Origin of the sequence: Oceanobacillus locisalsi (assembly GCF_042675985.1) — a bacterium.
Classification (GTDB): Bacteria; Bacillota; Bacilli; order Bacillales; family Amphibacillaceae; genus Oceanobacillus; species Oceanobacillus locisalsi.
Genome location: NZ_JBHTKK010000006.1, coordinates 115,344 through 160,964, shown reverse-complemented (window position 1 = coordinate 160,964; position 45,621 = coordinate 115,344). Strand labels below are relative to the sequence as shown.

The window sequence follows — 45,621 nt, the reverse complement described above, 5'->3', positions numbered from 1 at the left end:
GGCGCTATGCACAATCACCAATTCCAAAATGGCCGGATATTTAACTAAAAGCAAGCATGACAATGGAGATCATGTTCATCCTGAGATAGCAAGATATATATGCTTATTCTTAGGTGCGAAAGTTGAGTTGGTAACAAACTTATGTGAACATATTGGATAACGAAAAACTAAAGAAGATACCTGCACCGAGGAGTTTTAGTCTTCGATGATTCAGGTATCTTAAGAATAGGGCTTAACTATTTGCGATTACGGTTATTGCGTCGTTCGTTGTTACGTTTATTATTTTCCTCGAAAGTATTTTCGTCCATAAACTCATTCTCATTTGCAAATTCCACGTTACTGATTTCTTGGTTTTGGCGATCCTCATTATTGCGATTTTTTCGTTCATTGCGGTCAAAATGACGTTTGTTGGTATCCATTGAAAACCCTCCCAGTATTCATTATGAGAATAACATTTATTCCTGGAGCTTTGTCTTAAACGAAAGCATCCAGTACAAATATTGCCCTCGAATTATATTTTATCCCGTTTTTCAAAAATCACTCGTTATTTTGAGAAGCCATATTTTGTTATTTGAAAAAGTGCCGACTCAGGCTCTAATATTGGGAGGATTCAAGGCAGTCCTGCAATTTGGCATATTGGCTGCGTTGGACAATTTAATTTTGATTATGTTCTGCTTCCTCTGAACATGTAAAACAATACAGGTTCCCTTGATCGTGTACACCATCTAAGAAACCCTCTTTACAATAAATCATCTTACCGCATTTTACACATGTCCCTATATATTCTTTCATCCGGATTCCTCATTTCTTGCTCCAAATTGATTATTGATTTTCAAACATGAAATCCACTACTTTGTTTACGTGGATGTCCATTGTATCTAAAAGTGGAATGTCAAAATCTTCTTCAGAAAAAATCATTGGCAGTTCTGTACAACCGAGGATCAGGCTGTCAATCTGCTTCTGTTCAATCATTTCATCGACAATTTGTTTAAAATCTTTTTTTGTTTCGGGTTTTACAATTCCATTTTCTAATTCATTTACAATTTTTTCGTGCAGGTATTGCTGTGTATCCTCTTCTGGAACAGAAATGTGTTTTCTGCTTTCTTCAAAGGGTGTTTTGAAAAAATCTTGTTCCATCGTAAACTTTGTGCCGAGGAGGCCAATATGCTGTACACCTTGTTTTTCAGCCTCTTCCACTGTTGCGTCGACTATACTTATCATCGGAACGGAAACTTGTTTTTGTACTTCATCAAAAACAAGGTGCGGCGTGTTCGCTGCAATAATGATACCGTCTACTTCCAGTTGTTCCAGTTTGCGTGCAGCATTTCCGACATACATAATCAAATCATCTAACCGCCATTCACTAATGTACCTGAAAATATTGTACATATTAATACTGTTAATAAACAATTCGGGCAGTACCTTAAGTGATCCTTTCTTTTCTTGAAACCGTCTAATAATGGACTGATAATATTCGACCGTTGACTCTGGACCTAAACCTCCAATAATGCCAATTTGTTTCATTTTATTCCTCCTTCCATAAAATTTTAAGCTGTTTCTTTTGGCAAGAATATAACAAAGTGTAAATGATGTATCTATTTTTAAATATTATAATTCCTATTTACATTATAAGAATTGATTGCCGGATTTACAAGTTAAAATAAAGGGTAGAAATGAATACGTTTAATCAATATAGGGATTTTTACAAATTGAAACTTTTATCAAAACTATTTTCAAATTGTGAAAATGGCCTTACAAGAGCAGATTGATACCTTTATTATTGCTCAAAATAAAAAGTGAAAATAACACGCCAAGATGAAAAAGGATTAAACCATTTTTTATCACTCTTTTGCACAGTCCACTCGCATAATTAGCTCATTCAAATGGTCTTGCAATTTAGAATAGTTTTACTCACAAATTGTTTCTGAAAAATGTATTGACAATATAATAGTCTAAATGTATTGTATATATTAGATTAAAAAACATTCGACGAATTTTGATAAAAAATAACAAAATTCGATTGAAAACAGTATAGTAAAAACTGTTCATATTAAATATTCTTATCCAGAGAGATGGAGGGGACTGGCCCAATGATATCTCGGCAGCGGTCAAAAGAACTGTGCTAATTCCAGCAGGCTTAATAAGCTTGGAAGATAAGAAGTGATTAGTACATATATGTTTTATTGATACGATCCTTCTTTTTCCATAAAGAAGGATTTTTTAATATCAATTTATACCTCTATTGTATAAATTTGTTTTAGCAAAGTGCCAAGAACGAAAGGGGACAAAAAGCACCATGATTGAGTTTCAGAATTTAGAAAAAGTATTTAATAGTGGAGGTAAGCAGATTCATGCGTTGAATGATATTAATCTGAAAGTTGGCAAAGGTGAAATATATGGTGTGGTTGGATTCAGCGGTGCTGGTAAAAGTACACTCATCCGTTGTGTCAATTATCTAGAACGTCCAACTTCAGGTAAGGTTGTCGTGGACAATCATGATTTAACGGTATTATCTGAAAAAGAAATCCGAAAAGTAAAGAAAAATATTGGAATGGTTTTTCAGCATTTCAATCTATTAAATTCAAAAACGGTATATACAAATGTAGCCATGCCGCTCATTCTTGAGAAAATACCAAAAGAACAGATTAAAAAAAGAGTGCATGAATTACTTGAATTTGTTGGGTTAGAAGATAAAGCAGAAGTATACCCAGATCAATTGTCTGGCGGACAGAAGCAACGGATAGGTATTGCGAGAGCTTTGGCTATGAATCCATCCATTTTACTTTGTGATGAGGCAACATCTGCGCTTGATCCACAAACAACTAGTTCCATTTTACAACTCTTGAAAAAAATAAACGTAGAATACGATATTACAATTTTAATGATCACACATGAAATGTCAGTGATTCGTGAAATTTGCGATAAAGTTGCTGTTATGGAAAATGGTCAAGTTATTGAAGAAAATACTGTATTTAACCTTTTTTCTGCGCCCAAAACAAAGACTGCACAGAATTTTGTCAGCTCCGTTATGCATGATCAAATCCCTTCTTCTATTCTAGAGATGATTGAAAATAGTGATGGTTCAAATAATGTGTTTCGGATCAATTTCCTGGGTGAAGCAACAGGAGAGCCGCTTTTATCACATATTGCTAAAAAATTTGATATTAACGTTAACATGTTATTTGGTAATATTACGGAACTTCAAGGAACGCCTTTTGGAAACCTGATTGTTGAATTCCAAGGACTTGATTCAGAGGTAAAACGAGCCTTAGATTATATGAAATCGAAACAAATTAGTTTTAAGGAAGTGAAATCACATGCTAGTTAATTCGGATCAAATTATTGAAGCCTTAATTGAAACAATTCAAATGGTTGGAATATCATTTATTTTTTCCATCATTCTTGGTTTGCCGTTAGGTATTTTGCTTTTTGCCACCCGTAAAGGGCAAATACTTGAAAATACAGCTATTTTTACAATAACGAATGCGGTTATCAATATTTTCCGTTCCATCCCATTCATTATTCTGCTAGTGGCAATTATTCCACTGACTCGATTGATTGTTGGAACATCCATCGGTACCGCAGCAGCTATTGTTCCATTGGTTTTCTATGCAGGACCATATATTGCCAGGCTCGTAGAAAGTTCTTTGCTGGAAATTGATGAGGGCGTATTTGAAGCTGCAAACGCGATGGGTGCTACACCCTTTCAAATTATTTTTCGTTTCTTGCTTCCAGAAGCACTTGGTTCCTTAGTTGTTAATTTTACAATTGCAACGATTGGACTGATTGGGGCATCCGCAATGGCCGGAACAGTCGGCGGCGGAGGAGTTGGTGATTTGGCTATTACATATGGGTACCAACGGTTTGATACCGTAACAATGACTATTACGGTTGTTATCCTGATTGTGATGGTTCAGGGATTACAATCACTTGGTAATACACTATCTAAAAAAATTAGAAGAAGATGACAATATAGGAGGAAAAACATAATGAAGAAATCAGTACTATCTATTCTTTTTTTAGCATTAATTATTTTTACTACAGCATGCTCTAGTGATGCTGAGGAGGAAACAGTTAAACTTGGTATCAGCGGTACAGATAGTCGTCAGTGGGACTATGTTTCAGAAAAAGCAGCAGAGGAAGGAATTGATGTAGAAATTATTTCTTTTAACGATTACGTTCAACCGAATACTGCTCTAGCTGATGGGGAATTAGATGCCAATGCATTCCAGACGGTTGCCTACTTTGACGAGTTTATTGAAGAACATGATTTAGACTTAGTACCGATTGCAACAACAGTACTTGCGCCAATGGCTCTTTACTCGGACGAATATACAGATTTACAAGATGTTCCAGACGGTGCTGAAATTGCGATTCCAAATGATGTATCGAACCAGGGAAGAGCGCTTATGTTACTTCAGGATGCCGGATTTATCGAATTAGTAGATGATTATGACGGACTTGGAGGGATAGAAGAAAGCGTTGTTGAAAATACGAAAAATATTGAATTTGTTGAAACAGCTCCTGCTCAGATACCAAGAGCATTAGGTGATGTAGATGCAGGGATTATTAATAACGGATTTGCAAGAGATTCGGGTCTTAACCCAATCAATGACTCCATTTTTCATGAAGATGAAACAGCTTATGATTATCTGAACATCATCGCAGTGAATGAAGAAGATCAAGATAATGAAACATTGAACAGATTAGCCGAACTTTTCCAAGAAGAAGATACGGCTGAATTTATTGAAGAAGAATATGATGGAACGCTTATTCCAACTTTTGCTCCATTAGAAGAAATAGGATGGTAATAAACTTTACAACAAAAGAGGAGAACATGATGTTTTCCTCTTTTAGATAAATAAAAGGGAGGAATTGTAATGACAAGTTTAACAACAAACGCAAAAAGTATCATTTCAGAAAATATAGAAAGAAATAAGGACCGGTATATTCAGACAAGTCATGATATTCATAACAATCCTGAAATCGGGAATGAGGAATTTTACGCGTCTGGTTTATTAACAAAAGTTCTTGAAGAGGAAGGCTTTACTGTAGAGAAAGCGGTAGCCGGTCATGAAACGAGTTTTGTTGCGCGATATAAATCAGATAAAGCAGGCCCTTCCATTGTCTTTTTAGCAGAATATGATGCTTTGCCAGGGCTTGGACATGGCTGTGGTCATAATATTATTGGAACAATGAGTGTTGCTGCGGCAGTTGCTTTAAGTAAAGTAATTGACGAAACTGGGGGTGAAGCAGTTGTTTTTGGAACCCCTGCGGAAGAAGGCGGACCAAACGGCAGTGCAAAAGGCAGCTTCGTGAAACATGGATTAGTAGAAGGAATGGACGCGGCCATGATGATTCATCCAATGGGAAAAACTGGTCTAACCAGTCCTTCTTTAGCTGTTGATCCGCTTGATTTTGAATACATTGGGAAATCTGCGCACGCCGCTGCTACACCTCATGAAGGGATTAATGCCCTGGACGCTATTATCCAATTATTTAATGGAATTAATGCATTAAGACAGCATGTAACTGATGACGTGCGCATTCACGGAATTATTACGGATGGTGGTGACGCAGCGAATATCGTTCCTGATTATGCCAAGGCAAGGTTCTATATCCGTGCAGCAACCAGAACTCGTTTAAATGAGGTAACGAAACGTGTTAAAGCCATTGCTGAAGGGGCTGCATTAACAACAGGTGCTAAATTAAATGTTATTGCTTTTCAAAATGAAGTAGATAACCTCTTATTAAATGATCCATTTAATGAGGTATTTAGAGAAACGATTGAAGAGCTGGGGGAAACGGTAAGTGCCAGAGATGGAATGGGCTCAACGGACGCAGGAAATATTAGTCAAGTAGTCCCAACAATCCACCCTTATATTAAAATTGGTGCAGACGACATTGTGCCTCATACAATACCATTTAGAGAGTCGGCTGCTTCTGAAAAAGGGGATGAAGCTCTTATTAAAGGAGCAAAAGCACTAAGTTTAACAGCTTTGCGACTGATAACAGAACCGGAGACATTATCAGCAATCAAAGAAGAATTTAAACAGAGAAAAGAAATAGAAGAAAATATTTAATAAGAAGGGCAGTTTCCATTTTAGTGGAAGACTGCCCTTTGTCTTGCTAAATTTTTGCTCATAAACATTCGTTTCTAGAGCATTTCCTTTAATGAATATGCGGATAAAAAGGTTCATATACAGGGTCGGTATAATATGGCGGCCTGATTTTAATCGACGGTGTACTCCAGCTGTAGTTCAAATAATGCATTTCCAGTTCTTCTACTTTATTTTCTAATAAACGTTTGACCTCAGGGTAAAATTCAAATGCCAATTTACTGCCTCCTTTTGAAAATCTTTATGTTATTTCCGGGCGTATTTTACACATGCATGTGAAACGAAGGTGGTCTATACAATGCTATATTGCTTCACATATGCATTCGCCTAATCATAGCCTATGAAAAGAAAGGGGAGATCGTTATGACAAATCAAAATAATGACCGGAATCTATCCTTATCAGAAGAAGCACTGAAACAAATCCGGGCATACCAGCAATGGTTTGAAGAAAATAAAATAGAAGATCCATATCCGTATTACCCGATATACGGTAAAATTACCCAGTATGAAGAGGTGCCTCTTACTCAGCCGGAACAACGGCAGTTGATTCAGCCGGGTGTTGAAAAATTAATGGTGCCTAAACCGATTATTGAGAATCCAAACTATAAAGGAAGCGGAAAATTAGAGGGCAAGGTTGCACTGATAACGGGCGGGGACAGCGGAATGGGAGCTGCGGCGGCAATTGCTTTTGCGAAAGAAGGTGCTGACGTTGCGATTGCTTATTTAAATGAGCATGAAGATGCCGATCGGACAAAAAGAAGGATAGAGGAACTTGGGCAGGAATGCTTATTATTGCCAGGAGATCTTCGTGAAAAACGACAGTGTGAACATATTGTTAGAGAAACAATCTCTCACTTTCATACATTGGATGTTCTATGTAATCATGTCGGGATTCAATTTCAGCAAAATGACGTGACTGACATTACGGATGAACAATTTGATCAGACCTTCAAATTGAATATTTATTCGCATTTTTACACGACGAGAACAGCACTGCCTTATTTAAAAGCGGGAAGCTCCATTATTGGAACGTCGTCTGTGGTTACTTATGCGGGAGAGCCTTTATTAATGGATTATGCAGCTACCAAAGGAGCCGTCGTCGGATGGACACGTTCTTTGGCGAAAAATATTGCTAAACGGCAAATTCGGGTGAATGCGATTGCTCCCGGGCGAATTTGGACACCGCTTATTCCAGCCAGTTTTTCTGCAGATGAAAATGCTCTGACTGGAGGGAATTTATTTGACCGCATGGCTCAACCTTTTGAGGTAGCGCCGACTTTTGTTTATCTGGCATCGGATGATTCCAGACATGTTACTGGTCAAGTACTCCATGTAGATGGGGGAGAATCAACCAATTCTTAACATCTTTTTAAATAAAAAGCTCATAAATGGGGTGATTTATTGATTCATGAAGCCGCCATATCTGAAATGAGGCTTCATGAATATCTATTATTGGTTCCCTTTTCCGCCCCAATCGTCTCGTTGAGGATTTTCAAATGGTTTGTCCTGATCCTGTTCATCTTGTGTAGCACTGCATCCAAATAACATTCCTGCAGAAATGATAAAAGCAATCATACATAACGTTAGCTTTTTGACTTTCATTGCTGTCACCTCGTTTCAGTAATCGATATCCCACCTTAATATTTTCCTTGTTCACAAATCTTATGCTTAGCAAAATACTTATTAAAAAATCATGAAAAATAGTGGCTATCTGCTAAAAATATGCGAAGTCACTATTTTTTATTATTTTATGGTTTTCGTCCAGCCCTTTGTATGCAGAAAATGCGATTTTAATGAATGTGTACAATCTACATAATTAAAAAAAGCATAAATTACTTTATATCTACAGGAAAGGAGTGTTAGGTATAACAGGAAATAGACGCTATTCTGATATAGTCTTTTTTTCTAAGAAGAAGGGACTGTAAGGGTTTTGCCCTAAAGTAGAGCAATGGTGATTCTAAAACTAGGACAAACACGATGGTATAACTGCCGTACAAGAGGAAGTAAAATCTGCCAAGCAAAGTACGCATCAGGAGAAAAGGGCGTCAATAAATCCTCGGAATACGTCGAACTTTCGTGCGCAGGCACGTAAATAGCAGATTCCTTGCAAAGCAGTACCCTGATGGTGATGCCATCCAGGGGAACGAACTTTAATAGGAATCAATGACAAGGAATATTAGCTGTCAGCAACAGGCAGGTGATTTCTCTTTTGAGGGGTTTTATAAATAAAAAGAAAATCCCAAAACACGATGGAAAGGAATGAATAAGGTTGGCTAATTTAACAGATCGTCAAAGAAGATTATTAAGTTTGTTAAACCAGCTATCACAAAATGTAGTTACTACTAATAGCGCCAATGATACCAATAATGACAGTACACTAAGTAATAATTTTTCTCTAAATCTACCCGGATTTAGTCTAGATGCGGACCACAATTTAAATTTAGGTTTTGGTAATTGGGGAGGAAGAAAACCGAGTCCGCCTAGCACTCCAACAAATATCAGAGAAGTCTTACTGAGTTTAGTAAACGAACAAGTGCAGGTCACGACTCCTTTTGACACAATATCCGGAACACTAATTGCCGTCCAGGATGACTATGTTGTGATTATTGAAGCTTCTGGTGCACAAGCATTGGTTCGAATTGAAAAAATTGAATTTGTCAGTAATTCGTAAAGGAGGCGTTTACATGTTTGAAGCAACGTTTGCTGCTGAATTAGGTAATCGAATTGGAACAAGAGTTGAAGTAGCTACGGATAATAATTTAATCGAAGGTATTCTTTCAACCGTTACCGATGAATTAGCTTTAGTTATTGATGTTACAAGCGGTTATGGAGATAATGTCAAAATATATATTTCAGTAGATGCGATCAACTTTGCCCGTTTCCCTGTAGCGGCGTAGAAAGGATTATTTCACTATAAACTGAACTGTTGAAGAAAGTTTCGTTGATAGGCTCCCCATTTGGGGAGAATAGAGGGATTAAAAAGATACCCTGGCGTAATAGCCGGGGTATTCTATTCCTCATCCTTATTTCATGATAGCTGTGAAATATATTTCCACACTATTTGCGACATGGAATGAAGTTATATGCTGTTCCATTTTGAACTGCTGTTCAATATATTACTTTCATACAATTGGAATTCGGAGGTGATTTTTATGGTTAATCAAGCCCATGGCGGGAGTTTAATTTGTCGTGAATTAAAAGAGACGGAAAAAGAGGAAGCGGTCAGGAATGCTGAAAAGCTATCCGCATTAATGGTGAATTCCTGGGTGCTTTCTGATATGGAATTGATTGGAACAGGGGGATTCAGTCCGCTGACAGGATTTATGGGGCAGGCTGATTATGAAAATGTTGTTGAACATACACGTCTTGCAAATGACACCATCTGGAGTATTCCCATTACATTACCAGTTACAGAAGAGCAGGCGCAAGACTTTCATATCGGTGAACAAATTGCCCTTAAAGGAAAAGATGGCATCCTCTATGGGACAATCACCCTGGAGGAAAAATACACTTACGATAAAAAGAAAGAAGCCTTCCATATTTATGGAACAACTGACGCGGCGCATCCAGGGGTAAAGAAAGTGTATGAGCAGGGAAATATTTATCTTGGCGGGCCAATTACACTATTTCAACGTCCGAACCACAGTCCGTTTACAGCATATTATATGGATCCGGCAGAAACGCGGCAAATGTTTGCGGACTTAGGCTGGCAAACCATCGTCGGTTTTCAGACACGAAATCCCGTTCACCGTGCGCATGAATATATTCAAAAAACGGCTCTTGAGACGGTGGATGGGCTGCTGTTGAACCCGCTTGTCGGCGACACTAAGTCAGATGATATCCCGCCTGATGTCCGGATGGAAAGCTATGAAGTGATTTTGAAAAACTACTATGTAGAAGATCGGGTACGTCTTGTCATTTATCCGGCGGCCATGCGTTATGCAGGACCGAGAGAAGCTATTCTGCATGCCATTGTACGCAAAAATTATGGCTGTACGCACTTCATCGTCGGGCGGGATCATGCTGGTGTCGGAGATTATTATGGCACATATGATGCCCAAGTGTTGATTGGTCAATATGGAGAAGAATTAGGTATACAGATTCTTAAGTTTGAACATGCGTTTTACTGTGAAATTTGTGAAAATATGGCAACCGGAAAAACATGTCCCCATGGCAAAGAAAATCATGTGCATTTAAGCGGTACAAAAGTGCGTGAAATGCTGCGTAATGGTAAGCGACCGCCAAAAGAATTCTCACGCCCGGAAGTTGCTGATGTCCTAATCAAAGGAATGCAGGATAAAGAATAAAGTGTTCAAAAAACAGCAGCTTTTTTCTTTTGAATATGTTTTAAAAGAGGATTTGATTCCCTATGACATTGGAAATGATGTTTGTTCTGATTTTACTTCTGGCCATGTTTACTGCTCTGGTTTTTGAAGTGGCCAGACCAGATATGGTTATTTTTTCTGTGTTGGTTATATTGCTGTTATCTGGCATTTTGACAGTGGAAGAGGCGCTTAAGGGTTTTTCCAATGCAGGAATGTTGACAATTGCATTATTGTTCATTGTTGCGGGCGTTATACAGAAAAGCGGTTTAATCCATCAAATGATGGAAAAATGGCTCCGAAACAGTCGTACTTCTGCAGGTGCGATGATACGATTTTTTGTGCCGACGTCGGTGCTTTCGGCTTTTTTAAATAATACCCCGATTGTGGTGACCCTTACCCCGATTATTAAAAAATGGTGTGAAGACCGCGGAATCGCACCATCGAAGTTTTTAATACCATTATCCTACGCTACCATCTTAGGCGGGATGATAACGTTAATGGGAACATCCACGAACTTAGTCATTCATGGTTTGCTTCTGGATCTTGGAATGAAGGGGTTTTCTTTATTTACTTTGGCTGCAGTTGGTATACCTGTCACGTTCATTGGGCTACTTTATTTATGTACGATTGGATATAAATTACTGCCGGATAACCAAAGTTTTAGTCAGAGATGGAAAGAAGAACCTAAAGAATATATTGCGGAAATGAAAGTGACGCAAGCTTTCGGCAAGCTTGGCAAACGTGTGAAACAGGCCGGTTTGCGTGATTTGAAAGGACTTTACTTGATTGAGATTATCCGTGGAAATGAACGGATTTCACCAGTCAGGTCAACGACGGTGATTCAAATTGGAGATCGCCTGATTTTTACCGGTTTGATGTCAACCATTGCTGATTTGCAGAAGATGAAAGGGCTGGAGCTAGAAACAGGAACGAATATTGACCTGGATGATCTGAAAGACGGAACGACCAGTTTAGTAGAAGCAGTCGTGTCAGACCAGTCGTTCCTTTTATCCAAGACCATCAAACAATCGACTTTTCGTTCACGATATGATGCAGGAGTGATAGCAGTACATCGGAATAATGAACGAATCAAAAGTAAGGTCGGGGATATCGTTTTGAAGCCGGGAGATACGTTATTGCTATTAGCAGGACCGGATTTTGTCGCACAATACCGGCGGTCGAATGATTTTTTTGTTGTATCCGCGTTAGATACGCCGGAAGCCTTGAAACAGAGTACGAAAAAAGGCTGGTTTTCCATCATCATGCTGCTGGTGATGATTGGTACAGTAACTCTGGGATGGCTTGATATGTTTAAAGCAATGGCTCTGACAGTGCTCGTGTTTTTGGTTGCAAAAATAATAACACCGCAGGAAGCGAAGAAATATATTCACTTTCATGTTTTATTATTGATTGCGAGTTCATTCGGGATTGGTGCAGCAATGAGGAAAACAGGGCTGGCGGAATGGACCGCGGACGTCTTACTGGATATCGGTAAACCGTTTGGACTGTTGGTTATGTTGTTTATGATCTATCTATTGACGAATTTGTTTACGGAACTGGTTACGAATAGTACAGCGGCTGTTATGATGCTTCCAATCGGTATAGAAATGGCACAATCGCTCCAAGTTGATCCGACGGGTATTGCTGTTGTTATTGCCGTAGCTGCTTCAGCAAGTTTCGTAACGCCAATCGGTTATCAAACCAATTTAATCGTATATGGTCCTGGAGGGTATACGTTCATGGATTATGTAAGAGCAGGGCTTCCATTGAGCCTGATAGTAATGTTGACGTCTGTTTTCATTATTTATCATCTATGGTTTTAGGAGGGAAAGTATATGGCAGATTCTAAAAATATTTCGTGGCATGATTCGAAAGTGACAAAAGAACAGCGCAGAAATTTGAATCATCATAAAAGTGTCACAGTATGGTTTACTGGTCTGTCCGGATCCGGCAAATCAACTATTTCGGTGGAACTGGAAAAAGAATTGCATCGTTCAGGTGTCCGGACTTACCGTTTGGACGGAGATAATATCCGCCATGGATTGAATAAAGACCTTGGGTTTGATCCAGACGACCGTAAAGAAAATATCCGGCGAATCGGGGAAGTATCCAAGCTGATGGTGGAAGCTGGGCTGGTCGTATTGACAGCATTTATTTCCCCGTATCGTACAGATCGTGAAGAAGTACGTAACATGGTGGAGCACGGTGAATTTATCGAGGTGTTTGTAGATGCCAGTATCGAAACATGTGCTGCACGTGATCCAAAAGGGCTTTATCAAAAAGCGCGTGCTGGTAAAGTAAAAGGATTTACAGGAATTGATGCCCCCTATGAAGCGCCGGTGAATCCGGAAATTACAGTGAATACAGATGAAGAGAGGATAGAGGAATCCGTACAGAAAATTATTTCTTATTTGAAAACGAAACAATACCTTATCAATGAAACTATTTGATAGTCTTGTTAATCTAGCTCATTTTCTAATATTCAATATGATTTATACGGGGTATCCCAACATGAATAGCATCTGATTTAAGGCTCACCGCATAATTTGACCCCGTATCAATTGCCTCTTTTCCCTTTATGTACACGTCTATCATGTACAGTCTACTAGTTTTTTCATAAATTGAGGTATAACCTATTTGCATGCAATGATATCAGCTGCTAAACAGGGAGCAAACGAAAGCATCTCGGCACTGTTTGAAAAAGTATGTCATCCCGTATTCATCAGATTATCTATCAGTCTGCTGATATAAATAATAGGCATTATTCCTGGAGGAGTGTTTAAATGTGTTTCAAAATACAACCATATTGATTACCGGAGGAACAGGTTCCTGGGGACATGAACTCGTTAAAAAGCTGCTCCCGTTTCATCCCAAGGAAATAAGAATTTTTTCACGTAACGAATTTGCCCAGGTGAAAATGAAAAGAGAATTCTCGAATCATCCTGATTTGAAATTTATAATTGGAGATGTAAGAGACTTTGAAGCGGTTAATGAAGCCGCAAAAAATGTGGACTATCTATTCCATCTTTCCGCGCTGAAACATGTAACCATATGTGAAGAGCAGCCCTTAGAAGCAATAAAAACCAATGTGAATGGAACAGAGAATATTATCAAAGCGAGTTTAAATCAAAAGGTGAAAAAAGTCATTGATGTTTCGACAGATAAGGCAGTGGAACCAATTAATTTATATGGACATACAAAAGCAATTGGTGAAAAGCTGATTATTCAGGCCGATCAAATAAGTAATCATACACGTTTTGTATGTATCCGCGGCGGTAATGTTATCGGGACAAATGGAAGCGCCATCCCATTTTTTAAAGAACAAATCGTCAAACATCATACTGTTCCGCTTACATCCAAAGAAATGACACGCTTTTTCTTAACTGTTTCTCAAGCTATTGATTTACTCATATACGCTTCTAAAAAAGCGGTAGGCGGAGAGATATTTGTTATGAAGATGAAAGCGTGCCGGATTGTCGATTTAATTGATGTCATGGAAAACCATTTTGCCGAAAAAGCAATCCGTGTCAAAGAGGTAGGTATCCGGCCGGGAGAGAAAATTCATGAGGTATTAGTATCCACTGCTGAATCCCGTAACGCTTATAAGTATGATGAAAATTATTATGTTATTTTACCTGACAATGCTTCGGAAGCAGTAAAGAAAAGATATGAGCATTTACCAAAGGCTGCTTTTACACGCTATCAATCGGATGATGAATTAATGTCATCCAGTGAAATTGAACAGCTTCTTAGGAAAGCGGATGTTATTCACTCAAAAACGATTTAACACAACATCATGAGAACAGGCATAACAAGGAATTAAATATCAAAAAAAACACTGATTTTGGGAATAGGTCTGGGACAGCCCCCAGAAAATAGTGAGCCTTCATTTTCGGAGGGCTCACTATGTTTGATGAAGCTTTTGTACAAGCTTTACTTGCTGAATGAACTGTTTTGCCCGGTGAGCGGTTGAATGATGGTGATGCACAAACTGGTAACCCGCTTCAGTAATTTTTTCACGCTCTTTTGTATTTTTAAGATAGTATTCCGCTTTTTCGGGAAAGTTTTCTGCGTTTATATCCACAAAATGCACTCCTGGTATCAAGCCAATTTGCTTCAGTTCCGGTAAGGCTGGAGCTAGCAGTAACGTGCGGCATGCCGGCACTTCAAAATACTTAAAAGTCACCACCTGGCGTACAGAGCCGCATGCAAAAAACAATTTCGCCTGCTGGATGGCCCTGGCATAGTTTTCTCCAATTAATGCTGTCTCTGCCTGTTTACTTGTGAAATCTTGCCATCCTGGATGCGGACGATTGAAAAAATGAGGGTCATTTTGATAATGCTGTAATATCTTTTCTCGTAACGGATAAATTTCCGGAAAAGAAACTTCTCCCAACATCATCAAATCGATGGTTTTTTCGTTTCCATAATCTTTAAAGATGGCAGTATTAGCAAATTGAGGGAGAAAAAACACATGATGTTGTACTTGCTCGGGGTAATGATAGTAAAAATTATGGCGGCAGATAACAAAAAACGTCCGGATATTGCTGCGAGTGATATACCTTCTTCTTTGTTCTACAAAACGGTGTGCGTCGTTTACCATTAGACCTGCAGGAATATTGATATCAGATAATCCAGTAACAACAGGAGCAAATGATTTCCCTACGTCATTGATAATGAAAATGAAATCCGGTTTTTCAGGAATCTTACGTAATATTTTTTGGATCGGACCGGATTTTCGATAGACCATTAAATGCGTCCGTTTTGCTAATTCCTGTTCGAAATCATGGTAATTATTATTTGTAAAACGAGAGGTGTCGGCCGCAATCAGTAATAATTTCAGCATGAAATGATCACACCTTTCTGAAGATAAAAACGCCTTCTGCTTAGGAAGGCGTTTGGATAGAGGGCTTTATTTGTACCCCAGTCTAGATAATGTTTTACTAAAGGATTGATGGATTTGCTGCTGCTGATCTTGGCTTAAAACAGATTTCCATTTATTTGCCTTGCCTTCTCTTACAAATGGAAGCGAAGGGTTTACAAACTTTGAAGAACTGTTGAGGTGTTCTTGCTGTTTCTGTTCCAGTGCTTTCATATTATCAAAGGAAGCCCAATGCACTGCTTCGTTGATTTCTTGTTCGGTTCTGTCCACGTTTAAGAAGGTGATGATTCGTTTGGCTTCTTTCACAGGAGCCTTAAGAAGATCTTCATATTTCACCAGCAGAAAACCATGTTTCACTTTTTCCTGATTAGCCAGCCAGCTTTCAATTTGCGTGTCCCATTTTCCGGGAGCGATAGCCCCATTCATAAAGGCGTCAAAAAAAGTTTCAAAATCGCGTTTGTCGCCATGATATTTCTGGAAATGATGATAATAGGAAATGACCACATCTCTCGGATCCCTTACCAGGTAAATGACTTTCGGGTAAGACGCATCGTAGCTTTCATGACTCCATACAAGATGCGGGGAGGGCAAGTTTGCAATGGGAGCACTTGACGCATTTTGAACCGTGATACCTTTGGTAGCCCAGTCCATTTTCTTCCGATATAATAATGTGGCGATAAGAAATAATAAGAAATTATTCCCTGATTTTGGGTAAGCTACAAGACAAATATCGTCTTCCTGGCATTCATATTTTTCATTTGTTGACACGAGCTTATCATCCTTTCTTTTCATCCGTTTTATTCGGCTGTACATGTAAGGAGATGGTATCCGGGTTCTCCGGATCAAATAATTCATTGGCCCAAAACAAAACAATTATCTCGTCATCGGTTACGTTTTCAATGGAATGCGTATACCCTGGAGGGATGTCTACGATTTCCATGTTTTGATCTGTAACATGATAGGTGATTAATTTACCAGAATCAATCTTCCTTAATGTAATGATTGCCTCGCCTTTGATAAGACAAAATTTCTCTACTTTTGTATGGTGAAAATGGTTTCCTCTTATGACGCCCTTGCGAGATGTGGATATAAAAACTTGCCCAGCCTGGTGTGATTTGATTAATTCGGTTAAACTTCCTCTCGCGTCTCGATGGACAGGTAATGCGTAAGATAAGTTATCTGTTTCTAAATAAGAGAGATAGGTCGTATAAAGATATTTCGTCCATTTATCAGACAAGTCCGGTATAATCAGCGATTCCCGTATGTTCTTTAGTTTGTAGAGTTTATGGGCCAGCTCACCAACCGTTGTATGAAAGGACGGATGAATAGAATAGTAGAGTGTTTTTTTCGGGTTTTTTTGATTCAGACAATCTATAAAACGGTCTATTACATCATCAATATATACGAGTTCAAGCTCTTTGTCCGCGTCATGGATGCCAATGTCTTTATCGTGGGAAATTTCATGGCAAAAGGTAGCAACCACTGAATTATAGTGCGGCTTGCACCACTTGCCGAAGACGCCTGGTAAACGGTAAAGACACACATCTGCGCCGGTCTCCATATGATAAGTTTTAAGCACGTCTTCCGCAGCTTTTTTACTCAAACCATAAGGCGTATCACCTGCAGCTTGACTGGATGACGAAAAAATAATTTTCGGTGTTTTTTGATGTTCCTGTAAATAGGTAACCATAGATTCCGTCAATCCTCTATTAACTCTTGCAAATTCTTCGCTATTTTGAGGTCTGTTCACTCCTGCTAAATGATAGATAACATCTGTATCGTTTAAATACTCGTGCAGCAATGATAAGTCGTCTCCGTGATGAAATTGTTTGACGAAGACTCCTTTTTCCCTATGCAGTCTAGCAATCAGATTCTTACCGATAAATCCGCCTGCACCGGTTACGGTTACGTTTAGCATGTTTTTATCCTCCTGTTTCTATTACCCATGCGATGATCCAGTAAGTTGGTATAGTTAGACGGTTGCTCAACACTTCTGAATACTTTTCTACATATTATGGAGTATGCGGTGAAATGTGAAAAAACAGGGCATAGGCAAGGTTGTTAAATGAAAAAGGGGATGTATATATGACCGATTTATCTATTCATACAAAAGATTGGATTGAAAAAAGAACATCAAAAGAGGATATACACGAGGTTTATCAAGAATTCTATATAGACGAGACGGTAACATATACGCTGCCAAAAGGAGATACGCCGGAATGGGTGGATTGGGTCAAACCGCCATCATTTGGAGAGATTCACACATTTGATAAAGCCTATGTTTCAAAAATAGATGAAGGAAGTGTGTGGATGTGCGACCAGGGAGAAGGCATGGTTTATACATTGGCACCTGATCACACATATTTTCATGATATGGTTTTTCATTTATATTGGAATTATTTTGAGAAAATATCTTCTCGTGCCATTCCTGCTGCCTCCTCTTTTGAAGGTACATTGGGTGTTCTGGCTTGGGCAGGTCATACTAATTACTGGCATTGGCTGCATGATACATTAGGACGCTATCATCTGCTGCAGCTCAGCGGATGGAAGATAGATAAATATGTTCTGCCTCCTCTGACTTCGCCATTCCAGCGAGAAACCATCAAAATGCTTGGAATCCCGGAGGATGACATTTTACAGCTTATGCCGGGAATGCATGTGCAAGCGGAACAATTGATTTTGCCATCTGTGCCATTCAATGCAGGGACTTGTGTGAAATGGACCATTGCATTCCTCAGAAGTGCATTTTTGAAGGAGGAGAGCTATAAATCCGTAAATCACGATAAACGAATTTATATCAGCCGGGAAGATGCTTCGTGGAGAAAGGTTGCCAACGAAGGCAAACTTATGGAGCTGTTGGCTAGAAAAGGATTTAAAAAAATTGTGCTGAGCAAGTTAACAGTGCAGGAACAAATAGCTATTTTTTCTTCGGCAGATGTGATCATCAGTCCGAATGGGGCCGGGCTCGCCAATTTGATGTTCTGCAAGCCGGGGACTAAAATCATTCAGTTATTCACAGCGACTTCAGATGAATTTATAAAAATAGGACAATACCTGGAACTGGATTATCGTTTTCTGAAATGCAGAAACGCAAATCCGGTATCTACAGAACATGAAGTGATTAAAAATCTGGTAGTGGATGTGAAGAAAATAGGAGAGATTCTGAAGGCTGAAGGGATAGATTAGGCAGAAGAATTCCAAAAATGCAGGTGCTGCGGGAAGCGCCTGCATTTTTAAAGCAGCTGGTAATCATTATGCTGTATCGTTATTGCAGCGATTTTAAAAATGCATTCCAGTCGGCACGATGGGTTTTGGTGATGCTTTTTTTATGTTCCCGTACATTATATACCGTGAAATCATGATATTGGAATCGGTTGTGTTTGATTAATTGATGTAACACACTGACATCCTCATAAAGTTTTCCGTCTTTAAAGGCCATTACTGGAAATCCGCCGGCTCTTTTTAAAGCAGAAGTACGATAAATCCTTGGTCCCAAAGGAAAATGATAAGAGAGCAATCCCGCTCTTCCATTGACAGGTTTCCCTTTTGCTGCACCTTTGTAGAGCACATCACCTGCCAGTTGCTTCCATTTTCGCAGATTCCCATATAATACAGCTGTATCCTCTGACAGGGCTGCTAAAAGGTTTTTTATCACGGAAATGGCATCCGGATCCAGCCAATCGTCAGCATCGAGTTCTAAAATGAAGTCAGATGTAACGTAAGGCAATAAACGGTTCAAAGCGATTGCTTTTCCCTCATTCTCTTTTTCAAATACCCTCACCAGTTTTCCATCATCCCACTGTTTCAGCTGATAGTAAGAGTTATCTGTTGAGCCGTCGTCCATAATCAGCACCTGCTCCGGCAGCGCATTTTGAAGCAGGCACGAGACAATCGCTGTTTGCGCATATTGCTCCATATTATAATTGGAAAGAACGACAGACAGACTGGGATTTGCTGTTTGGATTTTCTCAAGCTGGTACTTGTGCATAAATGTTTGCTTTTCCAGTATATTGGCAGTGTTATTCTTTTTTGACTGCAGCACCAGACCATCTTTACAGAGCTTCTGTGAAGTGGATTTATCAAACAGCCAGGCAGGAAAAAGAGCTTCCTTAAATGGCAGCTGGGAGTTTAATAGAAAGGGATGCTTTTTCAGAAAAGATGCAGATACCAGAAATGGACGGGGAACAGCAATATTTCGACGATAGAAGTTCGTTGTTAAATATGATTCTGACTGAGAAAGGTGAAGGGAATGAGCTTGAATGGCCGGGGAAAGGTAATCTGTATCATGAAGAAATAATACATAGGTGCTGTTGATTTTTTGAATGATGTCATTCAGTGTTTTCCCAGGGTCATTCCATGTAATATATTGCAATTGCTTAGAAGACATTTCGTTTATTGCTCCAGTTAAAGGCTTGCCTTGTTCCTGGAGAATAATAACAGCATGTAATCTGTCTTCAATTCTTTTTAGAGATTGTAAAGCTTTACGAATAGCTGCTGCATCAGAATAAAAAACAAGCATCGCAGTGATATCCTTCAATCAAAACCCTCCGTTCTTTTATGGTGTTTTTATTTATCGCAATGTAGCCGGCAAGGACTGAGGCTACGATTTCAAATACTGTCAAGTTAATGCATTTTTAAATATTCTATTGTTTACAGATAGATAGTAAAAAACTATCTATATAACTTGAAATTAATATTTTACTTTCTGGCGTTCGCTCCGGCCAAGCCCTCCGCTTTCCATGGGGACGGCTTCAGCTAACTTGAAAAGAAGACCGCTTTTCAAGTGGATCTTCAGCTCGCCCTGTTCCCATAGGAGTCTACGTGGTTGGCCTCCGCTCTAATGGGATTCTACAGCGTTTGGAAGAAATAACATCCTGTTGAGTTGCTATGAAATAGTGGCTCTTTCGTTTGATAACACGATTGTTCCAGTATTTTAAATGGTTGATTTAGCAGTTCGAACCAGGACAGCATAGATAATTAACATCAAGAATAACTTTCATGAATAAAAAGTAATCATTACTGAACATTTTTACCATGTACTACGAAAAATTTTTTCTGACTGAACTACCTTTTATTTGTTCAGCTTTTTTACATATAGAATACCCAACTAGCGAAGGCGGACCGTTTTGACTCCTGAGGGATCAGCACCCTCTGAAGATCCACTTTTGCCAAGCGCTCTTCTTGGCAAAAGTTAGCTGAAGAGCGTGCCCCTAGGAAAGCAAAACGGTTCGCCGCAGCGGTGTATCACACTTCATCTTCTATTCTTTGGCAAGGAAGTTATCAAAGGAACGACCAACTCCTGTTTCTATGGAAATAAAGTTTCTTTTTAAGGTGCAAAAGTTGAGTTACCTATATAAATTGAATTAATAACACTGTATTTTGTGCTTGAAAATAAAGTAATACGTCTTGGGATTAAGCACAGTAACTAGCGTAGTGTTTTTCCATAGCGAGCGTCAGAAGGTAAAATATTAATTTCAAGCTATATAGTTAACCAAAAAGGTTCATACAACCATTTTTCCATTTCTTGTTTCCGATAACCCTTCCATTACATATATTATTATATCTTGTGTATTGGTGGTGTGAATGTAGTGAAAATAAGTCTTTGCATGATTGTGAAAAATGAAGAAGAAGTACTGCGGCAATGTTTGGATAGTGTTAAGGACATCTGTGATGAAATCATCATTGTCGATACAGGGTCAACGGATAAAACGAAGCAAATTGCTGGGGAGTATACAGATAAAGTAATGGATTTTAAATGGATTGATGACTTTTCGGCTGCGCGAAATTTTGCTTTCAAACAAGCGACTTCCTCTTATATTCTATGGCTGGATGCAGATGATGTGTTGCAAAAAGCAGATCAGAAAAAATTTAAAAAGCTGAAAGAAGACCTGGATGAATCGGTGGATGCTGTTTCAATGCTGTATCATATTGCTTTTGATGAATGTGGCAATCCAACTTTCAGCTATCGAAGAAATCGCCTGGTAAAACGGGATCGGAACTTCAAATGGATCGGTCCGGTTCATGAATATTTAGAGGTTTATGGAAATATTATCTCATCCGATATTGCCGTAACGCATCGTAAGAGAGATAAATCCAATCCAAATAGCGCAAACGACCGTAACTTAAAAATTTATGAAAAAAGATTAGAGAGGGGAGAAGCATTTAGCCCCAGAGATTTATTTTATTATGCAAATGAATTAAAGGATCACAGTTTTTATCAGAAGGCGATTATTTATTATCGGGAATTTTTAGCCACCAGAAAAGGCTGGGTGGAAGATGAAATTCGTGCTTGTATCAATATGGCTGCATGTTACCGGATGTTGGGGAATCCGGAAAAAGAAATTGAGGCACTGGTGCTTTCTATTTCCTATGATGTTCCAAGACCTGAGGTTTCCTGCCGGATTGGAGATTTATATAAGGGAAGGAATTTATTCCGAAAAGCTATTATCTGGTATCGTTTGGCAACAGAAATCGAAACAGATGATCATCAGGGATTTCAGCAGCAAAGCTATGCAACATGGTATCCGCATCTTCAGCTTTGTGTCTGTTATTGGCAGGCAGGAGAAATGGAATTGGCTGAAGCGCATAATCAAAAGGCAAAATACTACCGGCCGCATGACAGCCAGGTGAAATATAATGAAAGGTTCTTTAAAGAATATAAGGAAAAGAACAGCTGAAAGAGAAAATATTCAAAAACTTAGAATGCAAAAAAAGAAAATATATGAAATGGGTGGTGTGAAATTTAAACAAAGGCGTGTACACTATGAATAAAACGATTTTATACATTGGCTGGATCGGTTATCGAAATCTGGGGGACGATTTGTTATGGAATCTATTTCGTGACCGGGCAGATAAGTATCTTGGGTCCGGTCAAATAACGATTGTACCTTCTCTGCCCGGTGTGAATATCCAGCACTTAGAACGTTATGATACGATTGTTCTAGGAGGGGGCTCTTTAATTGCACCAACCTACATCCAGCTTTTATATCGCGCAATAAAAATGAAAAAGAAAGTCTGTATTTGGGGAAGCGGTATTGACCGTATTCCGGAATCTGCACTGTACGCAATGCAGGAAGGGGAAAAGATGCCTGTTATCCAACGTTTTAAGGGAGAAGAGATAGCACAGCTGCGTGAAGTACTGATGCAGGCTGATTTTATTGGGGTCAGAGGACCTTATACGAAAAAAGTCTTGGAAACGTTAACCGGAGTGTCAGGTGTGCCGATTATCGGAGATCCTGGGTTATTATTAGAATGGAATAAAGCTGCTGTTCAAAAAGAAAAGTGTATCGGAATCAATTGGGGAACAACGATGAACAATTTATACGGTAATAAAGAGAAGGATGTAGAAAAACAGTTGGCTGAAGCGGCAAAGCAATGGGTATCGGAAGGGTATAAGGTTTTTATTTACGCAGTATGGAGTGAGGATTTTCCAGCATGCCAGTGGTTATATAAATTAATCGATAAACCGGAAAAAGTGTTGTTTGAAAAGAAATTATATACAGAGCAGGAATTAATGAAGAAACTCTCCATCTGTTCGTTAACGGTCAATTTTAAACTTCACCCTAATTTACTCTCTTTATCAGCAGGAGTGCCCGCTGTAGCTTTAGGTTATCGATTTAAAGTGTTTGATCTATTTTCATCCTTGGGTTTGGAGCACCTGGTTCTGTCAACGAGTGAGGAACAAATAAATACAAAACTAATGAAGTTGGCAGATGAAACCATGCAAGAAGCAGATAAGATAAGGAAAGACTATTGGGTAAAGCAACAAATATACAGTCCGCAAATCGAAAAAATATTTACTGAAGATGGATTATAGAAACATAAAAACTGCCGGTTCACTTGCGTCATAAGTGAACCGGCAGTTTGATTTATGACTGGAAAAAAGATAGATTCTCATGATGGATGTATTCCTTCTTCCGCCCAGTTTAATAGGGCTTGGGCACGTTGCTCGTAGGTATGATATGCCAAAAGGTGCTGATAGCCGGAAGAAGCAATTTTTTGTGCTTCATGAACATGCGTTAAATAATAGTCGACTTTTTCCAGAAGGTCTGAATGCGAATCAAAGAGAACCAGATGTTTTCCGTCTTCAAGCAGTATATCCAGTTTAGGCACTGTATCTGTGAGCAGCAACGATCCGCAGCCAATCCCTTCAAAAATACGCATATTCAAGCTTTTTATGGTATCTGCTGCATGGTTGATGACGAGCTTCGATTGACCGTATGTTTTCGCTAAATCATGTAAGAAAACTCGTTTATGGAAGGATAATCGATACGTTTTATGAAATCTCTCTTTTATTTTTTTAATAGCTCGTATTCGTTTTTGGTATAAGACAGGGTCTAATGTACCGACGGACGTAATATCCATGGGTCTGTCTTGAAGCGGTGTAACATCATTAAAAATATCTGTTGCCATTGCAAATGGAAAGAATTTGACCGGGACAGAAAAATGGTTTGCTAAATGTAACGAATGGGCCATTAAAATAAGGTCCGGCTGATAACGACGGACTAAACTTTTATTAGTATTCAGCCGGTTCTCTCCATGATGAATCCAAAAAAACTTTGGGATGTTTACACGGTCTATCTGCTTTACACTCACTGCGGGTACAGAAGGACTTTCAACAAATAAAACAGCGACATATTCATCAAGTGCAATGTTGGAAAAGTCGATAAATGATGTATATACATCCACCTTTACCCCGATATTTCGAAAAGCATCCTCCAAGTATCGTCCGGGAGTGAAGGATGTTTTTCCGTAACACATTAACAGTTTTTTCTGCTCCATAATTATTCAACCTGCCTTTTGTATAGCATAAAGATTGCTGTTGCTTTATTAAGATATGTTTGATTGGAAAAAAGGGGATGTATGCTTATCCTGTTTTTGAGGGAGGAAGGCAGAATTAAGCTGGGAGCGGATGAAATTGGGAGCTTGTCTGTAAATCAGTAATGCAGGATAAACTTGAGAGTTCTTTGCTCTTCGTATTTATCCTTCAAGATTATATGTGGATTGTTGTCAGGCGGAGGTTTGCTTTAAAATAGAGGTTATCTCTTTTAAAAACGCTTCGGCACGTTTTTTGGTTGTATGGTTTTCTTTTGTCAACATCATTCCGTTGTGGGCAATTTGTTTTCGTTCCGCTTCGTGATTCAAGTAATAATCAATTTTTTCTTCAAAACAGAGCTCATCGATAGCAACAAAATTCACACCGGGAATAAAACCTAAATCACCTAATTCTTTTGAATAACTGGCTAGCAGCAAAGCATTGCAGGCGGTAATTTCGAAATATTTCATTAAAGGATATTTGAATACGGAATCGCAGGTCAGCACAATTTTGGAACGATTCAATTCTTTCGCATATTCTTTCCCGACAAAGACATTTTTTTCATCTGCCTTTACCTTACGATAGCCTGGATGTGGATAGTGAATAAAATCAAATCTATTTTTCAGCCGCATTTGCATGATTGCACGGAGTGGGTAAAAATCTTCTAAAACGGAGCCTGTTAATAATATATTTTTGTCTTTTTTCAATTGGTAGTCTTGATAGATATCTTCATGGGCATGGTGTGGAAGCCAGTGCATGCGTGAGGTGAACTCAGGGTACCACTGCTTGAATTTATCACGATAAAAAGTGAACACATGCTGGATATTTTCTTTTTCAATCATGGCTTTTCTTAAAGGCTTATGAAAGTGTAAATCGTGTAAGCCGACTGCAAAAGGAACACGTAAATTTTTCAGACCCGTTATAACTGGAGAACCATTTTCCAGATAATCATTAAAATAGATAAAATCCGGTTTGAAAGGGATAGAATCAAGAATCTTCTCAATCTCTCCAGATTGATGAGATACATATAAATCCGTTGTTTTTTGAAGTTCCTGGATAAAGTAATATGATGCAGGAACTGTATAGGATTGATCGTCACGTGTCATAAATAATAGTTTTAATTTTTTCATTATCACCGCATCCTCTTAAATATATAAGCCTTGCTCAAATGGCTCTATCAGTTTTGAACGATAAGCCTGTCGTTGTTTATCCATGGTTTTCATGATCTCAGAACGGTTATTTGTTATTTTTTTCTCTAATGAAATGATCTGAGGAACTAGGTTTGTATCATCTGTTGCGATAGCGAATTCCTCTAAATGGACAGATCGGACAAAATCAAATATTTTGAAGCGGTAGCCTAAAGCAATAAAAGGAACGCCGGCAGCAAGGGACAGGTAATTGGCGTGTAATTTAAAATTAATGGTGAAATCAAAATGTTTCAGTAAAGACATGAAAGGTTCTGCAGGGTAAACGGTATTATCTATATGCCAAGAGGCATCATCATGTAGTTTAGCAGCTAATCGTTTGGTATGTTCTACATCAGCATGCCACATGACATAAAAGTAAATTTTATAATCTTTGGCAATCAACTGATTTAAAGCTTCTGCAAATTGGTTTTCCAATGAGATTTCATTTCTGCCGTAGATATTATGAAAAGATGTACCCCAGTTTACTCCAATCACTTTATCATCCTGATGAAACGGAGATGCAAGTTGTTCTTTATCTGTTTTATCTGGCAGTAAAAATGCGGGATCTCCGCTGATGACAACTTCTTTTTTAACTCCTGCCTGGTTAAGGAGTTGTTTGGTTAAAGGGCCTCTGACGCCGGTCCAGACGCTTTCATGAAAGACAGTATTTAACTTTTCACGAAATAACTTTGTTTGGTTTGTAAGAAAGTCGATGTTTGAGTTATCGGTCAAATATGACTTAGGTACCCAATCAATTCCGGATCCCCAAATCATTATTTTTTTATTTAATTGCAAGGCTTGATATAAAGTTTCAATAATATAATTTTGAATCGGATGATCGGCTCCGCTTAAAATAGACCCGCCGCCAAGCACGATTAGATCATAAGCTTGAAGCGGGGCGTTGTCGAGATAACGCTTTTCATTGTTTACCAAATCAAGCTTATAATCATTGCCAAGTTGATAAAATTGTTCTTTAAAGCATTCAAACATTAATTCATCGCCTAAATTATTGTAGCCAATCCAGCCAATATACAAAACATGTTTCATTTTCTGCCTCCTAATTCTTATCTAAAGTATTTAATTTCTCGATACATAAGTTCTTATAATGTGCAGCGCGAAAGCTTCCGACCCCTTGTAAAATTAAATAGTCTGGATGATTTTCCCTTAGATCTAGACATGTTTCAAAACATGCCAAGGCAGCTTGATAATCAGCTTGTTGAAAAAGAATAAGCCCTTTATAAAAATGTAAATCAACGTAATCTGGGTATAGCAAAAGTGCTTTTTCAATACCGGGTAATGCCTGATCGATACTATTGGTTTGAACCAATATGTCATACTTCAGTTTGTATAGAATCGAAGGTGGTTTTCGTCCTTCTAATAAAAACATATAAATTGATTGATTAACATAATCAAATGCCTGCTTATATGCTTTGTCGCGATAATACTCACTGGCGAGGTGATACGTTACCCACGGACTGTGGGTTTCTTTGGCAGCTTCTAATTCCAGCAAGCGTTTATTGCGGGATGATTTATCTTTCTTTTCGGTAACTTCGTGAATATAACCGTAATGAAGAATAGGGAGGTCTAGTATATCCGTTGTCATTTTCTCCGGCTCTGCGTCCAACGTTTCGTGGATACGATGGATAAAATGAATCCCTTGATGGTTGCGAAATAGCCGGGGCTGGTAATGGATGTAGGATGTAAGGTCATCCGAATGTAAATGGTTCCCAGTGAAATTTGTTATTGGCAACGAAAGTATATTTGCCTTTCTATTCGCCAATGCTTTCTTAAAGGTTTCGGGATGTTGTATATCTAAACATTCATCTGCATCGAGCCATAAAATCCATTCATTCGCAGCTTTTGTTATCCCTTCATTTCTTGCTTTTGCAAAATGGTCATCCCATTTATAATGGTAGATTTTCGCATTAAATTTTTCTGCGATACGGATGGATCCATCCGTAGAACCTGTATCAACGATAATAATTTCATCTGCGAAGTTCTGTACACTCGATAAACATTTCTTGAGGAAGGCTTCCTCGTTTTTGACAATCATGCATAAGGTAATCGCCGGTCTTGATTCCACTTGATTTCCTCCTGATTTATTTAATTGATTCTCAGAAAGTTTCTTCACGCACTTGATGAGATAGCCAAGGACGCTGAGGAGAAGTATTATTGATAATTGTAATTCTCGGGTAATAGCTTAATAGTAGATTTAAATTTTCTAAACAGTGCTTTTTATACATATCTAGAGAAAAGGAATGTTGTTGGATTTGGGTCTTTAATTCAAGTATTTGCTCACGAATATCCTCTTTCAAATACTCCGTTGCACTGTCTTGGAACGCAAGCATACATTCATCGGGATAATAATCAAGTTCTTTAAATAATTCTTTTTGGTGGAAAAAATGATAATGAAGTTTTTCGAGAGAGGAAAGGGAAACCAGAAGTTTTTTTTCCATTTGTTCCTCCTCTGTCATAGATACTTTTTTATCATAAAAAAAATACTCATAAAAATAGTCCGTAAGAAAATATAAAAAAATGTGTGTATAAGTGATATAGTTTGGTTCCCATTCATCCCATTTTTCTTTTATTGTAGAATCATCATTCATCATGCTCTGCCTCCCTTTTTTTATTTATCAGAGCAAGGTTTGTTTTCTCTGCAATGGTCGCAGTCACAATCCGTTGAAGGATAGTAACCTAATTCTTCATAGAAATTGTTCTTGCAGCCCCGGTGTTTGGGTTTCGGTTTTTTATCTTTGCATCTACAGTCACATCCTGGATCCAGGTCAGCAACATCTTCCAGTTTGAATTGGAGAAGCATTTGCGATTTAACTATTGTACGCAATGTTTTATTGACACTGTCGTTCATTTTTAAATAATCTTGTAAACAATGATGCGGGTCTTTTAAGAACGCTTGAAGCTTTTCTCCCTCAGCATTCAAAATATGCGATAATCCTATTTCTTCTAAAGCAATAGAAGATAATAGTAAATCAATCGTTTCACATCGTTTTAGTGAAACGATTGGGGTGATATTTGGAATATTTGGCATTGACATAAGAACTTCCTCCTGTTAAATTCATTTATTTAAATAAACAGGGAATCGTAACCTAAACGATGATTCCTGTATAGGTTTCTATTAAAAGAAATACAGCTGCGGAATGTTGTTTCCATTAAATATAAAAAGTTTACAAAAAATACTTGCTACATAGCTTTCTTTAAAAGAAAGGATGTAAACTCTTTATTCAATGATTTCCAATATATTTTTTAATTTCGTTTGCAGTAATAGTTCTTTTTTTAATACAGTGTCTAATGTTGATTGGACACTTTCATTGATATCAATCAAATCATTTAATTCCAGCATTGATTCAGGGGAAGTGCTTAAAGTGCCTAAGGCGTATTGAATTTTTTCTCCTTCTGCATTAATGATGTGTGCAAGACCAAGTTCTTCCAATGCAACAGAAGCTAATAATAAATTAATCACATCATCCCGATCAATGGATATTTCAGGTGTAATGTTTGGAATATTTGATTGCGACAAAACGGTTCCTCCTCATTTTTAGACATATATCTATTTCCATACAATTATCGTATGACTGTATCATTTAGGTCGTTCCATAAATGGGTAATGGTCTATGGTTTTGTGTAATGAATAAAAGTTAGAAAGATATGGTGAGAAGAGTATATTTTTAGATATAGGGTGTTTGCTTCCTCGGAAATAGTTGATGCTCTAGTGCATGATTAAATTTCTGGGATTTCAAATGCGCTATGTAATAAGAAATCTGGAGTGCATATACACTCCAGATTAGATAGATTATGCAATCTGATTGATAGACCAATAGATGCCTTGCTGATCGCCACCGCCTAAATCTATGCCAATGGTTAACCCATCAGCTATATAAAATAGACCAATCTGATCGCCGGCAGTAAGTTCCACTTCTCTAGCAAGCGTTACTGTTCCGTTACCTAATACAGCTCTTAAAGTCAGAAGCAGGGCAATATTTACGTTCAATACAGGGAATAAGCCAGTTACCAATGTTGCAGGGTTTGGCGTAATTCGTTGAACCGCAAATGCCGGGTTTACCCCCGCTCCAAGGTTAATGGTAAGAGCAGCAGTTGTTTGATAGTTTATTGTTGCACTGATGGAATAACGGCCTGTTTCAGGAGCTGTGTAAATTCCATCTAAAGCGGCAAAGTTAGGGCTAGCGTAAGAACCAGGTGTTATCGTAGACCAACTGACTATTTGTTCTGATCCCGTTACAGTCTGTGTTGCTTGAGTAGCAGAAAATCCGTTTTCTGCAAATGCTGGTCCAGTAGCACCAGTGGCCCCTGTTGGTCCGGTAGCACCAATTGCACCGGTAGGCCCAGTTGGTCCGGTAGCACCGTCTGCGCCAGTAGGCCCGATTGGTCCGGTAGCACCGTCCGCGCCAGTAGGTCCGATTGGTCCGGTAGCACCATCTGCGCCAGTAGGCCCGATTGGTCCGGTAGCACCGTCCGCGCCAGTAGGCCCTGTTGGTCCAGTAGCACCATCCGCGCCAGTAGGCCCTGTTGGTCCAGTAGCACCATCCGCGCCAGTAGGTCCTGTCGGTCCAGTCGCACCGTCCGCGCCAGTAGGTCCGATTGGTCCAGTCGCACCGTCCGCGCCAGTAGGTCCGATTGGTCCAGTCGCACCATCTGCACCAGTAGGCCCGATTGGTCCGGTAGCGCCATCTGCACCAGTAGGTCCGATTGGTCCGGTAGCGCCATCTGCACCAGTAGGTCCGATTGGTCCGGTAGCGCCATCTGCACCGGTAGGCCCTGTTGGTCCAGTAGCACCATCCGCGCCAGTAGGCCCGATTGGTCCGGTAGCACCGTCTGCGCCAGTAGCCCCCGTTGGCCCGGTAGTGCCATCTGCGCCAGTAGGTCCGATTGGTCCGGTAGCACCAATTGCACCAGTAGGCCCAGTTGGTCCGGTAGCACCGTCCGCGCCAGTAGGTCCGATTGGTCCGGTAGCACCATCCGCGCCAGTAGCCCCCGTTGGCCCGGTAGCGCCATCCGCGCCAGTAGCCCCCGTTGGTCCGGTAGCACCAATTGCACCAGTAGGCCCAGTTGGTCCGGTAGCACCGTCTGCGCCAGTAGGCCCGATTGGTCCAGTAGCACCATCCGCGCCAGTAGCCCCCGTTGGTCCGGTAACACCGTCCGCGCCAGTAGGTCCCGTTGGTCCGGTAGCGCCATCTGCGCCAGTAGGCCCTGTTGGTCCAGTAGCACCAGTGGCCCCAGTAGGTCCGGTTGGCCCAGTAGGCCCCGTTGGCCCCAAGTCCCCATCAGGAATAATACTAGTTACTTGCTTTAATTTATTATCCAATAATAATTCTTTTTTCATAGCTGTCGCAAGCATATCTTGAACTGCTTCATTTACTTCCAATATTTCAGGTAATGTTGCTGGTGTTGTCAGGCCGGGAAGGGTACCTAAAGCATATTGTATTTTTTCGCCCTCCGCATTAATAATATGTGAAAGCCCTAATTCCTCCATAGCAATGGAGGCTAATAGCAAATTAATTGCATCATCCCTTGTTAAAGTTATATTGGGTGTAAAGTTTGGGATATTTGGTTGGGACATTATGATTCTCCTTTCATTAAAAATAGATATTTCAAATAAAAGCATCTGCGTAAAAAATATCTACAAATGCAGTGTTCTCAACTAATATATTCTTCGGTATAAAGTCGGTGTAGACACATTACTATTAATTTTGTATTCAGTGAAAATAGGTCCATTAAAAAATATATGAAATTATGTGGAGAAGAAATATGAAGATATTAATAATTATGAAGCCATAGAAGCGATGTGTTTAATCAGACAAAATTACTTTGGTATAAGATAAGAAGAAAATAAGCAGAATCATTTTCTTTCTCGCTGATTCTTTGTACACTTAACATATATCGTAATCAGGTGTATGGATGACAGTTTAAGAACAGTTGCTGCACAGGGAGGAATTCATTTGAAGAAAATAACATCTAGTGTTGTTCAATTTCGTGGAACGCATTATGCATTTGGCTATCATCAAGGTATGTTATTAAAACATCATATCTTATTGAAGAATCGTGAAAATCAATGGAAGGTAAGAACGCCTTTATTTTCGATTGATATCCAAGAAACAAAAAGAATTTTTCAAGAAATCGCACCGGCAATTTGGGAAGAATTAGAAGGCTTTGCAGAAGCGCTTGAGTGGCCAATGAAAAGAGTTTTGCTTGAATTTGGAGGATATCGGGTTAAATTGAACCGTTCCGGATGCTCCATTTTAACAGGCAAGGATTATTTAATTCGTAATTATGATTATCATCCTAAAACGTATGATGGCATTTTTTCGGTGTTTCAACCTGCAGATTCAGGCTATGCAGTGATTGGTGTTACGCAGAAAGTAACGGGAAGATGTGACGGAATGAACGAACATGGTTTGACAATGGGGTATACTTTTATGCATCGCAAACGGCCCAGAGATGGTTTTGTCTGCCATATGATTGGCAGAATTGTTTTAGAAACATGTGCCAATATAGAAGAAGCCGTTTCGTTGCTAAAGCAAATCCCGCATCGTGGTTCATTTAGTTATGTATTATTTGATAAAAATCATACGGAAGCAACGATTGTAGAAGCTTCGCCGAGAAATGTCGAGGTCAGAAAAGGAACTGCATGTACCAATCATTTTCAAGTAATGAAAGAGGAAAACCGCAATTATTTGAAGGATTCGGAAAGACGTTTAGACATGATGGAAAACCATTCTTCAAATTTACTAAATAAAGAAGAGGCCTTTCAGCTGTTAAATGGTACAGAGAATGGCGTGTTTTCTAAGCTATACGGACAATGGGCAGGGACGATACATACTTCTGCATATTTTCCATCCACATTAGAAGCATGGCTTGCTCTTGGCGGCGATCAGCAGCCTGTAACATTTGATTTTGCTTCATGGCTGAAAGGGAATGATTTTCCCATTTCTGAAATGACAGGGATGATAGACACAGCTATCCCATTTGTACATATGGAAAAGGCGGATTGGTTTAAAGAAAAATCTAAAAAGTAAGCAATTTTGTCGAATAAATAAAATAAGAAGGGACGTCATGTTAGCCATAACATCTTATTTTTATTTAAATAGCAACATTAAACCTAGTTGACAACTAAGATTAATATGCTTTATGATTAAATAATATTTCAGAAATAGAATGAAAGTTTCAATAAAAAGGATAAACGGAGGGTTTTGAAATGGGGAATACAAAAGATAACGTCATTGATTCTATTCATGCGCAGTTGGAACAGTCCTTTGAAGAAGTACAAGGATGGAGAAGATACATGCACCAGAATCCGGAATTATCTTTCCAAGAAGTACATACAGCAGCATATATTGAAGAAAAATTAAAAAGCTTTGGACTGGATGTGCAGAAAAATATTGGAGGCAATGGCCTTATAAGTGTTTTAGAAGGCAGTGAACCCGGTAAAAAAATAGCATTACGTGCGGATTTTGATGCATTGCCAATAGAAGATGAAAAGGAAACACCTTATAAATCTACGAATCCGGGAGTCATGCATGCTTGCGGTCATGATGGACATACAGCTGCTCTGCTCGGGGTGGCAAAAGTACTCAGTCAATATACAGAAAAACTAAAAGGAAGCATCGTTTTTGTCTTCCAACCGGCAGAAGAAACACCGCCTGGAGGAGCAAAATTTATGATTGAAGAAGGCATCTTGGATGATGTGGATTATGTATTTGGCGCGCATCTAGCTTCCGACATTCCGCTTGGAAAAGCAGCAGTCGGAGAGGGACGCCGGATGGCTGCAGTGGATAAGTTTGCCATCGATATTAAAGGCCAAGGCGGCCATGGTGCTCGTCCGCATGAATCGAAGGATTCCCTTGTCATTGGAACCAGTGTAGTAGAGGCATTGCAGAAAATTGTAAGCCGTCAAATTGATCCTTTGCAATCAGCAGTTGTCACGATCGGTGTTTTTCATGCTGGAAATGCATTTAATGTGATACCGGATACAGTACGAATTGAAGGAACAGTCCGAACTTTTGAGCCTGAGGTACGGGATAAAGTAGAAAACGAGATTCGTTCGATTCTGGATGGTATTACAGCAGCTTTCCATGCAACGTATGAATTAGACTTTTTAAGAGGATATCCAGCATTGTTTAATCATAAAGCAGAAACAGACGTTGCCAGCGACTTATTTGAGGACACATTTGGCAAAGAGAATGTTGTAGAATTAGCTACGGTAATGGGAGCAGAAGACTTTTCTTATTTTCTGGAAGAAAAACCGGGAACCTATTTCCGGATCGGTTCAAGAAATGAAGATGAAGCTACGCATTACCCGCATCATCATCCGCGGTTCGATATTGATGAACGTGCTTTAGTAAATATAGAAAAGGCATTTGCATCTATCATTCACCATTACTTATTTTAAGGTAAGGGAAAGGTTTGGGAGAGAAAATATTTCTTTCAAAAAGGGATATATACAGAGGAGTATTAGCTTTATAGTTTTGGTATCAAGGCTAGCTGCTTTTGAGAACCAGAGTTAGAAAGGAACTTACGAATGAATAGACCAAAAATTTCACAAATGGAAGCTTATATGATTGAAACATTGCGTACGAATAACGTAACAAATGAGGAAATGATTCAGGATGTAAAAGAAAAAGATGTGTCAAAATGGCAGAAATTAAACGAAAAATTTGATTTTGAACAGTTAATCGTTTTGGCGGAGAAGGGTTTTTCGTCTTTTGAACAAGCGATTAATGAAGGTTATACGGTTAAATTTGTGACAGTTAACGGATTGGATAGATTATTGAGATTGAAGTTTGGGAAAGAACCTGAAAAGGATTATCAGAGGCTGCAAACAGGAGTTTTGGGTTTGAATATAGACACTTCTTCTTTGGAAGAGTTAAAGCATATGCTTTCTTTGAATTGGAAAGTAGAGGAAGATAAGAGCGGAGTTTCTGTATTGTTGAAAGGGCAGGGGGATTTTGATTAACATTTAAATTGAAATGGAAGTATTGTATCTTCCTATAAATGTTCATCTACAAGCCATGAATATTGTATCTGAAATGGTTTTGGAATGTATAAAAATTATGAAGGTCGACACCGCAAGTAAGGGTGACGACCTTTCTTAATGATTCTTATTCATTATTCAATCTATCTACGCTTTTCTAATCTTTAAGCATTCAACCCTTCCTCTCCAACTTTCTTTTTCTTATTTGCAATCAATGTAATCGAAAAAGAAAGCACAAAGGAAGCAAGCATAGCAATAATAAAGCCTACAGGATGGTCGGATAAAAATGGGGTAGTGAATGTTGGAACGTAGGCAGTTCCACGCACATCAAACAGACCAACCAGTGCACCTCCGACACCGGCAGATAGAATCGCACCGGCGAATACCATTTTATTAGAGAACATAAATGGATAGGCTGCTTCTACAAATGTTCCAAATCCCATATTAATCAAGAATCCTGGAGTTGCAGCAGCTGCTTCTCCTTTCTCCCTTGGGGCAACGATGTTTGCTAAGTTAATTCCAGCAGACACCATAACTAATCCAACCATATCAATAGCTCCTAAGAAACTTACTCCTGTTTGTTCCATTTCCAATAATACGATTGGCAGAATAGCGGCATGGTATATCCCACCTAAAATGGCCGGCCAAATGAGCAGGCCTCCAAGCAATCCTGCCAGAATAGGGCTGAATGAAATAGCAGCTTCAATGGCATTTTTTATTCCATCTCCGATTAACAATGCGATGGGTGCGAATAAAAAGTAGACTAATAGACCTGCAAGTAAACCGGCCAGACCACCTGTGACGATATTTACAGTGGTCATTGGGAATTTCCAATGAACACATTTTTGAAAGAAATAATGTACGAAAACTCCGGCTAAAATACCGCCGATGAGACCGCCGATAATGCCCCCATCGACGGATAATACGCCGGCTATAACCCCAGCCACAATGGAGACCTCGTCTAAATTTGATATTTGTTTTGCGGCAATCGTTGCGATAATAATTGGTAGTGCCCCAATCATGATATCAAAAATATCTTCCAGGCCGCTGAGTATCGGAATTTTGCTTAGTGCAAGAACGAGTGCCATTGCGATAAATCCTGGTAACGCAGAAACCATGATGCCGCGAATATGAATGTTTTTCCAAATGCTTCCACTGATTTCAGTATCGTTTTTATTAGCTGTTCCAATGATTGGCTTATATTTCATATCCCAATACTTTGCAAGGGAGGTAATGAATGAGATTGCTCGTGTTCGATTGGTTGTCCCAGTTGTTCCTGATTGAGCAATAATGTTCGCACCTTTTGCGCCAATGGTTGCCATCGAGGTTCCGCCTGTGCCAACAATAGGAATATTCCTTTCAGCGGCTGCGTCAATGACCAGTTGATTTGCACCCTTTGCTTCAGCGCTCATGACAATTAATCCATCGATTGTTTGATTACGTATAAGCGCAGCTATCTGTTCGTCTGTCTGTTTTGCTTGTTCATTTATTTTTTCTAATGTATTGGTAGCGGATTGCGTGATTTCTCCTTCTTCATCCATTGTAAAGAGGCTTGTTTTTGAATCTGCTTTTGCCTGATCCATGGAAACCTCCGTAGCGATAAATTGAATGGCAGCTATATGAAAATTCGCAGCATGGCATTGATTTTTAATCTCATCTAACAGTTTCCTTGGATTTTTCCCTCCTAAATTAAACAGATTGCCGCCTGAGCTACCTATGATAGCAATATTTTTCAAGATAATTCCTCCAGGTAGATAGTTTCAATACGTTAAGTATTTAATGTATTAACATTTTATCATACTAAAGTGTTAAAGTCTTTCAAAATTATAAATAAAATAAAAGAATGGGTTTTGGTTCCTTTTTGAATCTGCAATGAACCACGAATCTGTTCTTATTTTACTTTAGATATCCCTTTTGATATAATCATCCATTATTGAAGTAATAAAGGAGAGATAAGGTTGGGTTGGGTAGAAAATATCAATTGGGAACAATTTCTTCTAAATACCGGAATGACTATCTTAAAACTGGTTGTCACCTTGCTTGTTTTTTGGATTGTCCGCGCGGTTGGAAAGAAGTTTATTAAGAATACTTTTACAAAAGTGCAGGTTAAACGAAAAATGTCTGCCGGCAGAACGAAAACGTTACAGTCTTTAGCAATCAGCGTGTATTCCTATGTTCTATTTTTCATTACGCTGGTCATTATTCTAGGGATATTTAATATTAATGCTGCTGGACTGATTGCAGGAGCTGGGATTGTAGGGCTCGCGATTGGTTTTGGTGCACAAGGTATCGTCAGCGATGTTGTTACGGGCTTTTTCCTGCTCTTGGAAAAACAAGTGGATGTCGGTGATTATGTGACGGTTGCCGGATTTGATGGTGTCGTAGAGGATGTCGGTTTGCGTACAATGCAAATCCGCAGTTTTGATGGGACATTAAATTATGTGCCGAACAGGGAAATCGGTTCTTTAAGCAACCATTCCCGCGGAAGTATGGAGGCGTTAGTAGACATTGCTATCCCATATTCGGATAATATTGACGAAGCGGTGAATACCATTCAAGCAGCGTGTGATGCTGTTAAGGAAGAAAATCCGAAAATCGTGGAAGGTCCGGATGTACTGGGTGTACAAACGTTTGCTTCAACGGAAATTACTTTACGCGTTATCGCTAAAACAGAAGCGATGGGACAATGGAAAGTAGAACGCGACTTGCGAAAAGCAATTAAAGAAGCACTGGATGCGAAACAGGAGAATGACGAGAATACGTATGCTGAAAGATCGCAGGAATAGTGTTTGACAAAAAGGTGTCCAATGATAATTTCATTAGCGTGTCTATGTGTCTATAAGAGGGTTATCAATTGCGATAGCCTTTTTTATTTTTCCTTATGAATGATTTGTTGGGTGATTCGGGGGATTTTAACGGACGTCCTTCATAATAAATGGATGTAAAAAAAAGGGTTCAATAATGACGCATATGGGTATAGAAAAGAAGGACAGGAAGTCTCTTTTGCTTCGATTCTTTGTAAAAGATCTTTTCGTGTGAAATTTACAATGAACGTATATTTTCTTTACATTTCCGCCCATATACTCGTGCATATCCTGTATAATGACAGAGAGATAAACCAGTAAATTAGTCTTAAGAATGAATACCGTTTTGATAAGGATTATTGATTACATCGTAACTAATTTGCCATACAAATAGCAGGAGTGATTTGGTGAGAAATATTTTTCGAAAAGAAGAAATGGAAACAAATTTATTAGAAAAAAGCAAAGAAGAAACGGTCGTTTTGGAAAACTTGCGACAAACCGATGTAGCGCTGCAGCTGCAAATATCAAAAATAACGAAACAAGATTTGGCCGTTGCCAAGTTATTGAAGCCGATCATTAAAGATAATATCAACCTTATTATCGATGCTTTTTATGATAATCTGGCTCTTTCCTCTAAATTAATGGGAATTATTGAAAATAACAGTTCCATTCACCGTTTAAAACAAACATTGAAAACACATATTATTGAAATGTTTTCAGGAGAAATCAATCAAGGATTTATTGAAAAACGTCGGAGGATTGCCAGCGTACATGTACATATTGGTCTGGAGCCTAAATGGTATATTGCTTCCTTTCAAGAGCTTTTCTTTCAAATATCCAGGCTGTTATCTGATACATATCAGGACAGAGAAAATTTTTTAAATGCTGTCCAAGTCATCAATAAGCTATTGAGTTTTGAACAACAGATTGTTTTAGAAGCGTATGAAGCGGATATTGATGAAACAAGAAATGAGATGGATGAAAAAAACAGAAACCTGATTATTTCCATGCAGGAAACCGCAGAACGGTTAAATGCCTTATCCGCGGAAACAAATCAGTCTGTAGCCAAAATGGTGGAGCAGGCAGAGCGCATTCGTCACATTTCCAAACAAGGAGAAGAAGTGGCTGCGACGACAAGCGCTTCGGCACAGCAGGGAGTGGAACAGACGCAGCGTACAAACGAAGGCATGTCCCATCTGGATAATCATATGACACGTGTTATGGAGAGGCTGGAACAGCTAACCAGCAGTGCAGAGGAAATAAAATCGGTTATTTCCATTGTAGAATCGATAGCAGGACAGACGAATTTATTAGCTTTAAATGCGTCTATTGAAGCAGCCAGAGTCGGAGAACAGGGGAAAGGCTTTGCCGTGGTAGCAGATGAAGTAAGAAAACTTGCCGAGCAATCTCAAAAAGCGGTGGCAGAGGTGAGCAATCTGATTCTGGAGACAAATGAACAGGTTTCAAACAGCCATGAAGCTATCAAAGAAACACAAGAAGAAGTTAAAACAGTGCGTGAACAAACAGCAGGTACAGAAGCTATTTTAAGCCGTGTCTCTGAATCCATGGCACTTATTGCAGAGAACAGCAGCAACATTCAGCAATCCCTGGAAGAAAATCAGCAGAGTATTCATGACATAGAATCTTCCATGCGGGATATTGAGAACTATTCTCTGGAATTTCATACGATAGACAAATAGACGGAACTTACCGCAATTAAAAACATAATGGAATGAGGCGCAGGAAATGAGACAATCCTATTTTTATTTGAAACTGGAGACACATGAACTTCCAATGGCTTATAAAAAGGAGAAACGCCGTGTGCGGGTGCTATTGCCAAAGGATTATGAAGAAGAAAATCGCCATTATCCCGTTGTTTATATGCATGATGGGCAGAATGTATTTTACAGCAGTGAAGCCTTCAGTGGGTGCTCCTGGAAGGTTATTCCTGCCATCAAGCGAAATCCAGATCTTCCCAAGATGATTATTGTGGGAATCGACAATGGAGAACAAGAGCGGATCAACGAATATACACCCTGGAAAATTACAGAAAGCCCGCTGCCCGAAGATATTGAGCTGGGCGGGAGAGGTACGGAATTTGCGGAATTTATAATGAAGGTCGTGAAGCCATTTATTGATGAAAATTATCGGACGAAATCAGATAAATATCATACCGCGATGATTGGCAGTTCCTTAGGCGGCAATATTTCAGCATTTATGGGGATTGAATACAAAAACCAAATTGGCTGCTTAGGGATCTTCTCACTTGCAAATTGGATTACAAACCAAGCGTTTGACCATTATCTAGACAGGGAGACGTTAGATCCGGAACAACGAGTCTATATCCAAGTCGGAACAGAAGAAGGGGACGATACGGACCGGAAATTAATGTATGGAAATATGAAGCAGGCATATATCGATTGTTCCTTGAAGTATTATAAGCAGTTGATCAAAGGACAGGTCCCCATTGAACAAATTGATTTAAATATTTTTTCGGACGAGGAACATAATGAAGTTTACTGGTCCAAACATCTTCCGGAATGTTTGCGTTTTTTAAGCGCCAATTGGTCATGAAAAAGTATGTGTTGCAGATGGAAAGAAGTATTTCGCAGGAGTAGGTGAAAATAGAGCTGGCATTTTCGCCGGCTTTATTGTGTTGGTTTCGTTCTGGCAGATGTTTCTTTTCAAAAGAGAAAGGCGTATATTTTGAATAAATGCCTTGCATTTTTGGTAACTTTCAAAAAATAAGATTGATTTTAATAGAGATAAATGGTATTTTAACAGCAACATAATGATTTTTGCCCAGGTCAGGAAAGGAGTTTTAAGATGAATTATATTCTAATTTCACCATATTATCCTAAAAATTTTCAAAATTTTGCGCATCGTTTGAAAGATGCAGGTGTTTATGTTTTCGGGATTGGGGAAGAACCTTATGAGCAATTGGGTTCGACATTACAAACATCTTTAAGCGAATATTATCGTGTCAAAAGTTTGGAGAATCTGGATGAAGTGAAACGCGCTGTAGCATTTCTATTTTATAAACATGGTCCGATTGACCGGATTGAATCGCATAACGAGTATTGGTTAGAGCTGGATGCACAACTCCGGGAACAATTTCATGTGTATGGGAATAAACCGGCAGATTTGAAAAAGGTGAAATTGAAATCAGAAATGAAAAAACTGTTTCGAAAAGCTGGTGTACCGGTAGTAGAGGGGAGCGTTGTTGAAAATGAACAAGAATTGACGGAGGCTGTAGCACAATTAGGGCTTCCAGTGATTGCAAAACCAGATAATGGTGTGGGTTCTGCCGCAACGTTTAAATTGAGTTCAGAGGAAGATGTACGTCAATTTGAGGCAGAATGGGCGGAAAAAACTGCGTATTTTTTGGAACCTTATATCGAAGGAGGCAAGCTTTGTACCTTTGATGGCTTGACGGATCAGGAAGGGAATATTGTTTTTCAGACAAGCTTCACATATAATGTGCCGACATTGGAGCTTGTTCAAGGCCAGCTGGATTTATTCTATGTTATCCAAAAAGAAATTGAACCTAAGCTGGAAGCTTATGGAAAAGCTATCGTGAAAACGTTTGGTATGAAGGAGCGATTTTTCCATATTGAATTTTTCCAATTGGAAACGGGAGATTATGTCGCGCTGGAATATAATAATCGTCTGGCTGGAGGTTATACGATTGATATGTATAATTACGCTTATTCGACAGACTTATTTGCGCAATATGCAACACTTGTGACTGGAGGGAAGTTTCAGGAGCCGAAAGTGCCTAATCAGTTCTGTATTGGTGTGACACAGCGAGATGCGTACCAATATCAAAATGATACCAAGGCTATTCGTGACCGGTTTGGTGATAAAGTGAAATTTGCTGAGCGTATGCCGGAAGCATTTGCCCATTTGCAGGGAAATCAATTTTACGCGATTAATGCAGAGACAGAAGAAGAAGTGAATCAGATTACCCGTTTTGTACATGAACGAAAAAAATAGAGACAGGAGACGTCTATCATGCATATGGAACAATTAAGCCATTGGAGCGGAGAATTAGGAAGGGAGATGCCGCTAAACAGATATGGACATAGCGGCATGCCGATTGTTGTTTTTCCCTCATCCGGCGGATCGCATTTTGAATACTACGATTTTGGAATGATTGACGCCTGTCAGGAGTTGATAGAAGCAGGTAAAGTACAGTTTTTTGCATTAGCCAGTATAGACGGTGAAAGCTGGCTGCATGAATCCAAGCCGGCGCACGACCGCGCGTTGGCACATGAGGCATATGATCGTTATGTGATTGGAGAAGCCATTCCTTTTATCAAACATCAGACAAATTGGTTTAATCCGATGATGACAACCGGCTGCAGCATGGGGGCTTATCATGCGCTGAATTTTTTCTTGAGACATCCGGATGTTTTTCAGACAACCGTTGCACTCAGCGGCGTGTATGATGCACGTTTCTTTTTTGGGGATTACGGAGATGATCCGCTGGTATATGAAAATTCTCCAAGTGATTATATCTGGAACCAGAATGATGGCTGGTTTATAGACCGTTACCGATCTGCAAATACCATTATCTGTACTGGGCTTGGTGACTGGGAACAGGACGGATTGCCTTCTTTCTACACTTTGAAAAAAGCATTTGCAGAGAAACAGATCCCTGCCTGGTTTGATGAATGGGGCGAAGATGTTTCCCATGACTGGGCCTGGTGGCGGAAGCAGATGCCTTATTATCTGAAAAAACTATTTTCCTGAAAGAGGAACACCAGTATAATTAGAGTACTGGTGTTTTTCAGTGGTGGCAGGGATACGGTTTCTGTTCAGAAAATAGAAAGATAAAGAGGTTAGAAAATGAAGCGAATGACGAAATTAAAGAACAGGATAAAGAGAAGCATGATTGTGATCGCCCTGCTGCTGGCAATACTGTCCATAATGCTGAAAGTGTACTTGGATACCAACATATTTAAATTAAATAAAGAGCAGTTTACCAGTACAAAGCTGGAAGCAAGTTCTGAACTGACGATATTGCAGATAACCGATGTACATAGCCGTTCATTTGGAGAAGGAAATTCAGAAGTACTGGAAAAAGTGAAGGAACTTGAAGCCGATATCATTGTACTGACAGGTGATTTAATTGACCGGAAAACAAAAGATTTAGACATCGCCCTGCATCTGGCCGAAGAATTAGTGGAAATTAATCCGGATACGTATTTTGTGACAGGAAATCATGAGCATGAAAATCCCGGAAAGGATGTATTTTTAACAGAGTTAGAGAATAGAGGCGTGCATCTTCTGCGTAATGAAAGTACGCAGGTAGAAAAAGACGGGCAACTGTTTAATCTGGTCGGTGTGAATGACGTATCAACATCGCATGAATCCATGTCTTTGGCATTTGCTGAGGCAGATCCGCAGAATTATACTATTTTACTTTCTCATGCGCCATCCGTCGTTCAAAAATATCCGGATGTGAAAGCAGATCTCGTATTGAGCGGACATACGCACGGCGGACAAGTGAGAATGCCGTTTATTGGAGCATTGATTGCCCCTGATGAAGGACTATTTCCCGAATTACAAGAAGGCGTATATCCATTAGGAGCTGAGCGTTATTTGTATATTGATAGCGGGCTTGGCACGAGCGGTCTGCCAGTAAGGTTTTTGAATCAGAGTCAGGTAAGCTTGATTACGATTCAGGGGGAAGGATAGGAAAAGCAAGTAGCACCTAGTTGGGAAGAGGGGCTGTTGCTTGTTTTTTGATTAAAAACCTCCCAGTTAAATTCCATCCCTCAAAATGATATAATTCGAATAGAAAGTAGCTAGAGTTTACATAAAGGGAGATTGTTAAAGGAGGATTTTTAATATGGATCATCTGCAAAATACAAAAACATTTAAAAGTGTCGACGAAAGAAGAAATGATTTAATTGAAGCTTATCCGGTTTGGAATAGAGATACGATTGCCTCTCATTTTCAAACAAGTGTGAATGCATATGCAAATCAGGCTTTTATGCATATTGACGGGAAAACTTATACATATCAAGATGTATGGAACCAGGCTGTACAAATCGCAAAAGCTTTTATCTATAGCGGCGTAAAAAGACGGGAGCATGTTGCTGTTCTAATGGATAATGATGCGACTTACCCGTCTTTGATGATTGCGTCATCCATGGTAGGAGCTGTGTTTATTCCTTTGAATTCGATGCTTTCAAAAGAAGAATTAAAATATATTTTAAAACAATCAGATACGAATTATCTTCTTGTACATGACTTCGTTAAGGGGAAAAAACATGCGCAGACTGTATCGGAGTTATTGCAGGAGAAAGATTTTCAAGAGGAGGCTTCGCTGGAAAAAGTCATTTGTATGCAAACAGAAGAAAATACAGCTATTCCCTCTGCTTTTATATCATGGGAAGATTTTTTGCAAGGCGCTGATAAGGTGTCGGAAGCGGAATGGATGAACCGCTGGGAGGCATCCCGCTATGCAGACGAGGTAGCGATTATTATGTATACTTCCGGTTCTACAGGAAGTCCTAAAGGTGTGATGCTTACCCATGATATGCTGCTGCGCTGTGCGTATAGTACGTGCTATAGCCGTGCGATTGAAAAGGGGCGGGTCACATTTGCTCCTTTACCGTTTTATCATTGCTTTGCCATTGTAGAAGCGATACTTGCAATGTCTTTTGTCGGCGGATCATTTATTTCTGCGCTTGGCGCTTCTCCATTAAAATCGTTGGAATTAATGGAAACGTATCATGCGAATGATTATTTATGCGTTCCATCTACCCTTGTTCCGCTATTAAATCATCCGCAAGTGACTGCGTTCGATTTATCTGCTTTATTTGCAATGTGGTGCGGAGCTGCGCCTGCTCCAGTACCAGTGTGGAAAAAGGCGATGGAAACCCTTGGTCTGACAGAAATCGTTACTGGTTATGGACAGACAGAGGTAGCTTCTTCGGGTGTTACAACGGAAATTGGCGATGATTTAGAAACAATAGCAACCCGGGTTGGCCGTCCCAAATTGGCTGGCACGAGCGGACTTACAGAATTCGCGGGGCATGCGACAGAATATAAAACCGTCGATCCGGAAAATGGACAAACATTAGAAAGCGGAAGTATTGGGGAGCTAACAGTTCGCGGACCATCTGTGACAAGAGGCTATTACAATAAACCAGATGAGACAGCGGAAGCTATTGATAAGGATGGCTGGCTGCGTACAGGCGATGTTGGCAGGGTGGATGAAAACGGCTATGTGCAGCTTCTGGGACGCAGTAAAGAAATGTTCAAAGTTTCTGGTGAATTAGTTGCTCCCAGAGAAGTGGAGACAGTCATTTCTGAACATCCCGCTATAGCTCAAGTAGGCGTCATCGGTGTGTCTGATTCCATGACAACGGAAATTGGTGCAGCTTTTATCGAAGTGCATGAAGGTGAATCCGTCACCAGAAAAGACATTGTTCAATGGTGTGCAGATAAATTAGCACGTTTTAAAATTCCAAGATATGTTTGGGTTATACAGTCGTCCGATTGGCCGCTGACCAGTACAGGAAAAATTCAAAAATTCCGTTTACAGGAAATAGCAGAGGAGAAATTAAAACGTTCCAAAGAATAGAAAAAGCAGAAACAGGAGGAAATGCAAATGACACAACAGTGGCATCAGCACCGAATGCGTGTGCAATACAAAGATACAGACCGGATGGGAGTTGTCCATCACGCAAACTATATTACATGGTTTGAGGTAGCACGGACAGAATGGATGAGGTATTTTGACTTGTCTTATCATGCCATGGAGGAGCAAGGTCTGATGTTGCCGGTACTGGATGTGAATGCCGTGTATAAAAGCTCCGCAAGATTTGATGATCTGGTCGTGTTATTTACACGTATCGAAGCATATTCGCCAATCCGGCTCGTATTTGCATATGAAGCAAGAAGGATTACGGAAGCGGATTGGCAGGGAGATGCTACGATAGATGAACCTTATGGGGAATTATTGACAACAGGAAAAACAACACATATGTGGGTGAATGATGCCTGGAAACCTGTCAAGCTTCGTAAGACGCATCCGGAGCTGTATGAGCGATTGCAACAAATCGCTGAATAAATGACATAAGGAGCAGTGGAAAAATGTATGATGTAATTATTATAGGGGCTGGTTCTATGGGGATGGCTGCTGGTTACTACTTAACAGAAGCGGGGCAGAAAGTTGCCCTGATTGATGCTTTTGATCCACCTCATGAATCAGGTTCCCATCATGGAGGGACAAGACTGATTCGCCATGCTTATGGCGAAGGAGGTAATTATGTCCCTCTGGCCTTACATGCACAAAAATTATGGGAAGTGCTGGATGAGAAAACAGAGGAACGCATATTTGCAAAGACAGGTGTACTTAATTTTGGTCCAAAAGGAAATACGTTTTTAGAAACGGTTGAACAATCGGCAAAAGAATATTATCTGCCTCTGGAAGTCATGACTGCAGAAGAGATTAATGCACGCTGGC

The 45,621-nt window shown here is 39.4% G+C and carries 43 protein-coding genes, 1 pseudogene and 1 riboswitch (1 of these 45 cut by a window edge); of the genes and pseudogenes, 27 read left to right on the top strand and 17 right to left on the bottom strand.

Going from position 1 to position 45,621, the window contains the following annotated elements; genetic code table 11:
- Positions 1-236 precede the first annotated feature (236 nt).
- Entirely contained in the window at positions 237-419 is a 183-nt protein-coding gene (locus tag ACFQ19_RS07585) for a hypothetical protein (RefSeq protein ID WP_379591473.1), read from the bottom strand.
- Between the two features lie 403 nt (positions 420-822).
- The gene (locus tag ACFQ19_RS07580; RefSeq protein WP_379591472.1) at positions 823-1,524 is read right to left on the bottom strand and encodes an aspartate/glutamate racemase family protein; all 702 of its coding nucleotides are present in this window, start codon (positions 1,522-1,524) and stop codon (positions 823-825) included.
- Positions 1,525-2,057: 533 nt separating this feature from the next.
- Positions 2,058-2,160: riboswitch (SAM riboswitch) on the top strand.
- 136 nt (positions 2,161-2,296) lie between these two features.
- On the opposite strand from ACFQ19_RS07580, the gene ACFQ19_RS07575 reads away from it, so the two are divergent.
- From ACFQ19_RS07575 to ACFQ19_RS07560, 4 genes are all read left to right on the top strand, one after another.
- The gene (locus ACFQ19_RS07575) at positions 2,297-3,328 is read left to right on the top strand and encodes a methionine ABC transporter ATP-binding protein (protein WP_379591471.1); all 1,032 of its coding nucleotides are present in this window, start codon (positions 2,297-2,299) and stop codon (positions 3,326-3,328) included.
- On the top strand, positions 3,318-3,968 hold the full coding sequence (locus ACFQ19_RS07570; RefSeq protein WP_379591470.1) for a methionine ABC transporter permease: 651 nt from the start codon (positions 3,318-3,320) through the stop codon (positions 3,966-3,968). The genes ACFQ19_RS07575 and ACFQ19_RS07570 overlap by 11 nt, the downstream gene beginning before the upstream one ends.
- Positions 3,969-3,989: 21 nt before the next feature.
- Positions 3,990-4,811 (top strand): MetQ/NlpA family ABC transporter substrate-binding protein, encoded by an 822-nt coding sequence (locus tag ACFQ19_RS07565; protein ID WP_379591469.1) that lies wholly within the window; start codon positions 3,990-3,992, stop codon positions 4,809-4,811.
- Between the two features lie 69 nt (positions 4,812-4,880).
- Positions 4,881-6,083: a M20 family metallopeptidase gene (locus ACFQ19_RS07560; protein ID WP_379591468.1), complete on the top strand. Its 1,203-nt coding sequence runs from the start codon at positions 4,881-4,883 to the stop codon at positions 6,081-6,083.
- Positions 6,084-6,171: 88 nt separating this feature from the next.
- Here the strand turns inward: ACFQ19_RS07560 and ACFQ19_RS07555 are convergent, their stop codons facing one another.
- The gene (locus tag ACFQ19_RS07555; protein ID WP_379591467.1) at positions 6,172-6,336 is read right to left on the bottom strand and encodes a hypothetical protein; all 165 of its coding nucleotides are present in this window, start codon (positions 6,334-6,336) and stop codon (positions 6,172-6,174) included.
- 146 nt (positions 6,337-6,482) lie between these two features.
- Between ACFQ19_RS07555 and ACFQ19_RS07550 the strand changes: the two genes are divergently transcribed.
- A complete protein-coding gene (locus ACFQ19_RS07550; RefSeq protein WP_379591466.1) occupies positions 6,483-7,481 on the top strand; it encodes an SDR family oxidoreductase in 999 nt (332 codons plus the stop codon).
- Positions 7,482-7,568: 87 nt separating this feature from the next.
- Here ACFQ19_RS07550 and ACFQ19_RS07545 read toward each other — a convergent pair whose 3' ends face one another.
- Positions 7,569-7,721, bottom strand: a complete 153-nt coding sequence (locus tag ACFQ19_RS07545) for a hypothetical protein (RefSeq protein WP_379591465.1) — start codon at positions 7,719-7,721, stop codon at positions 7,569-7,571.
- 667 nt (positions 7,722-8,388) lie between these two features.
- Here ACFQ19_RS07545 and ACFQ19_RS07540 point away from each other — a divergent pair.
- The 6 genes from ACFQ19_RS07540 to ACFQ19_RS07515 all read left to right on the top strand — a co-directional run bounded on the left by ACFQ19_RS07540 (position 8,389) and on the right by ACFQ19_RS07515 (position 14,231).
- Positions 8,389-8,790: a DUF2642 domain-containing protein gene (locus ACFQ19_RS07540; protein ID WP_379591464.1), complete on the top strand. Its 402-nt coding sequence runs from the start codon at positions 8,389-8,391 to the stop codon at positions 8,788-8,790.
- A 13-nt stretch (positions 8,791-8,803) separates the two neighbouring features.
- Positions 8,804-9,016 carry a hypothetical protein gene (locus ACFQ19_RS07535; protein ID WP_379591463.1) on the top strand — a complete coding sequence of 71 codons (213 nt, stop codon included), beginning with the start codon at positions 8,804-8,806 and terminating at the stop codon, positions 9,014-9,016.
- Positions 9,017-9,271: 255 nt separating this feature from the next.
- Complete coding sequence (gene sat / locus ACFQ19_RS07530) at positions 9,272-10,426, top strand: sulfate adenylyltransferase (protein ID WP_379591462.1); 1,155 nt, start codon at positions 9,272-9,274, stop codon at positions 10,424-10,426.
- 62 nt (positions 10,427-10,488) lie between these two features.
- Positions 10,489-12,267 carry an SLC13 family permease gene (locus ACFQ19_RS07525; protein WP_379591461.1) on the top strand — a complete coding sequence of 593 codons (1,779 nt, stop codon included), beginning with the start codon at positions 10,489-10,491 and terminating at the stop codon, positions 12,265-12,267.
- Between the two features lie 12 nt (positions 12,268-12,279).
- Entirely contained in the window at positions 12,280-12,894 is a 615-nt protein-coding gene (gene cysC / locus ACFQ19_RS07520; RefSeq protein ID WP_379591460.1) for an adenylyl-sulfate kinase, read from the top strand.
- A 335-nt stretch (positions 12,895-13,229) separates the two neighbouring features.
- The gene (locus ACFQ19_RS07515; protein WP_379591459.1) at positions 13,230-14,231 is read left to right on the top strand and encodes a polysaccharide biosynthesis protein; all 1,002 of its coding nucleotides are present in this window, start codon (positions 13,230-13,232) and stop codon (positions 14,229-14,231) included.
- A gap of 117 nt (positions 14,232-14,348) precedes the next feature.
- Here ACFQ19_RS07515 and ACFQ19_RS07510 read toward each other — a convergent pair whose 3' ends face one another.
- From ACFQ19_RS07510 to ACFQ19_RS07500, 3 genes are all read right to left on the bottom strand, one after another.
- Complete coding sequence (locus ACFQ19_RS07510) at positions 14,349-15,290, bottom strand: glycosyltransferase (RefSeq protein ID WP_379591458.1); 942 nt, start codon at positions 15,288-15,290, stop codon at positions 14,349-14,351.
- 66 nt (positions 15,291-15,356) lie between these two features.
- Positions 15,357-16,094 (bottom strand): sulfotransferase domain-containing protein, encoded by a 738-nt coding sequence (locus ACFQ19_RS07505; RefSeq protein WP_379591457.1) that lies wholly within the window; start codon positions 16,092-16,094, stop codon positions 15,357-15,359.
- A gap of 7 nt (positions 16,095-16,101) precedes the next feature.
- The gene (locus ACFQ19_RS07500; RefSeq protein ID WP_379591456.1) at positions 16,102-17,244 is read right to left on the bottom strand and encodes a polysaccharide biosynthesis C-terminal domain-containing protein; all 1,143 of its coding nucleotides are present in this window, start codon (positions 17,242-17,244) and stop codon (positions 16,102-16,104) included.
- A gap of 167 nt (positions 17,245-17,411) precedes the next feature.
- On the opposite strand from ACFQ19_RS07500, the gene ACFQ19_RS07495 reads away from it, so the two are divergent.
- The gene (locus ACFQ19_RS07495) at positions 17,412-18,512 is read left to right on the top strand and encodes a glycosyltransferase family 61 protein (RefSeq protein WP_379591455.1); all 1,101 of its coding nucleotides are present in this window, start codon (positions 17,412-17,414) and stop codon (positions 18,510-18,512) included.
- Positions 18,513-18,591: 79 nt separating this feature from the next.
- Here the strand turns inward: ACFQ19_RS07495 and ACFQ19_RS07490 are convergent, their stop codons facing one another.
- Positions 18,592-19,863, bottom strand: a complete 1,272-nt coding sequence (locus ACFQ19_RS07490; protein ID WP_379591454.1) for a glycosyltransferase family 2 protein — start codon at positions 19,861-19,863, stop codon at positions 18,592-18,594.
- Positions 19,864-20,932: 1,069 nt separating this feature from the next.
- Between ACFQ19_RS07490 and ACFQ19_RS07485 the strand changes: the two genes are divergently transcribed.
- Positions 20,933-22,003, top strand: coding sequence for a glycosyltransferase (locus ACFQ19_RS07485; RefSeq protein ID WP_379591476.1), 1,071 nt, complete (start codon positions 20,933-20,935; stop codon positions 22,001-22,003).
- Positions 22,004-22,089: 86 nt separating this feature from the next.
- A complete protein-coding gene (locus tag ACFQ19_RS07480) occupies positions 22,090-23,142 on the top strand; it encodes a polysaccharide pyruvyl transferase family protein (RefSeq protein ID WP_379591453.1) in 1,053 nt (350 codons plus the stop codon).
- 77 nt (positions 23,143-23,219) lie between these two features.
- Here ACFQ19_RS07480 and ACFQ19_RS07475 read toward each other — a convergent pair whose 3' ends face one another.
- From ACFQ19_RS07475 to ACFQ19_RS07440, 8 genes are all read right to left on the bottom strand, one after another.
- On the bottom strand, positions 23,220-24,107 hold the full coding sequence (locus ACFQ19_RS07475) for a glycosyltransferase family protein (protein ID WP_379591452.1): 888 nt from the start codon (positions 24,105-24,107) through the stop codon (positions 23,220-23,222).
- 228 nt (positions 24,108-24,335) lie between these two features.
- Entirely contained in the window at positions 24,336-25,271 is a 936-nt protein-coding gene (locus ACFQ19_RS07470) for a glycosyltransferase (protein ID WP_379591451.1), read from the bottom strand.
- Between the two features lie 15 nt (positions 25,272-25,286).
- Positions 25,287-26,375 carry a polysaccharide pyruvyl transferase family protein gene (locus ACFQ19_RS07465; protein WP_379591450.1) on the bottom strand — a complete coding sequence of 363 codons (1,089 nt, stop codon included), beginning with the start codon at positions 26,373-26,375 and terminating at the stop codon, positions 25,287-25,289.
- Between the two features lie 10 nt (positions 26,376-26,385).
- On the bottom strand, positions 26,386-27,411 hold the full coding sequence (locus ACFQ19_RS07460) for a glycosyltransferase (protein ID WP_379591449.1): 1,026 nt from the start codon (positions 27,409-27,411) through the stop codon (positions 26,386-26,388).
- Positions 27,412-27,442: 31 nt separating this feature from the next.
- Positions 27,443-27,937, bottom strand: coding sequence for a hypothetical protein (locus tag ACFQ19_RS07455; protein WP_379591448.1), 495 nt, complete (start codon positions 27,935-27,937; stop codon positions 27,443-27,445).
- A gap of 17 nt (positions 27,938-27,954) precedes the next feature.
- A complete protein-coding gene (locus tag ACFQ19_RS07450) occupies positions 27,955-28,380 on the bottom strand; it encodes a hypothetical protein (protein WP_379591447.1) in 426 nt (141 codons plus the stop codon).
- A 183-nt stretch (positions 28,381-28,563) separates the two neighbouring features.
- Positions 28,564-28,863: a hypothetical protein gene (locus tag ACFQ19_RS07445; RefSeq protein WP_379591446.1), complete on the bottom strand. Its 300-nt coding sequence runs from the start codon at positions 28,861-28,863 to the stop codon at positions 28,564-28,566.
- 273 nt (positions 28,864-29,136) lie between these two features.
- Complete coding sequence (locus ACFQ19_RS07440) at positions 29,137-30,921, bottom strand: collagen-like protein (RefSeq protein ID WP_379591445.1); 1,785 nt, start codon at positions 30,919-30,921, stop codon at positions 29,137-29,139.
- 379 nt (positions 30,922-31,300) lie between these two features.
- Between ACFQ19_RS07440 and ACFQ19_RS07435 the strand changes: the two genes are divergently transcribed.
- From ACFQ19_RS07435 to ACFQ19_RS07425, 3 genes are all read left to right on the top strand, one after another.
- Positions 31,301-32,377, top strand: a complete 1,077-nt coding sequence (locus tag ACFQ19_RS07435) for a C45 family autoproteolytic acyltransferase/hydolase (protein WP_379591444.1) — start codon at positions 31,301-31,303, stop codon at positions 32,375-32,377.
- 179 nt (positions 32,378-32,556) lie between these two features.
- Positions 32,557-33,750, top strand: coding sequence for a M20 metallopeptidase family protein (locus ACFQ19_RS07430; protein ID WP_379591443.1), 1,194 nt, complete (start codon positions 32,557-32,559; stop codon positions 33,748-33,750).
- Positions 33,751-33,879: 129 nt separating this feature from the next.
- Complete coding sequence (locus tag ACFQ19_RS07425) at positions 33,880-34,314, top strand: hypothetical protein (protein WP_379591442.1); 435 nt, start codon at positions 33,880-33,882, stop codon at positions 34,312-34,314.
- 182 nt (positions 34,315-34,496) lie between these two features.
- On the opposite strand, the gene ACFQ19_RS07420 is transcribed toward ACFQ19_RS07425, so the two are convergent.
- Positions 34,497-36,068, bottom strand: coding sequence for a PTS sugar transporter (locus ACFQ19_RS07420; protein ID WP_379591441.1), 1,572 nt, complete (start codon positions 36,066-36,068; stop codon positions 34,497-34,499).
- Positions 36,069-36,341: 273 nt separating this feature from the next.
- On the opposite strand from ACFQ19_RS07420, the gene ACFQ19_RS07415 reads away from it, so the two are divergent.
- From ACFQ19_RS07415 to solA, 10 genes and pseudogenes are all read left to right on the top strand, one after another.
- Complete coding sequence (locus ACFQ19_RS07415; protein ID WP_379591475.1) at positions 36,342-37,118, top strand: mechanosensitive ion channel family protein; 777 nt, start codon at positions 36,342-36,344, stop codon at positions 37,116-37,118.
- Between the two features lie 452 nt (positions 37,119-37,570).
- Positions 37,571-38,077 (top strand): annotated as a pseudogene (locus ACFQ19_RS20330) (protoglobin domain-containing protein); the annotation flags it as partial.
- Positions 38,078-38,110: 33 nt separating this feature from the next.
- Positions 38,111-38,836, top strand: coding sequence for a methyl-accepting chemotaxis protein (locus ACFQ19_RS20325; RefSeq protein ID WP_449290089.1), 726 nt, complete (start codon positions 38,111-38,113; stop codon positions 38,834-38,836).
- 46 nt (positions 38,837-38,882) lie between these two features.
- A complete protein-coding gene (locus ACFQ19_RS07405) occupies positions 38,883-39,710 on the top strand; it encodes an alpha/beta hydrolase (protein WP_379591439.1) in 828 nt (275 codons plus the stop codon).
- Between the two features lie 252 nt (positions 39,711-39,962).
- Positions 39,963-41,132 carry an ATP-grasp domain-containing protein gene (locus ACFQ19_RS07400; protein ID WP_379591438.1) on the top strand — a complete coding sequence of 390 codons (1,170 nt, stop codon included), beginning with the start codon at positions 39,963-39,965 and terminating at the stop codon, positions 41,130-41,132.
- A gap of 18 nt (positions 41,133-41,150) precedes the next feature.
- Positions 41,151-41,891 (top strand): esterase family protein, encoded by a 741-nt coding sequence (locus ACFQ19_RS07395; protein WP_379591437.1) that lies wholly within the window; start codon positions 41,151-41,153, stop codon positions 41,889-41,891.
- A 96-nt stretch (positions 41,892-41,987) separates the two neighbouring features.
- Positions 41,988-42,839: a metallophosphoesterase gene (locus ACFQ19_RS07390; protein WP_379591436.1), complete on the top strand. Its 852-nt coding sequence runs from the start codon at positions 41,988-41,990 to the stop codon at positions 42,837-42,839.
- A 154-nt stretch (positions 42,840-42,993) separates the two neighbouring features.
- A complete protein-coding gene (locus ACFQ19_RS07385) occupies positions 42,994-44,736 on the top strand; it encodes a class I adenylate-forming enzyme family protein (RefSeq protein WP_379591435.1) in 1,743 nt (580 codons plus the stop codon).
- Between the two features lie 27 nt (positions 44,737-44,763).
- Positions 44,764-45,225: an acyl-CoA thioesterase gene (locus ACFQ19_RS07380; RefSeq protein WP_379591434.1), complete on the top strand. Its 462-nt coding sequence runs from the start codon at positions 44,764-44,766 to the stop codon at positions 45,223-45,225.
- Between the two features lie 23 nt (positions 45,226-45,248).
- Positions 45,249-45,621 carry the beginning of an N-methyl-L-tryptophan oxidase gene (solA, locus tag ACFQ19_RS07375; protein ID WP_379591433.1) on the top strand. It continues 764 nt past the right edge of the window, so 373 of the gene's 1,137 nt are visible here — the first part of the coding sequence; the start codon lies at positions 45,249-45,251; its stop codon lies beyond the right edge, outside the window.

Coding starts and splice junctions, on each gene's coding strand:
- ACFQ19_RS07390 (WP_379591436.1), top strand. CDS start 41,988: ATGAAGCGAATGACGAAATTAAAGAACAGGATAAAGAGAAGCATGATT.
- ACFQ19_RS07430 (WP_379591443.1), top strand. CDS start 32,557: ATGGGGAATACAAAAGATAACGTCATTGATTCTATTCATGCGCAGTTG.
- ACFQ19_RS07415 (WP_379591475.1), top strand. CDS start 36,342: ATGACTATCTTAAAACTGGTTGTCACCTTGCTTGTTTTTTGGATTGTC.
- ACFQ19_RS07525 (WP_379591461.1), top strand. CDS start 10,489: ATGACATTGGAAATGATGTTTGTTCTGATTTTACTTCTGGCCATGTTT.
- ACFQ19_RS07425 (WP_379591442.1), top strand. CDS start 33,880: ATGAATAGACCAAAAATTTCACAAATGGAAGCTTATATGATTGAAACA.
- ACFQ19_RS07575 (WP_379591471.1), top strand. CDS start 2,297: ATGATTGAGTTTCAGAATTTAGAAAAAGTATTTAATAGTGGAGGTAAG.
- ACFQ19_RS07480 (WP_379591453.1), top strand. CDS start 22,090: ATGAATAAAACGATTTTATACATTGGCTGGATCGGTTATCGAAATCTG.
- ACFQ19_RS07550 (WP_379591466.1), top strand. CDS start 6,483: ATGACAAATCAAAATAATGACCGGAATCTATCCTTATCAGAAGAAGCA.
- ACFQ19_RS07560 (WP_379591468.1), top strand. CDS start 4,881: ATGACAAGTTTAACAACAAACGCAAAAAGTATCATTTCAGAAAATATA.
- ACFQ19_RS07455 (WP_379591448.1), bottom strand. CDS start 27,937: ATGATGAATGATGATTCTACAATAAAAGAAAAATGGGATGAATGGGAA.
- ACFQ19_RS07475 (WP_379591452.1), bottom strand. CDS start 24,107: ATGGAGCAGAAAAAACTGTTAATGTGTTACGGAAAAACATCCTTCACT.
- ACFQ19_RS07545 (WP_379591465.1), bottom strand. CDS start 7,721: ATGAAAGTCAAAAAGCTAACGTTATGTATGATTGCTTTTATCATTTCT.
- ACFQ19_RS07500 (WP_379591456.1), bottom strand. CDS start 17,244: ATGCTAAACGTAACCGTAACCGGTGCAGGCGGATTTATCGGTAAGAAT.
- ACFQ19_RS07570 (WP_379591470.1), top strand. CDS start 3,318: ATGCTAGTTAATTCGGATCAAATTATTGAAGCCTTAATTGAAACAATT.
- ACFQ19_RS20325 (WP_449290089.1), top strand. CDS start 38,111: ATGGATGAAAAAAACAGAAACCTGATTATTTCCATGCAGGAAACCGCA.
- ACFQ19_RS07380 (WP_379591434.1), top strand. CDS start 44,764: ATGACACAACAGTGGCATCAGCACCGAATGCGTGTGCAATACAAAGAT.
- ACFQ19_RS07585 (WP_379591473.1), bottom strand. CDS start 419: ATGGATACCAACAAACGTCATTTTGACCGCAATGAACGAAAAAATCGC.
- ACFQ19_RS07385 (WP_379591435.1), top strand. CDS start 42,994: ATGGATCATCTGCAAAATACAAAAACATTTAAAAGTGTCGACGAAAGA.
- sat (WP_379591462.1), top strand. CDS start 9,272: ATGGTTAATCAAGCCCATGGCGGGAGTTTAATTTGTCGTGAATTAAAA.
- ACFQ19_RS07565 (WP_379591469.1), top strand. CDS start 3,990: ATGAAGAAATCAGTACTATCTATTCTTTTTTTAGCATTAATTATTTTT.
- ACFQ19_RS07405 (WP_379591439.1), top strand. CDS start 38,883: ATGAGACAATCCTATTTTTATTTGAAACTGGAGACACATGAACTTCCA.
- ACFQ19_RS07450 (WP_379591447.1), bottom strand. CDS start 28,380: ATGTCAATGCCAAATATTCCAAATATCACCCCAATCGTTTCACTAAAA.
- cysC (WP_379591460.1), top strand. CDS start 12,280: ATGGCAGATTCTAAAAATATTTCGTGGCATGATTCGAAAGTGACAAAA.
- ACFQ19_RS07400 (WP_379591438.1), top strand. CDS start 39,963: ATGAATTATATTCTAATTTCACCATATTATCCTAAAAATTTTCAAAAT.
- ACFQ19_RS07395 (WP_379591437.1), top strand. CDS start 41,151: ATGCATATGGAACAATTAAGCCATTGGAGCGGAGAATTAGGAAGGGAG.
- ACFQ19_RS07535 (WP_379591463.1), top strand. CDS start 8,804: ATGTTTGAAGCAACGTTTGCTGCTGAATTAGGTAATCGAATTGGAACA.
- ACFQ19_RS07580 (WP_379591472.1), bottom strand. CDS start 1,524: ATGAAACAAATTGGCATTATTGGAGGTTTAGGTCCAGAGTCAACGGTC.
- ACFQ19_RS07440 (WP_379591445.1), bottom strand. CDS start 30,921: ATGTCCCAACCAAATATCCCAAACTTTACACCCAATATAACTTTAACA.
- ACFQ19_RS07470 (WP_379591451.1), bottom strand. CDS start 25,271: ATGAAAAAATTAAAACTATTATTTATGACACGTGACGATCAATCCTAT.
- ACFQ19_RS07495 (WP_379591455.1), top strand. CDS start 17,412: ATGACCGATTTATCTATTCATACAAAAGATTGGATTGAAAAAAGAACA.
- ACFQ19_RS07485 (WP_379591476.1), top strand. CDS start 20,933: ATGATTGTGAAAAATGAAGAAGAAGTACTGCGGCAATGTTTGGATAGT.
- ACFQ19_RS07510 (WP_379591458.1), bottom strand. CDS start 15,290: ATGCTGAAATTATTACTGATTGCGGCCGACACCTCTCGTTTTACAAAT.
- ACFQ19_RS07465 (WP_379591450.1), bottom strand. CDS start 26,375: ATGAAACATGTTTTGTATATTGGCTGGATTGGCTACAATAATTTAGGC.